This is a genomic window from Clostridium aciditolerans, assembly GCF_016316925.1.
Taxonomy (GTDB): domain Bacteria; phylum Bacillota; class Clostridia; order Clostridiales; family Clostridiaceae; genus Clostridium_AM; species Clostridium_AM aciditolerans.
The window spans coordinates 115,344-173,014 of sequence record NZ_JAEEGB010000004.1 but is presented as its reverse complement, the minus strand read 5'-3'; the positions used below and the strand labels follow the sequence as shown (position 1 = coordinate 173,014).

At 31.9% G+C, this 57,671-nt stretch carries 49 protein-coding genes and 1 pseudogene (2 of these 50 cut by a window edge); 23 read left to right on the top strand and 27 right to left on the bottom strand.

Annotation, left to right across the window (positions count from 1 at the left end; genetic code table 11):
- The 4 genes from I6U51_RS03510 to I6U51_RS03495 all read right to left on the bottom strand — a co-directional run.
- Positions 1-581 carry the 5' portion of an ABC transporter ATP-binding protein gene (locus I6U51_RS03510; RefSeq protein WP_211141207.1) on the bottom strand. 103 nt of this gene lie to the left of the window's left edge, so only the first 581 of its 684 coding nucleotides appear in the window; the start codon lies at positions 579-581; its stop codon lies beyond the left edge, outside the window.
- Between the two features lie 82 nt (positions 582-663).
- Positions 664-1,653, bottom strand: coding sequence for a sensor histidine kinase (locus I6U51_RS03505; protein WP_211141206.1), 990 nt, complete (start codon positions 1,651-1,653; stop codon positions 664-666).
- A complete protein-coding gene (locus I6U51_RS03500; protein ID WP_211141205.1) occupies positions 1,640-2,326 on the bottom strand; it encodes a response regulator transcription factor in 687 nt (228 codons plus the stop codon). Before I6U51_RS03500 ends, I6U51_RS03505 begins: the two co-directional genes overlap by 14 nt.
- Positions 2,323-2,526, bottom strand: a complete 204-nt coding sequence (locus tag I6U51_RS03495) for a helix-turn-helix domain-containing protein (RefSeq protein ID WP_425489742.1) — start codon at positions 2,524-2,526, stop codon at positions 2,323-2,325. The genes I6U51_RS03500 and I6U51_RS03495 overlap by 4 nt, the downstream gene beginning before the upstream one ends.
- A 373-nt stretch (positions 2,527-2,899) precedes the next feature.
- Here I6U51_RS03495 and I6U51_RS03490 point away from each other — a divergent pair, with 373 nt between their 5' ends.
- From I6U51_RS03490 to I6U51_RS03445, 10 genes are all read left to right on the top strand, one after another.
- A complete protein-coding gene (locus I6U51_RS03490; protein ID WP_211141204.1) occupies positions 2,900-4,270 on the top strand; it encodes a sigma-54 interaction domain-containing protein in 1,371 nt (456 codons plus the stop codon).
- Positions 4,271-4,764: 494 nt separating this feature from the next.
- The gene (locus tag I6U51_RS03485) at positions 4,765-5,940 is read left to right on the top strand and encodes an acetyl-CoA C-acetyltransferase (RefSeq protein WP_211141203.1); all 1,176 of its coding nucleotides are present in this window, start codon (positions 4,765-4,767) and stop codon (positions 5,938-5,940) included.
- Between the two features lie 28 nt (positions 5,941-5,968).
- Positions 5,969-6,751 (top strand): short-chain-enoyl-CoA hydratase, encoded by a 783-nt coding sequence (locus tag I6U51_RS03480; protein ID WP_211141202.1) that lies wholly within the window; start codon positions 5,969-5,971, stop codon positions 6,749-6,751.
- A gap of 13 nt (positions 6,752-6,764) precedes the next feature.
- On the top strand, positions 6,765-7,904 hold the full coding sequence (locus I6U51_RS03475) for an acyl-CoA dehydrogenase (RefSeq protein WP_211141201.1): 1,140 nt from the start codon (positions 6,765-6,767) through the stop codon (positions 7,902-7,904).
- A gap of 18 nt (positions 7,905-7,922) precedes the next feature.
- Positions 7,923-8,705 (top strand): electron transfer flavoprotein subunit beta/FixA family protein, encoded by a 783-nt coding sequence (locus I6U51_RS03470; RefSeq protein WP_211141200.1) that lies wholly within the window; start codon positions 7,923-7,925, stop codon positions 8,703-8,705.
- Between the two features lie 16 nt (positions 8,706-8,721).
- Positions 8,722-9,744, top strand: a complete 1,023-nt coding sequence (locus I6U51_RS03465; protein WP_211141199.1) for an electron transfer flavoprotein subunit alpha/FixB family protein — start codon at positions 8,722-8,724, stop codon at positions 9,742-9,744.
- Positions 9,745-10,466: 722 nt separating this feature from the next.
- A complete protein-coding gene (locus tag I6U51_RS03460; protein ID WP_211141198.1) occupies positions 10,467-11,315 on the top strand; it encodes a 3-hydroxybutyryl-CoA dehydrogenase in 849 nt (282 codons plus the stop codon).
- Positions 11,316-11,681: 366 nt separating this feature from the next.
- Entirely contained in the window at positions 11,682-13,940 is a 2,259-nt protein-coding gene (locus I6U51_RS03455; RefSeq protein WP_211141197.1) for an EAL domain-containing protein, read from the top strand.
- A gap of 21 nt (positions 13,941-13,961) precedes the next feature.
- Positions 13,962-15,587: a thiamine pyrophosphate-binding protein gene (locus tag I6U51_RS03450; protein ID WP_211141196.1), complete on the top strand. Its 1,626-nt coding sequence runs from the start codon at positions 13,962-13,964 to the stop codon at positions 15,585-15,587.
- Positions 15,588-15,591: 4 nt separating this feature from the next.
- On the top strand, positions 15,592-15,963 hold the full coding sequence (locus I6U51_RS03445) for a carboxymuconolactone decarboxylase family protein (protein ID WP_178909778.1): 372 nt from the start codon (positions 15,592-15,594) through the stop codon (positions 15,961-15,963).
- Positions 15,964-16,121: 158 nt separating this feature from the next.
- On the opposite strand, the gene yeiL is transcribed toward I6U51_RS03445, so the two are convergent.
- Positions 16,122-16,817, bottom strand: a complete 696-nt coding sequence (yeiL, locus tag I6U51_RS03440) for a transcriptional regulator YeiL (RefSeq protein WP_211141195.1) — start codon at positions 16,815-16,817, stop codon at positions 16,122-16,124.
- A 160-nt stretch (positions 16,818-16,977) separates the two neighbouring features.
- Between yeiL and I6U51_RS03435 the strand changes: the two genes are divergently transcribed.
- The 7 genes from I6U51_RS03435 to I6U51_RS03405 all read left to right on the top strand — a co-directional run bounded on the left by I6U51_RS03435 (position 16,978) and on the right by I6U51_RS03405 (position 25,650).
- The gene (locus I6U51_RS03435; RefSeq protein ID WP_178909822.1) at positions 16,978-17,796 is read left to right on the top strand and encodes a purine-nucleoside phosphorylase; all 819 of its coding nucleotides are present in this window, start codon (positions 16,978-16,980) and stop codon (positions 17,794-17,796) included.
- Positions 17,797-18,075: 279 nt separating this feature from the next.
- A complete protein-coding gene (gene cls, locus I6U51_RS03430; protein ID WP_211141194.1) occupies positions 18,076-19,512 on the top strand; it encodes a cardiolipin synthase in 1,437 nt (478 codons plus the stop codon).
- A 76-nt stretch (positions 19,513-19,588) separates the two neighbouring features.
- Positions 19,589-21,124, top strand: coding sequence for a GTP pyrophosphokinase (locus I6U51_RS03425; RefSeq protein ID WP_211141193.1), 1,536 nt, complete (start codon positions 19,589-19,591; stop codon positions 21,122-21,124).
- 160 nt (positions 21,125-21,284) lie between these two features.
- Entirely contained in the window at positions 21,285-23,120 is a 1,836-nt protein-coding gene (locus I6U51_RS25285; protein WP_343069477.1) for an LTA synthase family protein, read from the top strand.
- Between the two features lie 3 nt (positions 23,121-23,123).
- On the top strand, positions 23,124-23,441 hold the full coding sequence (locus tag I6U51_RS03415) for a hypothetical protein (RefSeq protein WP_211141192.1): 318 nt from the start codon (positions 23,124-23,126) through the stop codon (positions 23,439-23,441).
- Positions 23,442-23,726: 285 nt separating this feature from the next.
- Entirely contained in the window at positions 23,727-24,281 is a 555-nt protein-coding gene (locus tag I6U51_RS03410) for a sigma-70 family RNA polymerase sigma factor (protein WP_211141191.1), read from the top strand.
- Position 24,282: 1 nt separating this feature from the next.
- Positions 24,283-25,650, top strand: coding sequence for a DUF4179 domain-containing protein (locus tag I6U51_RS03405; RefSeq protein ID WP_211141190.1), 1,368 nt, complete (start codon positions 24,283-24,285; stop codon positions 25,648-25,650).
- A gap of 123 nt (positions 25,651-25,773) precedes the next feature.
- Here the strand turns inward: I6U51_RS03405 and desB are convergent, their stop codons facing one another.
- Complete coding sequence (desB, locus tag I6U51_RS03400) at positions 25,774-26,820, bottom strand: Delta(10) desaturase DesB (protein ID WP_211141189.1); 1,047 nt, start codon at positions 26,818-26,820, stop codon at positions 25,774-25,776.
- Positions 26,821-27,142: 322 nt separating this feature from the next.
- Here desB and sufC point away from each other — a divergent pair, with 322 nt between their 5' ends.
- The 5 genes from sufC (at position 27,143) to sufU (ending at position 32,322) form a co-directional block, all read left to right on the top strand.
- Entirely contained in the window at positions 27,143-27,895 is a 753-nt protein-coding gene (sufC, locus tag I6U51_RS03395) for a Fe-S cluster assembly ATPase SufC (RefSeq protein WP_211141188.1), read from the top strand.
- Between the two features lie 46 nt (positions 27,896-27,941).
- Entirely contained in the window at positions 27,942-29,348 is a 1,407-nt protein-coding gene (gene sufB / locus I6U51_RS03390; RefSeq protein ID WP_211141187.1) for a Fe-S cluster assembly protein SufB, read from the top strand.
- A gap of 15 nt (positions 29,349-29,363) precedes the next feature.
- Complete coding sequence (sufD, locus tag I6U51_RS03385) at positions 29,364-30,584, top strand: Fe-S cluster assembly protein SufD (RefSeq protein WP_211141186.1); 1,221 nt, start codon at positions 29,364-29,366, stop codon at positions 30,582-30,584.
- 63 nt (positions 30,585-30,647) lie between these two features.
- Positions 30,648-31,889 carry a cysteine desulfurase gene (locus tag I6U51_RS03380; RefSeq protein ID WP_246517054.1) on the top strand — a complete coding sequence of 414 codons (1,242 nt, stop codon included), beginning with the start codon at positions 30,648-30,650 and terminating at the stop codon, positions 31,887-31,889.
- Positions 31,876-32,322: a Fe-S cluster assembly sulfur transfer protein SufU gene (gene sufU, locus I6U51_RS03375; protein ID WP_211141185.1), complete on the top strand. Its 447-nt coding sequence runs from the start codon at positions 31,876-31,878 to the stop codon at positions 32,320-32,322. Before I6U51_RS03380 ends, sufU begins: the two co-directional genes overlap by 14 nt.
- 118 nt (positions 32,323-32,440) lie before the next feature.
- Here the strand turns inward: sufU and I6U51_RS03370 are convergent, their stop codons facing one another.
- The 13 genes from I6U51_RS03370 to I6U51_RS03310 form a co-directional block, all read right to left on the bottom strand.
- A complete protein-coding gene (locus tag I6U51_RS03370) occupies positions 32,441-33,565 on the bottom strand; it encodes an AfsR/SARP family transcriptional regulator (RefSeq protein ID WP_211141184.1) in 1,125 nt (374 codons plus the stop codon).
- Positions 33,566-33,605: 40 nt separating this feature from the next.
- A complete protein-coding gene (locus I6U51_RS03365; protein WP_211141183.1) occupies positions 33,606-35,156 on the bottom strand; it encodes an amidohydrolase in 1,551 nt (516 codons plus the stop codon).
- Between the two features lie 117 nt (positions 35,157-35,273).
- Positions 35,274-36,491, bottom strand: coding sequence for a M20 family metallopeptidase (locus I6U51_RS03360; protein WP_211141182.1), 1,218 nt, complete (start codon positions 36,489-36,491; stop codon positions 35,274-35,276).
- Positions 36,492-36,517: 26 nt separating this feature from the next.
- A complete protein-coding gene (locus tag I6U51_RS03355; protein WP_211141181.1) occupies positions 36,518-37,936 on the bottom strand; it encodes an amino acid permease in 1,419 nt (472 codons plus the stop codon).
- Between the two features lie 266 nt (positions 37,937-38,202).
- On the bottom strand, positions 38,203-39,345 hold the full coding sequence (locus tag I6U51_RS03350) for a toxic anion resistance protein (RefSeq protein WP_211141180.1): 1,143 nt from the start codon (positions 39,343-39,345) through the stop codon (positions 38,203-38,205).
- A 26-nt stretch (positions 39,346-39,371) separates the two neighbouring features.
- On the bottom strand, positions 39,372-40,571 hold the full coding sequence (locus I6U51_RS03345; protein ID WP_211141179.1) for a 5-bromo-4-chloroindolyl phosphate hydrolysis family protein: 1,200 nt from the start codon (positions 40,569-40,571) through the stop codon (positions 39,372-39,374).
- A gap of 659 nt (positions 40,572-41,230) precedes the next feature.
- Positions 41,231-41,947 carry a zinc ribbon domain-containing protein gene (locus I6U51_RS03340; RefSeq protein ID WP_211141178.1) on the bottom strand — a complete coding sequence of 239 codons (717 nt, stop codon included), beginning with the start codon at positions 41,945-41,947 and terminating at the stop codon, positions 41,231-41,233.
- A gap of 84 nt (positions 41,948-42,031) precedes the next feature.
- Positions 42,032-42,847, bottom strand: a complete 816-nt coding sequence (locus I6U51_RS03335; protein WP_211141177.1) for a Nif3-like dinuclear metal center hexameric protein — start codon at positions 42,845-42,847, stop codon at positions 42,032-42,034.
- Positions 42,838-43,527, bottom strand: coding sequence for a tRNA (adenine(22)-N(1))-methyltransferase (locus I6U51_RS03330; protein ID WP_211141176.1), 690 nt, complete (start codon positions 43,525-43,527; stop codon positions 42,838-42,840). The genes I6U51_RS03335 and I6U51_RS03330 overlap by 10 nt, the downstream gene beginning before the upstream one ends.
- A gap of 20 nt (positions 43,528-43,547) precedes the next feature.
- Positions 43,548-44,435, bottom strand: coding sequence for a PH domain-containing protein (locus I6U51_RS03325; RefSeq protein WP_211141175.1), 888 nt, complete (start codon positions 44,433-44,435; stop codon positions 43,548-43,550).
- A gap of 115 nt (positions 44,436-44,550) precedes the next feature.
- Positions 44,551-45,636, bottom strand: coding sequence for an RNA polymerase sigma factor RpoD (gene rpoD / locus I6U51_RS03320; RefSeq protein ID WP_211141174.1), 1,086 nt, complete (start codon positions 45,634-45,636; stop codon positions 44,551-44,553).
- Positions 45,636-47,405: a DNA primase gene (dnaG, locus tag I6U51_RS03315; protein WP_211141173.1), complete on the bottom strand. Its 1,770-nt coding sequence runs from the start codon at positions 47,403-47,405 to the stop codon at positions 45,636-45,638. Before dnaG ends, rpoD begins: the two co-directional genes overlap by 1 nt.
- Positions 47,406-47,893: 488 nt before the next feature.
- A complete protein-coding gene (locus tag I6U51_RS03310) occupies positions 47,894-48,922 on the bottom strand; it encodes a deoxyguanosinetriphosphate triphosphohydrolase (RefSeq protein WP_211141172.1) in 1,029 nt (342 codons plus the stop codon).
- A gap of 123 nt (positions 48,923-49,045) precedes the next feature.
- Here I6U51_RS03310 and I6U51_RS03305 point away from each other — a divergent pair, with 123 nt between their 5' ends.
- On the top strand, positions 49,046-50,113 hold the full coding sequence (locus tag I6U51_RS03305) for a CotS family spore coat protein (RefSeq protein WP_211141171.1): 1,068 nt from the start codon (positions 49,046-49,048) through the stop codon (positions 50,111-50,113).
- A gap of 127 nt (positions 50,114-50,240) precedes the next feature.
- On the opposite strand, the gene ppdK is transcribed toward I6U51_RS03305, so the two are convergent.
- The 8 genes and pseudogenes from ppdK to ybeY all read right to left on the bottom strand — a co-directional run.
- Complete coding sequence (gene ppdK, locus I6U51_RS03300; RefSeq protein WP_211141170.1) at positions 50,241-52,874, bottom strand: pyruvate, phosphate dikinase; 2,634 nt, start codon at positions 52,872-52,874, stop codon at positions 50,241-50,243.
- A gap of 73 nt (positions 52,875-52,947) precedes the next feature.
- A complete protein-coding gene (gene ccpN / locus I6U51_RS03295) occupies positions 52,948-53,589 on the bottom strand; it encodes a transcriptional regulator CcpN (RefSeq protein WP_211141169.1) in 642 nt (213 codons plus the stop codon).
- A 463-nt stretch (positions 53,590-54,052) separates the two neighbouring features.
- Complete coding sequence (locus tag I6U51_RS03290; RefSeq protein WP_211141168.1) at positions 54,053-54,712, bottom strand: DUF4342 domain-containing protein; 660 nt, start codon at positions 54,710-54,712, stop codon at positions 54,053-54,055.
- A 34-nt stretch (positions 54,713-54,746) separates the two neighbouring features.
- The gene (recO, locus tag I6U51_RS03285; RefSeq protein ID WP_211141167.1) at positions 54,747-55,520 is read right to left on the bottom strand and encodes a DNA repair protein RecO; all 774 of its coding nucleotides are present in this window, start codon (positions 55,518-55,520) and stop codon (positions 54,747-54,749) included.
- Between the two features lie 66 nt (positions 55,521-55,586).
- Positions 55,587-56,468, bottom strand: a complete 882-nt coding sequence (gene era, locus I6U51_RS03280; RefSeq protein ID WP_211141166.1) for a GTPase Era — start codon at positions 56,466-56,468, stop codon at positions 55,587-55,589.
- 11 nt (positions 56,469-56,479) lie between these two features.
- A pseudogene (locus I6U51_RS24640) lies at positions 56,480-56,623 on the bottom strand (cytidine deaminase); the annotation flags it as partial.
- Positions 56,624-56,887: 264 nt separating this feature from the next.
- A complete protein-coding gene (locus tag I6U51_RS03275) occupies positions 56,888-57,586 on the bottom strand; it encodes a diacylglycerol kinase (protein ID WP_211141165.1) in 699 nt (232 codons plus the stop codon).
- 55 nt (positions 57,587-57,641) lie between these two features.
- Positions 57,642-57,671: the 3' end of an rRNA maturation RNase YbeY gene (ybeY, locus tag I6U51_RS03270; RefSeq protein WP_211141164.1), read on the bottom strand. The gene runs 471 nt beyond the window's last position; 30 of the gene's 501 nt are visible here — the last part of the coding sequence; the start codon falls outside the window, past its right edge; its stop codon occupies positions 57,642-57,644.

The following is a 57,671-nucleotide window of genomic DNA, read 5'->3' as shown; positions in this document are numbered from 1 at the left end:
GTCTGCCCATATTGTTTATTGCTTTCTTTCAGCAAATTGATAATCTCATGTCCATTCCGGCTGTCCAAACTGCCCGTGGGTTCGTCGGCAAGCATGACCGCTGGGGCATTCATCAAAGCACGTCCTATGGAAACACGCTGCTGCTGGCCGCCCGAAAGCTGATTGGGTAAATGCGTTTTACGGTCTTTTAGACCAAGCAGTTCGAGCAAGTCATCAAGCCTCTCCTTGTTGACCTTCCGCTTGTCCATCAGTATAGGCAAGGTGATGTTTTCCACCACATTCAGAGTGGGAATGAGGTTGTGAAACTGGTAAATTAGTCCTACCTGCCGCCTGCGGAAGATGGCGAGTTTTTCATTGCTTTGGGCATATACATCCTGCCCCTCCAAATACACCTTTCCGCTTGTCGGCACGTCCACGCCACCGATGCTGTGAAGCAACGTGGATTTGCCGGAGCCGGAGGAACCGATGATTGCAGTAAGATCCCCTTTTTCGATTGTAAGCGAAACATGGTCAAGGGCGGCAACTTGGTTTTCGCCCTTGCCGTAGACCTTGCAGAGATTTTCAATTTTTAAAAATTCCATTATGTGAGTCTCCTTTCTCATGGTTTACCTATATAATAGAACCTTCAACTTACATCTCTGTGACTTTTAGGTGAGAGATTAGTCACTTTGGGAAACGAATGGCAAATATCGCGCCGCCCTGCGGGTGATTTTTTGCGGTAATCGTCCCTCCCTGCCGTGTTATAATCATCTTGCAAAGAGCCAATCCGATTCCATATCCTGTAGCACCTGCGTTTTTCCCACGATAGAACCTGTCAAACAAGCAGGGTAAATCTTCTTTTTCAAAGCCCGCGCCGCTGTCGTGGATGGCAATCTCGGTAAACAGTGGGTTGTCTGTGCAGACAATCTCAATCTTCCCTTTATCGCCTGCGCTTTCCATGCAATTTTTGAGGATGTTTTGAATTGCTTCCGAAAGCCAACCAGAATCGCCCTGAATAATCATCCCTTTTGGCACGTCTGTTTGCAAAGTAATATCGTGCAGATCCATTGGGATTAGAAACGGGCGAAGCGCAGTGCATATCAAGTTGTTTACATCTATCTGCTCGCTTTGGAACACCACAATGCCCGCGTCCAGGCGGGATAATTTCAACAGGGAAGTAAGCAGCCAATCCATCTGTACAAACAATTCCTCTGTTTCCCGCATCAATGCTTTCCGGTCATTTTCGTCAGGGTTATTCTCTAACAATGACAGAATAAGGTTCACGGATGTGAGAGGGGTGCGGAGTTGGTGGGCTATGTCAGCCAGCGAATCAGCAAGATGTTCTTTTTCTTTTTTTAGTGCGTCGTTTTGCTCCCGAATACGCAGCGTCATTTTTGTTATTTCGCTTTGCAGAATGGAAAGTTCGCCCTCGTCCGATTCAGCAATATACAGATGGTCAGCGTTATGAAGCACAAGATCGATTTGATCTGAAATCTGCGCAATGCTTTCGTATCGGGCTTTGGTAAACGCGAAAAACGCTGTGCCAAAGGCAACGGCAGAAGCAATGGCAAGGATTCCCGCCAACCTATTTATTGCAAATCCCAGCATTACAGTAGCGGCGGCCATTAAGGAGAATAGAATGGCAAACTGCCGAAACTCTCTATTCCGAAGCATACTCGCCCCCCAATCTATACCCCGTCCCGCGAACGGTTAGAATTATTTGCGGGCTTGCGGGGTTGTTCTCTATCTTCTCCCGCAAGCGTTTGATGTACACGGTCAATGTATTGTCATTTACAAACTCGCCCGCCGCGTCCCACAATTCGTCAAGTAGCCTGCACCTCGTGATAATACTTTTGGGGTTGCTAATAAACACCAACAACAAGCGGTATTCTAATGCTGAAAGAAAAACCTCGTTGCCGTTTTTTTTCACAACGCCGCTTGCCGTATCGACATGAAGCCCACGAATTTCAAAATCCGACCCAAAGCGTCCGCTTTTTCGCAGGGCGGTTCCAATTCGCGCAATCAATTCCCGCGGACGAAAAGGCTTGGTGATATAGTCGTCCGCACCCATGTTCAGTCCGGTAACAACACTTCCTTCATCGCCGGAAGCTGTCAAAAATATGACGGGAGTATCTTGCGTTTCTTTGATTTCCGTGCAAACCGTAAAGCCATTTCCGTCAGGCAAAGAAATATCTATAAGCGCCAAGTCAAATTTATTCCCGGCAAGCGCGGCAAGGGCCTCACTCCGCGTAGGGGCGTGAGTGACTGTAAATCCCTCCGAGCGGAGCAAAAGCACAAGGTTTTTGGCGATTGCCTTATCGTCCTCAACCAAAAATATCCGTTTCATTTATTTTCACCATCCTTTACTTTACTGCTCCCGAATCGTCCGTCAGCCGGTTTTTCAGCGTCAACCGGAACAAGCCATGTATTTCCCATTTTTTTAGCTCCCTTAATCCGTCCGGCAGAGCAATGGTACACTACCATTCTGTCTGTGATTCCCCAATTTTTCGCTGCTTCTTTTGTCGTTATATAATCCACGCATAACACCTCCATAGCTCCATTGTATTTCTTTTGACGGAAATATACAAGCTGAGGTATAAAACAAAAAAATACGGGAGCGTGGAAAGCCGTTGCACTAGTTTTCTTAGTGCGACAGCTCCTTTTATTTAATTTTTATTTAAAATTAAATAAAATTAAATAGGATTATGGAAAAGCTGGAAAATAAGGATTATAATATAATTCATAGGGTATGTTATTATAGTTATATTGAAGGGTTTCTAGACGGTCAGTTAAGTTATACAACCGAATATGTTAACTTTCTAGTTAAGAATCTTATATAGGTAGTATAAAGATAAATTTATATGTATGGGAAAAGAAGATAGTTTTTTAATATAATCTACTAAGGTGGTGAGCTGTAAATATGTACAAGAAAAACATTTTAGAAAACGATAGTATCATTCTAAATATTATAATGGACACGCTTTATGATGGAATTATAACTATTAATAAAGAAGGTTTTATTACAATGATTAGTAAAGGTTATGCTATGATTTTTAAAAAGAAAAGAGAAGATATTATTGGGAAACATATAACAGAAATAGTTGAAGAAACAAGATTGCCTAGGGTAGTCAAAACTGGACAAGCTGAAATAGCAGAGTTGCTTAAAATAAATAGTCAGTATTTAATTGTAAGTCGTATACCTATTGTTAAAGATGGAGAAGTAATTGGAGCCATTGCAAAGATTATATTCAAAAGTATAAAAGATTTGAATGATATGCATGAACATATAAATAGAATGAAAAAACAACTTAATGGATTAACTAATAATATATCCGTATTAAACAGAACAACCTATTCCTTTGAGGATATTGTTGGAGAAGGAGTACTAATAAAAGGTGCAAAAAGGTTTGCTGAAAAAGCTGCATGGAGCTCTTCAAACGTTTTACTATTAGGTGAAAGTGGAACAGGTAAAGAACTTTTTGCCCATGCTATTCATAAGGAAAGCAGAAGAAGAAATGGTGCTTTTATCAAAGTTAACTGCGGAGCTATTCCAGGAGAACTTCTTGAATCTGAACTCTTTGGATATGAAGGTGGGTCCTTTACAGGGGCAAAAAAAGAGGGAAAGATAGGTAAATTTGAATTAGCAGATGGAGGTACTATTTTTTTAGATGAAATAGGAGATATGCCAATATATATGCAGGTTAAACTTTTAAGAGTACTTCAGGAAAAGGAAGTTGAAAAAATAGGGTCAGAGGGCCCTAAAAAAATAGATGTAAGAGTTATAGCAGCCACTAATCAAAATTTAGAGCAATTAGTAAAAGAAGATAAGTTCAGGAAGGACTTATTTTATAGATTGAACGTTTTAACAATTAATGTGCCATCATTAAAAGAAAGAAGAGAAGATATTGAAACAATAGTTTATCATATTATTAACAAAATAAGTAACAAAGTAAGTAAATATATTGAGGGGATTTCAAATGAGGCTTTGGAATATATAAAAAGTTACAGTTGGCCAGGAAATGTAAGAGAACTGGAAAATGTACTTGAGAGGGCAATAACAATTATAGAAAATGAAACAGTAATAGATGTAAAACATCTTCCCTCTAAAATAACAGCAATAAGGGAGTGCAAACCTGTTAGAAATCTTCAAGATATATTAAATGATGCAGAAAAAGAAGCAATTTTAAATAGTATTAGTGCCGCGAAGGGAAATAAATCAAAGGCAGCACAACTTCTAGGCATAAGTAGATCAAGTTTATATGAAAAGATGTCAAAGTTACATATAGATTAGATTGATAAAATTAAAACTGAATTTACTATATGTTAATCAAGAGTATAAGCTCAATTGATATTAGGAAGCTCCAAAAAATATTTTTTTGGAGCTTTTAGTTATATATTTAACAATGTGTTTATTTTTACCATTTGGTGTATGGAATACAAGACATTCTAAAAAAGTGGAATTGTTATAAATTTGTCAATTGTATAGAAATGTGGACAACTTTAAATTGAAATTGTCTTGAATTTAACACAAATATTTAAATAAATACTAATTTTGTTAAATATTATATTTAATTGAAATTGTAGAGAGGCTAAATTACTAGTTTTAATAAATAAAATATCTTTGGCAAGGTATTTGCTATATCTATTTTCGTATACAAAAATTATATTTCAAATTTTTCTAGCATATATATTTTATATCAACTTATAATATTGACAACATTTTCACATCAATAGTATAAGTTAGCAAAGTAACATTTAAATCAATAGAGGGAGAGGAGATTAGAAATGAGAGAAGTAGTTATAGCAAGTGCAGTAAGAACAGCTATTGGATCTTTTGGAGGGACTTTAAAGGATGTAGCAGCAGTAGATTTAGGTGCTGTGGTAATAAAGGAAGCTTTAAATAGAGCAGGTGTTAAGGGTGAAGCTGTAGACGAGGTAATAATGGGTAACGTTTTACAAGCAGGACTCGGACAAAATCCAGCCAGACAAGCTATGGTTAATGCAGGTCTTCCAGTTGAAGTTCCAGCAATGACTATTAATAAGGTTTGTGGCTCAGGTCTAAGAGCAGTTTCTCTAGCTTGTCAAATAATAAAAGCTGGAGATGCAGATGTAATTGTAGCTGGTGGTATGGAAAATATGTCAAGAGCTCCATATCTTTTAAACGATGCAAGATGGGGACAAAGGATGGGTAATGGAGAATTTGTTGACGAAATGATAACTGACGGTTTAACAGATGTATTCAATAAATACCATATGGGAATAACTGCAGAAAATATAGCAGAGCAATGGGGAATAACTAGAGAAGAGCAAGATAAATTTGCTTTAGCATCACAAAACAAAGCTGAAGCAGCTATAAAAGAAGGAAAATTCAAAGATGAAATAGTTCCAGTAGTTGTTAAAAAGAAAAAACAAGAAATAATATTTGAACAGGATGAATTTCCAAGATTCGGTGCAACAATTGAATCTTTAGCAAAATTAAAACCAGCTTTCAAAAAAGACGGTACAGTTACTGCTGGTAATGCATCAGGAATAAATGACTGTGCAGCAGCAATAGTTGTAATGAGTGGAGAAAAAGCTAAAGAGCTTGGAGTTAAACCTCTTGCTAAAATAGTTTCTTATGGACAAAGAGGTCTTGAACCATCAATAATGGGATACGGACCATTCTATGCAACTAAGAAAGCCTTAGAAATGGCAAATTTAAAAATAGAAGGTATAGATTTAATTGAAGCTAATGAAGCATTTGCAGCTCAAAGTTTAGCTGTGGCTAAAGATTTAAAGTTCAATATGGACATAGTAAATGTAAATGGTGGAGCTATAGCTCTTGGACATCCAATTGGAGCTTCAGGGACAAGAATACTTGTAACACTATTACATGAAATGGTAAGAAGAGATGCTAAAAGAGGTCTTGCAACATTATGTATAGGTGGAGGAATGGGGACAGCTCTTATAGTTGAAAGATAGGAATCTTAAAATATAGAGGGGGATTAACATGGAATTTAAGAATATAATTTTTGAAAAAAATGATAAAATTGCAACTATATCTATTAATAGACCTAAAGCATTAAATGCTTTAAATTCAGAAACTTTAAAGGAACTTGATTGTGTTGTTGACATGATAGCTGAGGATGAGGGAGTGTATGCAGTTATCTTAACTGGTGTCGGCGAAAAGGCTTTTGTTGCCGGTGCAGATATCACAGAAATGAAAGATATGTCAGTGGCTGAAGGAAGAAAATTTGGAATACTTGGAAATAAAGTGTTTAGAAAAATTGACTTGTTAGAGAAACCTATAATAGCTGCAGTTAATGGATTTGCGCTTGGCGGCGGCTGCGAACTTTCCATGGCTTGCGATATAAGAATCGCGTCAACTAGTGCTAAATTTGGACAGCCTGAAGTTGGTCTTGGGATAACACCAGGCTTTGGTGGAACTCAAAGATTAGCAAGAATTGCAGGAATGGCAGTAGCAAAAGAGTTAATTTTTACAGGAAGAATTATTAAAGCTGAGGAAGCACTTAGAGTTGGTTTAGTGAATAAGGTTGTTGAACCAGATAAGGTTATGGAAGAAGCTGTAAGCTTTGCAAATACAATAGCAGCGCAAGCTCCCATAGCCGTTAAGTATTGTAAAGCTGCTATAAATAGAGGTATGCAGTGTGATATAGAAACAGCACTTATGTATGAATCAGAAGTATTTGGAGAGTGCTTTGCAACTGAGGATCAAAAAGAAGGTATGACAGCCTTTGTAGAAAGAAGAGAAAAAAGCTTTAAAAATAAGTAGGAGGTAATTTCATATGAATTTTGAACCAACAAAGGAACAAGAGTTAGTAAGACAGATGGTTAGAGAATTCGCTGAAAAAGAAGTTAAACCAATAGCATCTGAAATAGATAGAACAGAAGAGTTTCCTATGGAAAATGTAAAAAAGATGGCTAAGTATGGAATGATGGGTATTCCATTTTCAAAAGAATATGGTGGAGCAGGAGGAGACACTCAGTCATATATTATGGCAGTTGAAGAGTTATCAAAGGTATGTGCCACAACAGGTGTTATACTTTCAGCTCACACTTCATTATGTGCTTCATTAATAAATGAATTTGGAACAGAAGAACAAAAAAGAAAATACTTAGTACCACTTGCAAAGGGTGAAAAACTCGGTGCCTTTGGCTTAACAGAACCAAATGCAGGTACTGATGCAGCAGGACAGCAGTCAGTTGCAGTTCTTGAAGGAGATCACTATGTATTAAATGGATCAAAAATATTCATAACTAACGGTGGAAAAGCTGATATATTTGTAGTATTTGCTATGACAGACAGGAGTAAGGGTGTTAAGGGAATATCCGGATTTATAATCGAAAAAGGATTCCCTGGATTTTCAATAGGAAAAGTAGAAGATAAGATGGGTATAAGAGCATCATCAACAACTGAGCTTATATTTGAGGACTGTATAGTTCCAGCTGAAAATTTAGTTGGAAAGGAAGGAAAAGGCTTTGGAATAGCAATGAAGAGTCTTGACGGAGGAAGAATTGGTATAGCAGCTCAAGCATTAGGAATAGCTGAAGGAGCTTTTGAAGAGGCAAAAAATTATATGAAGGAAAGAAAACAATTTGGTAAATCACTTGATAAATTCCAGGGGTTAAGCTGGATAATGGCAGATATGGATGTTGCTATTGAATCCGCAAGACATCTTGTTTATCTTGCTGCATGGAAGAAAGATAACAAACTTCCATATAGCGTTGATGCGGCAAGAGCAAAACTTCATGCTGCAAATGTTGCTATGGATGTTACTACTAAAGCTTTACAGTTATTTGGTGGATATGGATACACTAAGGACTATCCAGTTGAAAGAATGATGAGAGATGCTAAAATAACTGAAATATATGAAGGAACATCACAGGTTCAAAGGATGGTTATTTCCGGAAATATATTTAGATAACGAGGAGGATATTAGACAATGAATATAGTTGTTTGTATAAAACAAGTTCCAGATACAAATGAAGTTAGAATTGACCCAAAGACAGGAACCCTTATAAGAGAAGGAGTTCCATCAATAATGAATCCAGATGACAAGAATGCATTGGAAGAGGCTTTAGCAATTAAAGATAATCACGGAGCACATGTAACAGTAATTACAATGGGGCCTCCACAAGCTAAAAATGCTTTGATTGAAGCAATAGCAATGGGAGCAGACGAAGCTGTACTTATTACAGATAGAGTTTTTGCAGGTGCAGATACTTTAGCTACTTCTTATGCTTTATCAGGCGCATTAAAGAAACTTGACTATGATATAGTATTTGCTGGAAGGCAGGCCATTGATGGAGATACTGCACAGGTTGGACCAGAAATTGCTGAGCATCTTGAACTTCCCCAAGTAACCTATGTTGAGAAGGTTGAAGAAGTAGGAGAAGGATATATAAAAGTTAGAAGAGCTTGGGAAGATGGCTATGAAATAATAAAAGTTAAAACTCCTGCACTTTTAACAGCAATAAAAGAATTGAATATTCCAAGATATATGCATATGTCCAAAATATTTGGCGCATTTGATAAAGAAATAAAAGTTTGGACTGCAGATGATATAGAGATTGATAAAAGCCTACTTGGACTTAATGGTTCACCAACAAGAGTTATGAAATCAGCAACTAAAGAAGCTAAGGGCAGTGGAGAATTGGTGGTTAAACCAGTTAAAGAAGCAGTAGAATACACAGTTTCAAAATTAATTGAAAATCACTATATTTAGTTTGGAGGAATCTCAGATGAATATATCAGAACATAAAGGTGTATGGGTATTTGCAGAGCAGAGAGATGGGAAGCTTCAAAAAGTATCCCTTGAACTGCTTGGAAAGGGAAGAGAAATTGCAGATAAATTAGGTACTGAACTTACTGCAGTTGTGCTTGGACATAATATCCAAGACATAGCAGATAACTTGCTATCCTATGGAGCAGATAAAGTCCTTGCCTGTGACAATAAATTCTTATCACACTATTCAACAGATGCATATACTAAAGTTATTTGTGATTTAGCTGTAGAGAAGAAGCCAGAAATAATATTTATAGGAGCTACATTTATAGGAAGAGACTTAGGACCAAGAGTTTCCGCAAGATTACGCACAGGCTTAACTGCTGACTGTACTGGACTTGACATAGATTCTGAAACTAATAACCTTATGATGACTAGACCAGCTTTTGGTGGAAATCTTATGGCTACAATAGTTTGTGGAAATCACAGACCTCAAATGTCAACTGTAAGACCTGGTGTTTTTTCAAGATTAGAAAAAGATAGCTCAAGGATAAATGGGGAAAAAGTTGATTATGTAGCTGTTGAATTAACTGAAAAAGATATAAGAACAAAGACAGAAGAGGTAGTAAAGCTTTCAAAGAATATAATGGATATAGGAGAAGCTTCAGTACTTGTAGCTGGTGGAAGAGGCCTTGGAAATGCTGAAAATTTCTCAAAGCTTGAAGAGCTTGCAAAAGTTTTAGGTGGTACAGTAGCTGCCTCAAGAGCGGCTGTGGATATTAATTGGGCAGACAAGGCTATTCAAGTTGGACAGACTGGTAAAACTGTAAGACCTAAATTATATATTGCCTGTGGAATTTCTGGTGCGATTCAGCATTTAGCTGGAATGCAGGATAGTGAATTTATAATAGCTATTAATAAAAATCCGGAGTGTCCTATAATGAAGGTTGCAGATCTTGCAATAGTTGGAGATTTAAATAAAGTATTACCTGAACTAACAGCTAAAATTAAAGCTCATAAAGAAGAAGCAGCCATATAGTAACTTTGTTTTTAATGGCATGTCTTTAGGATAGAACGTTGATTTGAAAAAACAGTGTATCTAAGGCTTGAATTAGTCAAGGGGACATGCCATATCCTACAATTCGTAATATTAAAAAATTGCGACGCAATTTTTTAAGAGGACAGAGGACAATTGACAGTGAAGGAGGATTTTTCTCCGCTGCACTACGAAAAATCTTTAATTATATTATAAGACTATTTTTGAGATTAGTGAAACTAGTCTCAAAATAGCTCGTGTCAAGTTCTAGTTGGCAACTTGTTTTTTGAAATTTTCCAGTATAATTCAGTTAAAATTTTTATTCCTAAAGGGCTTCGCCAGCAGCCCGAAAGGGCGCATTTGTGCCGTTAACTTTTTACGTAAAATTTTATAAATAAGTTCACTAAAATTTCTTTCTTAAAAAAGTTTTTATGGATTTTCTGATATTAGTTTGGCGCAGCCTGTAATCTTTAACCTTTGAATATAGCTATTCAATAAGCATCTGAAACAGAGTATTGACAAATTGATACAGCCTAGCGGCTTGCGACAAAGTCGCCTAGTGCTGAAAAATAATTAAAGATTTTTCGTAGTGTAATGGAGAAAAATCCTCCTTCACTGTCCTCTGTCAATTGTCCTCTGTCCTCTAAAAAAATTGCGTCGCATAATTTTTATATTACGAATTAAAGGTCATATCATATAATTTTTTATAAACGGGGGTAATTGAAATGAAAAAGATATGCGTATTAGGCGCAGGTACTATGGGAGCAGGTATTGCACAAGTATTTGCAGCTAAAGGATATGAAGTTTTACTAAGAGATATTAAAGATGAATTTGTTGAAAAAGGTATTTCTGGAATAAAGAAAGGCCTTTCAAAATTAGTAGCTAAGGGAAAAATGGCACAAGGAGATGCAGATGATATAGCTAATAGAATAACAGGAACAACTGACTTAAAATTAGCAGCTAATTGTGATTTAGTAGTAGAAGCAGCAGTTGAAAATATGGATATAAAGAAAAAAATATTTGAAGAATTAGATCAAATATGTAAACCGGAAACTATATTGGCATCAAACACATCTTCACTTTCAATAACTGAAGTTGCAGCAGCAACTAAAAGAGCAGATAAAGTCATAGGAATGCATTTCTTTAACCCAGCGCCAGTTATGAAGCTTGTAGAAATAATTAGAGGAATGGCAACATCGCAAGAAACTTTTGATGCAGTTAAAGAGATGTCAATCTCTATAGGAAAAGACCCGGTAGAAGTAGCAGAGGCTCCTGGCTTTGTTGTTAATAGAATACTTATTCCTATGATAAACGAAGCCTGTGGAATATTAGCTGAAGGAATAGCCAATGCAGAGGATATAGACAAAGCTATGATGCTTGGTGCAAATCATCCAATGGGACCACTAGCATTAGGTGATCTCATAGGTTTAGACGTTTGTCTTGCAATAATGGATGTATTATATAAGGAAACTGGAGATTCAAAATATAGAGCTCACTCATTGTTAAGAAAATATGTAAGAGCTGGATGGCTTGGAAGAAAGACCTCAAAAGGATTTCATAACTACGCAAAATAAGCTTTTATTATAGAATATATCAAATAAATTACTGCGCGTTCCATGGCGAATTGTCTGAAAAGCCAATAATATTCATTCTATGTAGTAAGATAAGAAAGCTAAACTGTAGTCTAAGGATTCACAGTTTAGCTTTTTTATTTTAAGAGGAAAATTGTCCTCTGTCCTCTAAAAAATGTAGTTGTATGACAAATTTTGTTGTATTTACGCGTATGTTAATATATAATGGATATAATTGGTTATAAAGGTTTAATAATTTTTAATTTTACAGAGATTAGTAAAGTGTTATATTATAACTTTTGAAAAATATGTTATATTCTAGACATATTAAAATTTAGCTATCTTTGCTTCTCAGGAGGTATGTAATTTATGGCACAACAAGAATATGAGCAAGAACCAAAGTATGTTATGGAATCAAAAAAAAGATGCATAGAATTGGGTATGGATCCTAATGAACTTAGAATTCCCAAAGAAATTATGTCAGAATTTAAATTAGAAAATAAAAAAGAAGCTTATGAAGAAATTTTAGAGGTAGTAAAATTTTTTAGTAAAAAAATAATAAAGTCATTAGATGGCACCCCTATATTAATAGTAATATCAGATGAAAATGGTTATTTGCTAGATATGGTTGGAGATGAAACAATAAAATCCACTATGACTCAACTAGGTATCAGGCAAGGTGTTCTATTTTGTGAAAATAATTTGGGTACAAATGTAGTCAGTTTAACTCTAAAACAAAATCATCCAATACAATTAGTAGGAACTAATCATTTTCATACATTTTTACACAACATTGCTTGTTATGGAATGCCATTTCATGATACAGACAGTAATCGCATTTTAGGAAGTATATGTATTATGACAGAAGTGAGTCTTCATAATCCATTTTTTCTAATGACATTAACAACAGTAATTGATGCTATAGAACGTGAGCTATTACTTAGAAAACAGAATCGTAAGCTTAATATAATGAACCAAATTATGTTAAGCAAAACTAGAAATGCAATTATTATCACAGATGCAAATGGGAAAGTGTTAGAGTTTAATGAATTTGCAGAAAAAATATCTGGTTTTGATAAAGAGGAAATAGTAGGGAAAAGTATTTTTGATTCTCCAATAACAGGTGATCTTTTTAAAGATGTATTAAATAATCAAAAACAGTATAAAGATGTTGAGATAAAGTTCAAAAATAATAATAAGGAACAATATGTTTGCCTTGTTGATGCGCAATCTATTTATGATGAAAATTTAAATATGATAGGTGCTTTTGGACAATTTAGGGATATTACAGAAAGATATTTAGCAGAAGAAAAATATAATTATTTAGCGCATCACGATGAGTTAACTGGACTACCCAATAGACGGTATTTTCATGAAATAATGAATAAATACATTGACGATAAAATTTGTCAATCTAGGAATATGTCACTTGTATTTTTAGATTTAGATAAATTAAAAATGATTAATGATAAGTTTGGTCACTCAAAGGGTGATTTATTAATAAAAGAAGCTGCAAATATACTAAAAGAATGTTTAAACAAAGATGATCATATTTTTCGTGCAGGCGGAGATGAATTTATATTATTATGTTTTGATATTAAAAATAACGAACAAGCAACCGAATTGGCAGAAAAAATTATCTATGCTTTTAATAGAACAATTGTAATTGATGGTCATCAATTACATATAACACCAAGCTTAGGAATTGTTTTATACGAAGATAATCCAGCGAGCTACGAAGATAGTTTAATTTATGCGGATAATGCTATGTATAAGGCAAAATCTAATGGAAGAAATGGGTATGTAATTTACGATTCGATTTTAGAGGAATCCTATAAAGATAAGTTGACACTAAAGATGGATATTGAAAAAGCTTTAGAAAATAATGAATTTATTCTACACTATCAACCACAAGTGGATATACAAAATGGCAAAATAGTTGGTGTTGAAGCATTAATCAGATGGAATCACAAAGAAAAAGGAATGATTTTTCCAGATAAATTTATTCCTATAGCAGAAGAAACAGGATTAATTACTAAAATAGGTGAGTGGGTATTAAGAGAAGCTTGTTCTCAAGTTAAGAAGTGGCAAAATATAAATTTACCACTTCTAAAAATAAGCGTAAATTTATCAACACAACAATTTCTAAAAAGTGGTTTAACTAAAGTTATTAAAGATGTTTTATCTGAAACAGGACTTGATCCAATAAATTTAGAACTAGAAATAACTGAAAGTATGACAATGGAAGTTGACTATGCAATAAAAACATTAAAAGAATTAAATGATTTAGGGGTGAAAATTAGTATTGATGATTTTGGAACTGGATATAGTTCCTTAAATTATTTAAAAAAGTTCTGCATTGATTACTTAAAAATTGATAGATCTTTTGTTAAGGATATTATGATTAATGAAAATGATGCAAAGATAGTTGAGACAATTATTTCTATGGCTCATAGTTTAGGTTTAATGGTAATAGCGGAAGGGGTTGAAGATAAAGAGCAATTAAGATTCTTACAATCACGTCATTGTGATTTTGTACAAGGTTATTATTTTAGTAAGCCCATACCTGCAGATGTTTTTGAAACGGGATTTTATAATTTGCAAGAAACATTTAAAGAAAAATATTAGTTGACATAGGGGGATAGAAGTATGAAAAGTATAGCATGGATTTTAGCATGGCATTTAAAAAGATGGGGAATCAATCATGTTTTTGGTATACCTGGAAAGCCTGTTGTTCCTTTAATTATTGAATTAGACAAACAAGATATCAATTTTATTTTAAATAAACATGAATGTGGCTCAGGTTACGCTGCTGCAGGTTATTCATTAATGAACAAGAAACTAGGTGTAGCTATTGGAACTTCAGGTCCTGGTGGTACAAACTTATTAACTGCTGCAGGGCAAGCAAAAGCTTATCATATTCCAGTATTATTTATTACTGGACAACAAAATATGAATGATGTTGGGAAGGCATTAGGACAGGATTCTACTATTTTTGGTACAGATTTAGTTAAAATGTTTGAACCGGTTACTAAATTTAGTGTTAGAATTGAAAGAGCAGATCAGTTTAAGAGATATTTACAGCATGCCTTGGAAAAGGCTTGTTTTGGCGTAAAGGGGCCAGTTCATTTATCTATACCATCTGATATACTTAATGAACAAATAGAAGAATTTGAGCTTGAGTTACCTAATAACATTCCTCAGATAAATTCCTCTAGATTAGATGAATTTATTGATAAGCTTAATAATGCTAAAACTCCTGTAATTTTAGCAGGTAAGGGTGTTCATTCAAGTTTAGCTTATGAAGAAGTTAAAAATTTGGCTGAACTATGGAATATACCAGTTATGACTACGCCAGGTGGAAAGGGGACATTTGTTGAAAATCATCCATTATCACTTGGTGCTTTGGGATTAGGCGGTACAGAAAAAGCATCTGAATATATTAAGGAAGAAATAGATTTAATGATTGTAATTGGAAGTAAACTATCAGATATGTCTCTAGTTGGCATATCACCAGAAAATTACCCTAAAGAAGTCATTCATTTAGATTACGATCCTACATTTATAGGTAAATCTCTATCAGTTCAAACGCTCTCTATTATAGGTGACATTAAAACAAATTTACAGTTAGTATTAGAAAAGGCTAAAGATAGAATAAAAAATGATTATAATTCATTAGAGGAGGAATATGAGATTAAAAATAGTAATAATCATTCTTATATGTCAGCTATTAATGCTATAGAGATAATAAGACAAGAGTTACCAGAGGAGTCTATTGTGTTTGGGGATGATGGGAGCCATTCATTTTATGCAATAAAGCATTTTAATATAAGAAAACCAGGTACATTCTTTTTCGACGATGTATTTGGAGCTATGGGACATGCTATAGGTTACTCCATAGGTGCCCAATTGGCAAGTTATAATTCTAGAATCATTTGTCTAACTGGTGATGGATGCACTTTTATGCACGGCACTGAAATATCCACAGCAGTAAATTATAATATTCCAGTTACTTTTATAATATTAAATAATGGAAGATTAGATATGGTTGATAAAGGCATGCAGCAACATTTAGGAAAAGCGATAGGAACCACTTACAATGTACCATTAAATATTAAAAAATTTGGTGAGTCAATGGGAGTAAAATCATATAAATGTTGTAATCAATTTGAATTAAAAGAAGCTCTACAAATTTCAAATTTACATAACGAAACAATCATAATAGAAGTTATGGTTGATCCATATGAAATACCACCAACTATGAAAAGAGGTTAAGGAAATGAATAAAGATTATCAAAAAGGAATTGATGTGTTAAAAGAAATGACAGATATAAATGGTCAACAGACCGTAAAATCTTTAGGAGAGATATTCCCTGATTTTGAAGAAAAAATGATTGCTTTTGGATTTGGCCAAATATATTCAAGAGAAAATTTGGATTTAAAAACAAGAGAGGTTGTAACTATAACGGCTCTTATAACACAAGGTGCATTTGAACAATTAGATTTTCATATAAAAGCAGCGCTTAAAGTTGGATTGAAGCCAGAAGAAATATTAGAAATTATTTTGCATTGTGCAGCATATGTAGGATTTCCTAAGGCTTGCAGCGCTTTAGTCATCGCAGGTCAAATTTTTAAAAATAATGAAGTTTAAATTATAAGATTAATAAAGTGAAAAAAGGCTATGAAGGAGCTGATTTAAATTGGGAACTTCATGGTCTTTTTGTGTTTTGCAAAATATGAACTATACAAAGGGGATGAGTTCGTTAGATAATAAAAATAGATGATTTATTGGAAGAGATGAATAAATAATTATTTGTACAGGTCGGATGAAATGCATAAGAGAGCATTATAGTCTATAATCTCATAATAAGCTTCTCTCTTTTTTATAATACTTTTTTCACATAATGTTTTTAAGCTCCTCAATAAATGTCTGTAACTTGTGCCTAATAACTCAGATACTTCAGTTAAATTCTCATTGAATACCACAATTTTTCTATCCTCAATTTCCATTAAAGTTTTTGACGCAATAATAAAACTAGCTAATCTATTTTCAAGTGGATAGCTTAAATTTATAGAACTATTCTTGGATAATCTTTCTAGTTTATTACCTAATGATTCACAAATTAAAAGTAGGAAATTTATATCTTTCATCAAATTTTCTTTGGTAATTTTAGTTGATATACCTATGCAATAGCAATCCTCTATAGCTTGAATACTCGATATTGCTGGCACTAATTTTATAATTTCTACTTCTCCAATTAATTCTAATGGGCTGTAAAAACACACAAGCATGTTTTTACCATTTTTTAATGTTGTGTAAACCTTCGCCTTACCTCTTACAAAAAATAAAAGATAATTTGTCTCCTCGCCTTCTTTACAAATATGTTCTCCTTTTTTAAATAATATAAGTTCTAAGTAAGTTGGTATATCTCCATTAAAAAACTTCTTAATATTGTACTGCTGTATATATTTATTTACCATAGAAGTATTCTTTATCTTTTCCATAATCAAATTACCCCCATATAATGCTTAGCTCACTTTTTTTATTCCATTATGACATATGTCATACACTATATCAATATATTTATGCTACACTACTTTCGACGAGGATGTTAAAATACAAAATATGTATAAGATTATATAAGGAGGTACTAAAATGAACAATATGTATGATAAAGTTACAGAATCTGCAAGATATATAGGAAATAAGGTTACAAACTTTAAACCTGAAATTGCAGTTATTCTTGGTTCAGGATTAGGTGATTTAGTAAACGTATTAGAAGATAAAGAATATATAGATTATAAAGATATTCCAAACTTTCCTCAATCAACAGTTGAAGGTCATGAGGGTAGATTAGTATTTGGAAGGATAAAAGGAATAGATGTATTAGCAATGCAAGGAAGATTCCATTACTATGAAGGATATACTATGAAAGAAGTTACTTATCCCGTATATGTAATGCAGCAATTAGGTATAAAAAAACTTATAGTTACCAATGCTTGCGGAGGAATAAATACTAGTTTTAACCCTGGCACACTAATGCTTATAAAGGATTTTATAAACTTATTTGGAACTAATCCACTAATTGGAGTTAATGATCAAAGATTTGGACCAAGATTTCCTGATATGTCTGAGCCATACAAACTAGAATTGATAGACAAAGCAAAAACATTAGCTGATGAACTTGGTATTGAATATAAAGAAGGAATTTATGCTGGCTTTATGGGCCCTTATTATGAAACAGCTGCGGAAATAGTATCTATAGGCAGGCAAGGGGCTGATGCTGTAGGAATGTCAACTGTTCCTGAAACTATAGCTGCTAATTATCTAGGAATAGATGTCCTTGGCATAGCGTGCATTACAAACATGGCCACAGGAATACAAAAGCATAAACATTCCCATGAAAGAGTTGTAGCAACAGCTAAAAAGGTTTCAGCGGACTTATGTACCTGGGTAGCTAAGATAATAGAAAATATAGAATAGAAACTTATTGATTAAAAACGCCTATGTTTTAAAGCATAGGCGTTAACTTATTACTTAATATATTATGCGGCAGTATTGCATATTCCAACATGTGGATTATGAATAGTAATAATCTTACTATTCATTTAGAAAATACTTTGGAAGTAGAATTTAAAAATACGCTGAAGTCCCTTTTGTTTTCATTGTTACGTAATTATGTTAAAATTTAATTGATGGGAAAATGGGTCGGAGCATAGATAATATTGTCGATATAAGTGATATAGCAAGAGGAGGCCAAGAATGAGTGTTGCAACAAGTGTAAGTACGACGATTTTTATTTTAAACGTACTATTTTCTATAGTATTGATATTTTTTGAAAGAAGGAATCCTTCAACTACATGGGCTTGGCTATTGATATTTATGTTAGTTCCAATTGGTGGTTTTGTAATCTATTTACTTTTTGGAAGAAATATAAGTAGGCAGAAAATGTTTGATAAGAAGGTTTTAATTGATGAAGCTAAAAAGAGATATTTAGAGAATATAAGAGAAGAGTATGAATATGATTTATCATCTTATGAGCATAGAGATTTAATTAATATGAACTACAAGAATTCAGGAGCAATCTATACACAAAATAATGATATAACTTTGTATACTGAAGGTAATGAAAAATTTGATGCTCTTATTAAAGCTTTAGAATGTGCAACAAAATTTATTCATATAGAATATTATATATTTCGTCCAGACGATATAGGAAAAAAGCTATTAAATATTTTAATGAGTAAAGCTAAGGAAGGTGTAGAGGTAAAATTTTTATTTGATGCAATGGGGTCAAATAGCTTAAATAATAAGAAGTATTTAAATGAATTGGCAAGTGCAGGGGTTGAATATGCAGCCTTTTTTCCAGGCATAATGCCATACATAAATAGAAGAATTAATTATAGAAATCATAGAAAAATAGTAGTAGTAGATGGAGAGATAGGTTTTGTAGGTGGCTTCAATATTGGTGATGAGTATTTAGGTAAAGACAAAAATATAGGTTATTGGAGAGATACTCATGTGAAAGTTATAGGACAAGCAGTATACGGATTAGAGAAAAGATTTTTACTAGATTGGAGCTACGCTAAAAATTGTGATATAGAAGATATATTTAGGTATTTTCCAAAGGGTAAAAACTCAGTGGATGGCAAAATAGGAATGCAAATAGTTACAAGTGGACCAGATCATAAGGAACAGCATATAAGAAATGGGTATATAAAAATAATAAATAAGGCAAAAGAAAATTTATTTTTACAAACTCCATATTTTGTGCCAGATGATACATTGTTAGAAGCTTTAAAGATTTCAGCTTTATCTGGAGTAGATGTCAGAATCATGATACCAGGGAAACCGGATCATAAATTCATGGCTTGGGCTGCAAACTCTTATATATTGGAGCTTCTGAATGTAAATGTAAAGGTATATTTATATGAGAAAGGATTTATTCATGCTAAAACTATAATGGCAGATGGTGCTGTTTGCAGCATTGGTACAGCTAATATGGATATTAGAAGTTTTAAATTAAACTTTGAGGTTAATAGCTTTATATATAATAGTGAATTTACAAAAGGTTTAGAGGCCAGCTTTAAAGAGGATATTAAGTATTGTAGACAAATAAATAAAGAAGAGTTTATAAAAAGACCGTTAATTGAGAAAGCAGCAGAGTCAATGGTTAGACTTATTTCACCAATTTTATAGTTGTAACACAGTCAGAAGGAAATATAGAATTATATATTTTAGAAAGAAGTATTACATTAACATTGGGAGGTAAATTATGGAACTGAAGATGTTTAATTTTATTGAAGAAGTTATAGGATGTTTAGAAGAAATAAATGATGAATTACAAGATAAAGCTAAGGATTTAGAGATATATTTTGAAAAATTATTAGAAAATAATAATGATGGAGATATAAAGGTAAATTCAAGAGTAAAGTCTTCTTCTAGTTTGAGAGAAAAAATAATAAGGAATAATTATTATAAAAAGTACAAGTCAGGAGAGGAGGTTATTTCAAATCTTTCAGATTTGATTGGAGTCAGAGTAGAATGTAGATTTATTGAAGATGAAATGGTAATATTTAAAATTCTAAAAAAGCTTTTTAACAAAAGAAATGCTGATGGATATTATTACAATGAATTAAATGAAAATATTAGATTAGAGTTAACTGGTAAACAACCACAGGAACAAAAAAATGGGTTTGAAATCTTTAGAATAGATGGAATTTATGAAATAAATGATAAAATAATTAAATTTGAGCTCCAAATTAAGTCCTTGGTTAATATATTTTGGGGTGAGCTTGAGCATAAAATAATATATAAAGATCATAACTACAGAATAGCAGATGACTTTTTAAAAGAACTAATGGGATCTATTAAAAAGAACCTTACTATGATAGATAATCAGCTTCTTATGATTTATAACCAATTTAGTAGTGCAAATAGTATAGATCCTATGATGAGAAAGTCTAAATTAGAAGTATTTCTTTCGAAAATTATTTATGATATATTTTCAACAAAAATGCAAAATAGTATTGGCTTTGGAGTTGACTTTAAAAAATCCTGTGATACCATAATGAAATATATTTTTAGAACTAGAAATGCTGAAAATTTGGATGATTATAATAAAACAATGGTAAAAACAATGGATAGATTAAATAGTATTAGTAAAAATGATGTGAATTTTAATAGTGAGATAGAATTTGAAAGAGAGATACATTTTGAAGATGCTTTCTCTAATAAGATTGGATATACTATATTGAATTCAATAAATAATGAATTTCAATGGAATTTGTTTTTTAGAATATTATTTGAAATAGAGCTTGGAAATAATGCTGAGGATTTTGAGACATTTATAAAGTTTGTAAGAACTAGATTTTATGAAAATAATAGTTTTTTAAGGTTACATTCAATTTTGAATGAAGAAGAGTTTGAAAGTGTAAAAAATGATATTATGCTGACCATAGCACATAGTTTTGAAATTGTAGACTCTATAGAGTTTATATATGATAATAATATTGATGAAATAAATGAAGTAATAACTTCTCTTATAGATTTAATATGTGAAAAGATAAGTACATATGAAGAATGGGAAAAAACTCGTGACATAGGGCTAAATCTATTGCATTTTAAAGTTCTATCTATTTTCAATTGTAAGGTTGAAACCTATAAAGTAAAAGAACTTATTGAAAGGGTTAAAAGTGGTGCTTACAAAATAGAAATAAGCAAAAGTATCTTAAAATATATAGATAAATTAGATGAGATGGATAAGATTAAAGCTGAAGAAGCGGTAAGACTTTTTAAAATTAAGTTATAAGAAGCTCTAAGTATAATTCCAATGCGGCAATATAAAAAGCTAAATTGTGACCTAAGGATTCACAGTTTAGCTTTTTATATTTAACGAATAAAAAAATATTGTTATTATAAAAAATGTGATATAATAAATCTACATATTTTTTGAACAAAGGGGGCTAAATGTGAAGAGAACCATTAGTTTTATAGAAAAAAACATAAAAGAACTTATAAAAGATAAATTTTTTATGACAGCGGTAGTAGGCACATTAATACAATATATTCTATTTATCTTGCTTTTATCCGATGGAAATGCAGTAAGTATAAATTTTAGAACTGCTATTTTAGGGATACTGCCAATATTAATATATATAGTATTTGCTTTAATACCATATTCTTTTGGATTTTTATTTAAGGGTATAGCACAAAATTTGTTTATGATAATAATGAATATATTTATTTCATTATTATTGATACTGGACTTATGGTATTATAGAAGCAATAGCTCATTTTTAAATTACTATATGTTTAAAATGACAGCTAATTTAGAAAGATTAACTCCAAGTATACTCGCAATGTTTAGAACAATAGATTTGATATTTTTAATAAACGCTGTAATTCTTATAGCGATTTTTATAAAAAATATAAAGTCTTATAAGAATGTTAGAAGAAGCCTAAATAAGTTTGGCATATTATTTTTAATTCCAAACCTATATCTAGCCTATAATCATGTCAAAGTAGATAAATTTCAAAGAGGATATGCTTATCAATATTTATTTAAAAGATCATGGTCACAAAACCAAAGCATGTATTATTTAACGCCAATAGGTTATCACCTATATGATTTATACAATTACAGCAAAGATAACACATCTTATATCATGTCTCAGCAGGAGAAAGACTCAATAAAAAGATACTTTAGTTCAAAAGAGAAAAATCTTAAACCAAATAGTTATAATGGAATTTTTAAAGGAAAAAATCTGATTGTTATTCAAGTAGAGTCAATGGAAAACTTTATTATAAACGGAAAAGTAAACAATCAAGAAATAACACCTAACTTAAATAAATTGCTCAGTAATTCACTTTATTTTTCCAATTATCATGAGCAAACCTATAATGGTACAACTTCTGATGCTACTTTTGTTTCTAATACTTCTATGCTTCCTGTATTAATAGGAAATAATAATTTTAATTATCCATATAATGATTATAATTCATTACCAAACCTATTAAAGAAGGAAGGCTACTATACTTATTCGATGCATGGAGAAAAAGGTAGTTATTGGAATTGGATGGCAGCAGAAAAACACATGGGCTTTGATAACTGTTTAGACATAACAAATTTTAATGCAGACGAAATAATAGGGATAAATTTAAGTGATAGAAGCTTTTTATCACAAGCAGTGGGAAAGATAGAAAAACAAAAAGAGCCCTTTTATACTTTCATGATAACGGAAACTAGCCACAGCCCTTTTGTTATTCCAAGAGACCAGGTAACTATTGACCTGTCAGATAATTTAAAAGGAACTAAGATGGGTGGGTTTATAGAAAGCATACATTATACAGATGCAATGATAGGAAAGTTTATACAAGACCTTGATAAAAAAGGTATGTTAGAAAATACTATAGTGGCTATATATGGCGACCATGAAGGTGTTCACAAGTTTTTTGGTGGAGAAGTAAAAGATATTAACGGTATACCAGATAAATGGAGAAATAATGATAGAAGAGTACCTTTAATAATATATTCGAAGAATTTTCACGGTAAAGAACTTAAGGTTAATGGTGGACAAGTAGACTTTCTCCCAACGATTAGTTATTTAATGGGTATAAAAGAAAACAATTATATTGGCACTGCATTAGGTAGAAATCTTTTAAATACTAATTTAGATTATGTGGTGCTAACTAATAAATCTTATGTAGGAAAAGAAATTTCCAGTGAAGAGAAGAAGGAATATATTAATATACTACAGCAATCAAATGATATGATAAAAGCTAACTATTTTAAAGAAAGGCAGTAAAGAATGAATAGTAATTTGGAACAAAATGTAGTAAGTACTTCAAATGGATTGCAAGAGGAAATAACCGTAAAATACAGTGAAAGTATAAAATCCCTATTTATTTTTCTGCATTTATTAATACCAATATTATCTGTAGAGAGTTTATTCAGCTGGTGTATTGGTATTTGGGGGTCATATAAAATTATAAATATATATAAAAATGCAGAAAAAAATAAAACGGAACAGGCAATAAAAGTTTTAATAGTATTATGGACAATTGCTATAGCATATAATATTTTAGTTTATTATGCAACAAAGATAGTTGTAGCTAAAATAGTTTAGTTAAAATGGATTAATGGGGCTGCTGCATTAAGAATAAATACTACAATATATTGTTCTAATTTTAAATTTAAAGAACAATGTATTGTATGTAAATTCTTTAATTCAGCAGCCCCATTTTGGCATACCTAAAATTTCACAGTATTATATATAGTTGAATAGTTACAAGTCTATCTTACTAATGTATTATTAAAATAAAATAGAAAAATTTGAGAATATTTTATTTTTCATTCGTTATATAAAGTGTAAAAGCTTTTACAACAACACCTTTTAGTAAGGAGAGAGTTTATGAAATCAGACGAAAAAAATTACATACAAAGGCTAAAAAATGGGAAGGAAGATGCTTTAGATTATATAGTTGACAATTATCTGATCTTAATTAAAGGAACTATATATAAGGTTCTTGGTCCACTTAAAGATGAAGGGCTTATAGAGGAATGTATAAATGATGTGTTTCTTTCTGTTTGGAGAAACGCAAATAAATTTCATGGTGATGATAGTGAGTTTAAGAAATGGCTTTATATTATATCTAAGTTTAAGGCTATTGATTATTACAGGTCAAGGGTAAAAAAGGCTGAGGAAGTTTTAGAGACTATTGAAGTTGTGGATAAAAGTTCAGTAGAAGATGATTTAATTACTATAGAAAACAGAAACGAGGTAATAGAGATAATTAATAGTTTAGAAAAGATAGATAGAGATATTTTTATTCTTAAATTTTTCCTTGGCTATAAATCAGAGGATATAGCTATAAAGCTTAATATTACCAAGGCTTCCGTGGATAATAGAATTTACAGAGGAAAGAGAAAATTAAAGGAAAAAGCATTAAACTTGGAGGTGATTTAATATGAAGGATATTTATGAAATGTTTAATGATATAGAAGTAGATGAAAAGGAATTTGAAGAAATGCCTGTAAGTGAAATAGAAAAGGAAAGAGTTAAGAAGAATATAAAAGAAGGTTTAAGTAAGGAAAAATTAATAACTAAGAAAAGATTTATCAGTAAGAAAAAGATTTCTATAGCTGCTGCAATTACTATGATTTTCATATCTTCTGCTATAGTGGTAAACCCAGCATTAGCTACTAGTGTTCCAATAATCGGAGAATTATTTAAAAGAGATTTAGTTAGTGTAAATGGAAAATACTCTAATTACCTTGATGTAATTGGTAAGACCAAGTCCTGTGAAGGTATTGACGTTACCTTTGAAAGTGCAGTAGCAGATAATAATATGCTATTTTTAAATTTTGTAGTGAAAAATAATAATAAAGAAATTAAAGATAACTATTCTGATGCTTTATTAATTCCAACAGAAATGAAGGTTAATGGGAAAAGTGTAAGTACAGGTGCTGGAGCATCATGGGAGTTTATAGACAACAATACAATTAGAATATTAAAGAAAATAGATTGGTCAAAGGATAAGTTGCCAAATAAGATGAATATAGATATCAACATATCACATTTATTTGGTAAAACAGGGGATTGGGGCGTTCATTTCTTCCTTGATAAAAGTAAGCAGACAGAGAAGACCTGTGAAGAAAAAATTAATTCTAAGCTTGAAATAAATGGTGAAAAAGGGGAGATTTCAACGGTAACTATTTCTCCACTTACTGTAACTATAAAAGGAAAAGGCAAATTTGATGATATAAGTGGTGTTACTGTTTTTGACTTTATAGTTTTGGATGATAAAGGTAATGAATTGTGTTGGAATGGTAGTTCTAGATATACAAATGGTTTACTAGGAACCCCTATATGGAGTTCAACTTTTATATCCAATAATGATATGAAAAGCGCAACCATTATACCAATTTATGAGACCAAAGCAAGCGAAGAAACTGAAAAATTACCAGCGGTTAAGGTAGATGTGAATAATGTAAAGCCAATGGAATTAACCATTGATAAAGATCGAAGTGTAAGTATAAAGGATTACTTTATAGATGGTGAATATCTGATTGTAAGATGTAGTGAAAAGTATTTTGGAAAAGAGCGTTTCAGACAAAGATTTCATATACCAATATATGTTATAACAGATGGTACTGTAGTAAAGGAGGGGTGGGGAGATAAAGAAAATGAACTTTGCAGAAAATATCATAATTTCAATGATAATGTACAGGTATTTAAAATTGGTACATCAAGAAATATTATGATTGGAACTTATGATGGTTCAAATGTGAAAATATTAAAGGACAAGAGTTTTACTGTTAAAATGAAAAAATAGTGATTTAGGATAGTTAAACCCATGGCACTTAAAGCCATGGGTTCAGTTAATTTTAAAAGGGCCTGCTTTATTTCTTTTGGATCATCTTAAAAGATTAGACAGTCTAAAACTACTTTTTGCAGGTTATATTTTACGATACTTAACATTATTAGGATCAAATCCATTTCCTAAAGAACCATAGATATTACCTTTGTGTGGATCAATTAATTCCGTATTATTATAGTAAACTCTAGGTGTCTTCCAAAGTGATATTAATGCCTTTCCCATCGGCATTTCATTATAACGCTCCGGCCACATTCTTTTTATTTGCTCCTTAACTAAAGGATAGTACTTAGGACTCATTCTAGGGAAAAGATGATGTTCTGTGTGGTGTGAAAAATTAAAGTTAAGGATATCCAACCATCTAGGTACTGTAACAGTAAGACTATTAACTAAAGGATCATTAACTGGTACAAGGGGATTTAATCGATGGTTAGTTGCAATATAAGCCATAACTATAAAATTCCCAATAAGCGCCGGAATTAAATAAACAAACAACCATTTTTCTAAACCTATGTAAAAGAGCAAGCCTATACAGGTTGTCCAAGGTAAAATGAATTGTATCCAAGTAACTAATCGTTTATTTGGCTTAAAATCATTTATATAGTGAAAGAACATCCTAGTAGAATGTAGGGTAAATGAAACAGTTAAAAAGGTAAAACTAAACAAAGAACGAAATGTAATAGGTAGACGGTATATCCAACCTATAAAAGGTCTATTATTAAACTGTTCCATACTCATCCATGCATCAGGGTCCATATCATCGTCCTGAGTGTAAGCATGGTGATTCATATTATGCCATTTAATCCAAAGTCTAGGGCCAATGAGTAAGGGCCAAAATCCAATTGCACCTAGTAGATTTCTGAGCCAAGGTTTCTTTACTACAGTACCATGTAGAATTTCATGGGCTAATAAACCTATAGATGCAAAACTGAATCCCAAAATAATTGAAATCAAAAAATTAAAGAATAGATTAAGATTGAATAAATCAATTGCAAGAAACCCTGCAGTAATAACAATTAAATAAGCAAGTCCTCCAAAAAGACGAGTAGGTGCTGGCTTAAATGCTTTTTCAGGTAAATAAGGCGATATGCGCTCTGCATACCAGCTAATTTTGTAAAGATCTTTCATTATGCTATTCCTCCTAGTAGTATGTATTTTTTGCTATTATTTGTTTGATAGTCAAAGTATTTACCTTTAAAATCATACCAATTATTATTATTAGTTGTCAATTATTATTTTTTGATATTGATTATTTTTGTTTTAAGTAGTAAAATATAGCTAAAGAGAAATCAGAGTAATATTCTCGGATATGATGAAGATTATTATGAAATGAAATTTGAATCATATAGAGGTATTAGAACAGGTGGTCGCCGAAAAAAGACAATTAATGTATAAATTTTTTTGTTTAAAAATCAGAGTGAAATACTCAGATATGTAAGGAGAGATAATGATGAAAAATAAACTATTGAAAATAAATAACTTAAAAGCTTCTGTTGAAGGGAAGGAAATATTAAAAGGATTAAATTTAGAAATAGGAAAAGGTGAAATTCATGTAATAATGGGACCTAATGGTGCTGGTAAATCAACTCTTGCAAATACATTAATGGGTCATCCAAAATACTCAATTATAGATGGAGAAATGGTCTTTGAAGGCGATATAATTAATGATTTAAAAGTAGATGCGAGAGCAAGAAAGGGAATTTTCTTATCCTTCCAATATCCAGAAGAAGTACCGGGAATAACAGTAGAGAATTTCTTACGTACAGCTAAAGGTACAGTTGCAGGAAAAGTTCAAAACATTATACAGTTTAGAAAAGCACTTAAGGAAAAGATGAAACTTCTAAAGATGGATGAGAGTTATGCTCAAAGATATTTAAATTTAGGATTTTCTGGTGGAGAGAAAAAGAAAAATGAAATACTTCAAATGGCAGTATTAGAACCTAAACTTGCTATATTAGATGAGACAGACTCAGGATTAGACGTTGACGCTGTAAGAATTGTTGCAGAAGGGGTTAGCAAACTTGTAAATGAAGAAAATTCAATTCTAATAATAACTCACCATAATCGTATACTAGACTATCTAAAGCCTGATTATGTTCATGTTTTAATGGATGGAAGAATTGTTAAAACAGGAGATATGTCATTGGCAAGAGAAATTGAGGAAAGTGGATATGATGCAATAAGAGCTGAGTTAGATAAGTAAGCTTGAAACTTAGCAAAAGCATATTCAGAAAAAGAGGTGGAGTAAATTGGAAAAGAAGAAAACTTATATTGATGATATAGAAAGAGGAATTTATGATATAAAAAATGACTTTAAATATAGCTATAAGACAGAAAAAGGGCTAACTAGAGAAATAATAGAGCAAATATCTGAGGAAAAAAATGAACCTCAGTGGATGAGAGATTTTAGACTTAAGTCTTTGGAGATATATAACAGCATGGCTATGCCATCCTGGGGACCAGATTTAACGGAATTGGATGTAGAAAATATAGTTACTTACATTAGACCAAATACTGATATGAAGCATGATTGGAAGGATGTACCGCAGGATATAAAGAAGACCTTTGATCTTCTTGGAATACCAAAGGCAGAGCATGAATCATTAGCGGGAGTAGGTGCTCAGTATGATTCAGAGGTTGTTTACCATAATGTAAGCGAAGAGCTAACAAGTCAAGGTGTACTTTATATGGATATGGAAACTGCAGTAAAGGAATATGAGGATTTAGTAAAGCCATATTTCATGAAGTTAGTACCACCAAGTGATCATAAGTTTGCAGCACTGCATGGTGCAGTATGGTCAGGAGGCTCCTTTGTTTATGTGCCTGCTGGTGTTCAGGTAGATATACCAATACAGTCTTATTTTAGACTAAATGCCCCAGGAGCAGGACAGTTTGAGCATACACTTATTGTAGTAGAAAAGGGAGCTAAGATTCACTATATAGAAGGATGTTCAGCACCAAAGTATTATGTTAATAACCTACATGCAGGCTGTGTTGAATTATTTGTAAAAGAGGGAGCAACTCTTAGATATAGCACTATAGAAAATTGGTCTAGAAATATGTATAACTTAAATACAAAAAGATCTGTAGTAGATAAAAATGGAACTATTGAGTGGATATCTGGTTCTTTTGGATCAAGAGTATCTATGCTTTACCCAATGAGTATTTTAAGAGGAGAAGGAGCTAGATCAGAGTTTACTGGAGTTACCTTTGCAGGGTCAGGACAGCATTTAGACACTGGTTCTAAGGTTGTTCACGCAGCACCTTATACAACTTCAACAATAAATTCAAAGTCTATATCTAAAAATGGAGGAATTGCTGTTTATAGAGGACTTTTAAGTGCTACTCCAAATGCACATCATTCAAAGTCTACTGTATCCTGTGAATCCTTGATGCTTGATAATGAGTCAAGATCAGATACAGTACCAGTTATAAGCGTTGCCAATGACAATATAGATATTGGTCACGAAGCAAAGATAGGCAGAATAAGTGACGAGGCTATATTCTACTTAATGAGTAGAGGATTAAGTGAAGAAGAAGCAAAAGCGATGATAGTTAGAGGATTCGTTGAACCTATAGCAAAGGAACTTCCTCTAGAATATGCCGTTGAAATGAATAACTTAATAAAACTAGAGCTAGAAGGAACTATAGGTTAAGGGGGGGAGCAGAAAATGAATGGTACAATAAGAGAGTTGTCAAAGAATAAATATGATGACATTATAGATATTTTAAATGCAGTAAACAGCGAAAAGGAGCATAAGTTAAATCAAACTGTAGTTCCTGCTTGGAGTTATTTAAAGGTAAACAACTTTAATCTAGAAAAGTTTACACTTCCAACGATAGAAGCTTTTAATAAACAATATTTAAGCTTTCAAGATGGAACTTTAGATAATGCATTGGTTTTGGAAACAAAAGAGGCTTTAGAAGTAGTAAAGGATATAAATGAATTTATAAATTTGAAGGAAAGCTTTGGAGTCTCCGATAAATTTGTAGCCTTAGGTGAGTATAACTTTAATTCTGGAGTGTTCCTTAGAACCTGTGAAAATCATGTTGTAGCTTCACCTATTAGACTTGACTTTGTAATGGATAGGGAAAACCCTACAGTGATAGATCATAATATCATTATTGCAGAAAAGGGAAGTAAAGTTACTGTTGTTATGGACTATAGTATAAATGACTCAGACACGGAAGCTAATAGAGATGCTTTAGAAGAAAATAAGCCATTCCATAATGGTGTAACAAAAGTGTTCGCAAGAGAAAATTCGGAGGTAACTATAGTTAAAATACAAAGAATGAATGATAAATCAACTCATTTTGATTCTAATGTAGCCTTTGTAGAAAGAGATGGAAAGGTAAACTGGGTTACTGTTGATATAGGAAGTGAAATAAACGTTACTAACTATGTTACTAATCTAAAAGGGGATAATAGTTCCTCAGAATTACATTCTGCATACCTTGTAGATGGAACTCGAAAGCAGGACATTTATTACACTGTAAATCACAGAGGCAGAAGAAGTGAAAGTAACATGGAAATCAAAGGTGTACTGAAGGATAAAGCAAAGAAATTATTTAAAGGTAATATAGATTTTAAAAAGGGTGCATCAAAGGCAAAAGGAGCACAGGATGAAGATGTACTTTTATTAGACCCTACAGTAAAAACTGATTCAGTGCCAATGCTTCTATGTGAGGAAGATGATGTAGAAGGATCACACGCAGCCAGCGTAGGGCAAATGGATGAGAATAAATTATTCTATTTAATGAGTAGAGGATTTAGTGAGAAAGAAGCTAAGAAACTTGTAGTGGAAGCTAAGTTCAGCCCTATTTTTGATAGAGTACCGGTACAAGAACTTAAAGAATTTTTATTAGAGGAACTTAGAAAGAGGCTAGTTTAGGAGAAGAAGTAGGAAATTGATTTTTTAACTTGGAATCCTAAACTTTCTATAGGAGGATTAAAGATGAGCAAGATTGATGTGAATAAAATAAGAGAGGACTTTCCAATCCTCTCTATAGATATAAATGGTAAAAAATTAGTTTATTTAGATAACGGAGCTACAACACATAAGCCAAAATCAGTTATACAGGCAATAACAGATTATAATGAAAAGATTAATGGAAATCCTCACAGAGGCGCCCATTATCTAAGCGTAGCAGCAACAGATGCATATGAAGGAGCTAGAGAGAAGGTTAAAAATTTCATTCGAGCTAGAAAGGCTAGTGAAATAATATTCACAAAAAATGCTACTGAATCACTAAACCTGATAGCCTATACCTATGGAATGGCTTTTATACAGCCAGGAGATGAAATTGTAGTTACTATTTCAGAACATCATAGTAATATATTGCCTTGGCAAATGGTAGCAAAAGCAAAAAACGCAGTTTTAAAATATATGTATATAAATAAAGAAGGAAGACTTACTGAAGAAGAGTATAGGGAAAAGATTACTGATAAGACAAAGCTTGTAGCTGTAGCACAAATGTCTAATGTACTTGGAACTATATACCCTGTTAAAGATATAGTAGAGTATGCTCACAGCAAAGGAGCCGTCGTTGTTGTTGACGGAGCTCAAAGTGTACCCCACATGAAGGTAAATGTAACAGATTTAGATGCAGATTTCTTTGTATTTTCAGGACACAAAGCACTTGCTCCAATGGGAATAGGAGTGCTATACGGAAAAGAAGAACTTCTTTTAAAAATGCCTCCCTTTTTAAGAGGAGGGGACATGATAGAGTATGTAACAGAGCAGGAGTCAAGCTTTGCTGAGCTTCCCTTTAAATTTGAAGCAGGTACACAAAATGTTGAAGGAGCAGTAGCTTTATGTGCAGCTATAGATTACCTAGAAGCTGTGGGAATGGACAATATTACAGAACATGAAAAAGAACTTACAGAATATGCACTAAGTAAAATGAGGGAAATACCTTATGTAACTATTTATGGACCTAGAGATATGGATAGTAGAGGTGGAATTATATCCTTTAATATAGAAGGTGTTCATCCCCATGATGTTGCAAGTATTGTAGACAGCTATGGTGTAGCAGTTAGAGCTGGTCACCACTGTGCACAGCCTCTTATGAAGTATTTAGGAATTCAAGCTTCCTCAAGAGCAAGCTTTTACTTCTATAATACCTTTGAAGAGGTAGATAAATTTATTGAAAGTATAAAAAGTGTAAGGAAGTGGTTAGGATATGGAGAATCTTAATTTAATATATTCTGAAATAATAATGGAGCATAACCAAAGTAATCACAATAAGAAGCATATAGAACATGCAGATTGTACAGAGAGAGGACACAATCCAAGCTGCGGCGATGATATAACTCTATCACTAAAATTTAATGGAGATATCATTGAGGATGCAGCCTTTGAAGGCAGTGGATGTGCCATATCTCAGGCATCTACCTCAATGATGATAGACCTTATAAAAGGAAAGTCTAAAGAGGAAGCATTAGAATATGTAAATACCTTCATAGGTATGATAAAAAAAGAAGTTACTGATGATGAAGAGTTAGAAAAATTAGAAGATGCAATTGCTCTTAAAAATATTTCTACAATGCCAGCTAGAGTGAAATGTGCGGTGCTTGCTTGGCACACATTGAAGGAAGCCATAAGAAAAAAAGATGGTTTAGATCTCTAAGAGATAATCGGTACCGTAAATAGTGGGAGTTATAGGGATAACAAATAATATAAATCCAGTAGTTATAATGAACTGCTGGATTTTTTAATTTCTCAATTAAAACTTCATTAAATTTATATTAGTATTTAATAATTTCGATACCTTCTATGGAATTACTTTCAATATATTGCAGTGCATCTTTTGAAATAGAGTCAATGTTTTCGAAATTATTAATTTTAATATGAATCAAGTAAAACTCTGGTAAAGATTTAAGGAGTTCATAAAGCGCGTTAATTACTCGTACTGGAGGTACCGCTTGAGGAACTTTGATTTTTTCTTTACTCAATAACACTATTTTATTTTGAATAAATGCTAGGTCGGCAATATAATTGGTTTCAATAATTAATTCCTTATAAGCTTTTAATTCCTCTACAATCTTTCCTATGACATCAGAAATCCAGAAAAAGGGGATTTTTTTTAGGCAAAAGGTATTAATAAATAAATGTTTTTTTTGCACATTGGCGTAACTATTATTTGTTATCTTTTTTTCATTTTGATTAGTAGAAATTATTGAACTATAGAGCGTTTTCAATTTCTTTGAAGGAGAAATATTTAAGTTCTTCCTGAGGCTTTTCTCGAAGCTTTGGTAAAAATCAATTGCGCTAGTTATGTTTTCTGATTTATTATAAGTATCCATAAGCATATAAGCAAAATCTTCATTATATAAATCAATTACCAACATTTCTTTCACTGTCCTAATAAAGTTTTCAGGTTGATTTAGTTCTTCATATTTTTTCGATATTTTCTTCAGAATTTCTAGGTTTTTATTTTGAAAAATGATTCTCTCAAATAATATGAAATCGTTGAATTCAGAAGCTTTCTTGATATACAGTCCTTCTAAAAATTCTCCTGAGAATAAAGTTTTCAAATTAAGAAGTTCCTCTAGGGTAATGTTATTCTTTTCCTCATAATTTTTAAGAAAAAGAATGTCACAAAAAAAGTCATATCTTTTATTTATATAACATGAATCCTTTTCTGAAATAATTAATTCCTCACCTTTTTCATCATGATGGATAATACGTTTAATACTCCACAAACTATATCTTAAATTGTATCTTGAAGATTCCTCATCGCTATCAGCCCAGAGCAAACCTGCTAAATTCTCACGGCTAATTTTTTTCTCTGAATTAGTAATTAAATAACAAATTAGAGCAATTGCCTTGTTACTTAATTTATTTTCGATGTATTCACCGTTAAATTTCATAGTGATTTTTCCTAGCATACTTATCGAGAGAATAGGCATTTTATACTCTACCTCCCCCTCTAAGTTCATTAAACAAAACATTGCCAGATTTAATAGTTGCCTTAACTTTCACATCTATTATATTTTCTTTGTTTATACTGAATAAATCATCGCTTAAAATTACTAAGTCAGCCAATTTTCCTATTTCTAAACTACCTTTAACATTCTCTTCAGATATCGCATATGCAGAGTTCGATGTAAACATTTTAACAGCTTCTAGAACAGGTATTCTGTGCTGTTCAACGGGATGGTTAACTGCAGAATGAATTCCTAGTAATGGATTGGAAGGTGTAACATCACTGTCAGACCCGCCACAAATTTTAATACCACATTTAATAATTTCGTCGAATGGATTGGTAATTTTATATCTTTCTCCAAGCCTCCTTTGATACATTTTACCTACCCCTCCCCAAAAGTACTCATAAGCCGGTTGCATTGAATAAATCAAATTTAATGCTTTTGATTTTTTTAGATGAAGTGGGGTAGGGAGTTCTATATGTTCGAGTCTATGCCTCAATGTGTTATTACCAGTTCTTCTATATGCATATTCATGAGCATTTAAAGCAAGATCAATGGAATGCTCACCAATAACATGAACTGCAGTTTGAAGATTATTTTCATAGCAATCTAGGAAGAAAGAATTTAGTTCATCTTGAGTATAATATAAAACTCCTCGATTACCAGGGGAATCAGAATAGTCCTGATAAAGTGCAGCAGTTCTAGAACCAAAAGAGCCATCTATAAATAAACTCCCACCAATTCTTTTAAGTCCCATACTAGTGACTTTTTTTATGTCAGTAGTCTGATAAAAGAGCACCAAATCAATAGGCATAGATTTATAATACTCATGTATGAATTCTGCATCTTTATCACAAAACATAAAGCCACCTTCCATTGAAGATACCGTTGTAACACCAGACTTAATAAAGTTTGGTATTATCTCTTTTAAAGCTTCAAGTTTGAATTCATTGCTTATGCTATTTAAGATATTCTGACGCAGCAAAGCGTTTGCATTTCCTCTAAAAATACCTGTTGGCATATCGCTTTTATCAAGCTCAATTCCTGAGACTGAATATGGAATTTTGTAATGGAGCAAAGAGTATGTATTTAATATACTCGTATGATATTCCACTCTATTTATCCAAACTGGAACATCATCGCAAAATTTATCTAATATATATCTATCAGGAAGTTTCTTTTCTTTCAAGTTAAGTTCATCCAGTCGAATTCCTCTTATTGGTTTACCAGGATTCTTTTTTGACTGCATAGAAATCAAATCTCCGATATCATTAAAAGAAGTAGCCTCACTTAAATTCAGGCTAACATGATTGATAGCGGTCTGAGCAAGATGACAATGACTATCATAAAAACCAGGTAGCACTGAAGAACCATTTGCATCGATGATTTCGCCGCAGTATTCAGAGAAATTTAAGTAGTCATCGCCCTTTCCTATAGCAACTATTTTATCTTTATTTATTGCAATCCACTTGTAGGTTTCATTATCAGCGGGATTAAAGCATTTCCCATTTACTATTAATAAATCTGCTTGCAAATCTTCGCCCCCTCATTTAAATGAATATTAATAGTTAATTATATAGTAGAATCATCGCTAATAGAAGCGATGATTCTACTAAAAAATGTTAATAAATATTGACAATAATATGGGGGATTATTTTGAGAGCATACGAACAAGAAAGTCATAAATAATATCTGCAGTCTTTGAAATTGAAGTTAAGGTTGCATATTCATCTGAACTGTGAAAATTTTCTCCTTCGGCACCAAATATTACCACAGGAGCATTTGTTCTCGAGCCTAAATAATTGAAATCTCCGATACTTTGGAAATAGGATACACTTGGCTCTACTCCACATATATTTTCTATGCATTTAAAGAATTCAACAACATAGGAGTTCTTTTTATCAACTTTATAGGGCATGAAACCTCGACTTCCCTCTGTAGGAGAGTTCCTAAAAGAAATTTTGTAATCACATTTAATTTTTGCTTTTTCAATGGCTTCGATAATATACTTTTCTATTGAGGTTTCATCTTCCCCTGTAACAATATGCCAGAAAAGTTTTACTTTTGAATAGTGGGGAACACTACAGGCGCCACCATCACTTTCAAGAGCAACAACACAGGCTACACCTTGGCCCAGCAAATCATCCTTTAAATAGCTTATATTTTCAAGCTGGCAAATGAATTTACCAGCGTCAACAGCAGCACTGATACCGTTATGGGGTAGTGCAGCATGAGCAGCTTTGCCAAAGAATTCTACCTCCAAAGCGTATCCACCTCTTGCGCCTAAGCAAATATTAGGGAAGGGCTTTAAAGCAAATGATGCACTTGGTTCAGTAACAATAGAAAAATCTATCCCTTCTAGCAGACCATCTTCTATTAATGCGTTGGTTCCTAATCCATAAGGTCCTTCTTCATCCGAAACAAAAGTAGAAATAATTTTACCGCGAAAATTTTTATTAAGTCGATAAAATCTTTCAATTGCAATCATTATCGCACAGCATCCCGATTTCATGTCAAGAGCTCCAAGGCCGAATATTTTGTCATCCTCTACAGTTCCAGCATAAGGATCTTTGGACCAACCATTGCAGGGCTTTACTGTATCGAGGTGACCATTGATATGAATTGTAGGCCCTGGTTTACTACCAAGTAACTCACAAACTACATTTTTACCTTTATAATTTGTAATCTTCGATTCATGGTACTCGTGAAAATATGCTTTAATTTCTCTATCACGAAACCAGTTAAATACGAAGTCCATAATCTCTGATTCATTGAAATATGAACTTGGTATAGAAATTAGTTTTTGCATTAAAGCTGTTACGTCAGAAATTAAATTTTCTTTATAATTATCTTTCTTTTTACACTCCATTTTTGTTTCCTCCAGCATTAATAAATTTATGAGTTTTCTGACTCTTCAGCTTTTATATTTGCTTCCAGATACTCTGAATAGCTTGGAGGAATCATATTGCCCTTTTTGTATTGCCAATAACCTATTCCAAAATACAATGCCATCATAGGTATGCCAATTAGAAATGAAAATCTAGTATCAGGGCTTGTAGCCATAGCTATTGCAATCGCAATTAAAAATATAAGAGCAATTATAGGTGCAGTTGGATAGAAGGAAGCTTTGAACTTAAGATTTTCAACTTTTCCGCCATTTTTTACAAGCCATTTTCTGAATTTTACATGAGAAAGTAAGATTCCAAACCATGTAAGTAAGGTATTAAATCCTGCAATTGAAATTAGCCAAACAAATACTTTATCTGGTGAAATAAAATTTGTTAATATTGAAATAAAGCCAATGGACATAGTCAACAAAATAGCGGGAACTGGTATACCACGACTATTTATTTTACCAAATACTTTTGGGGCTTTTCCTTCTTGAGCAAGAGCCATTAGCATTCTGCTAGCAATATAAACAACTGAATTTGCACAGGAAGCAAGAGAAGTCAATATTACAACATTCATTAGTGTAGCACCAAATCCGATCCCAGCCATTGCGAAAACACCAGCATATCCATTGTGTAACACATCCACATTTTTATAAGGCACAACAAGACCGATTATAGTAACGGATCCAACGTAAAATAATACAATTCGGAAAAAAACAGTTTTTATAGCTTTAGGAACATTTACTTGAGGGTTTTCAGTTTCGCCAGCTGCAATAGTTACAGTTTCAACTCCTAGATAGGACCAAATTACACCAATAGATACTAATGCAACAGCCCATATACCATTTGGCATAAAGGAGGCACTCGTCCAGTTGGAAAATCCGATTGGACCTTTACTACCGATAACACCAATAATCATAAGTATACCAGTAATCATAAATGCTATAATTGTCACTACTTTGATCCCAGCAAACCAAAATTCTGCTTCCCCATAGGCCTTAACAGTAATCAAGTTTAATAGTAGTATTCCAACACCGATAACAATGCACCAGACTACAGGATTAATTCCAGGAAAAAATTGTTGCATAATCATTGCACCGCCAACCAATTCAGCTCCAATTGAAATTGAAGCATTGACCCAAACATTCCATCCTACAGCAAATCCAAAAACAGGATGAACAAACAAGCCGGCAAATGTTTGATAAGCACCAGATGTCGGAAGGAATGTTGACATTTCTCCAACTCCCATCATGAGGAAATATACTAGAATTCCAATAATTAAATATGCAAGAGGACCTCCTCCTACACCTGCTTTTTCTATGTTATACCCAGAAGCTAAGAATAGACCCGTTCCAATTGTTCCTCCGATGGCAATCATATTCAGGTGACGACTTTTTAGACCTCTCTTAAGCTCATTTTTCATGTTAACCCCCTTATAATTGAACTTTTTTATATTTCTTATGAAAGGTACCTTCATTATTTCAATTATATATTAAGGCTATTTTAAAAAATGTTTTATTTTTCCATATATTTCTGTTTTATTTTGTTTGTTATCATAGGTTATTAACTTTTTTAAACAAGGAAGCTATAAGAAAAAAACTCCTTCACTGTCCTCTGAAGAATGCTTCGTATTATTGAAAAGGTAAGAGCACTAAGTGAAATTACACTTAGTGCTCTTACCTTTTATTATTATCTAAGCCTTAAAAGCCTATTTTTTAATTGTTCTTCAATGTTTTGAAGTTCTGCCTCAGCTTCTTTACGTTTTTGACGTCCTTCTGTTTGTATACGAAGCACTTCATCAAGAGTGGAAATTAATGATTCATTTGTTTGGCGAAGAGTATCAATATCAACAATTCCACGTTCAGATTCTTTAGCTGTTTCTATAGTTGACATTTTAAGAGTTTCTGCATTCTTACGTAAAAGCTCATTTGTCATATTTGTTACCTCGCTTTGAACCTTAGCTGCATTGCTTGAATGAGCAACTCCAAGAGCCAGTACAATTTGACTTTTCCAAAGCGGAATAGTATTTACAATAGTAGACTGTATTTTCTCAGACATTAAAGAATCATTATTTTGAACTAAGCGAATTTGAGGAGCCATTTGAAGAGAAATCATTCTAGTTAGCTCCAAATCATGAACTTTTTTCTCGAAGCGGTTACAAAGGGCTACAAAATCATTTGTTGCCTGTGCATCCTCAGGAAGTCCACTAGCTTTTGCTCTTTCAACTAGGATAGGAAGCTCTTCTTTCTCCAATTTTGCAAGCTTCTTTCTTCCAGCTAAGATATACATAGAAAGCTCTTTAAAATATACCTTATTTATTTCATACATTTTATCAAGCATAGCAATATCTTTTAAAAGTTGTATCTGATGTTTTTCGAGAGTAGTACAAATTTTGTTTATGTTTCCTTCAACTTTATCATACTTTGCTTTCATATGAGAAAATTTTTCCGTAGTTTTCTTAAAAAAGCCTAAAAATCCTTTTTTCTCCTCTGCAGCATCAAAGTTTTTTAGCTCACCTACTACATTAGAGAGCATTTCACCTATTTCACCTAATTCCTTAGTCTTTACATTATTTAAAGCAGTTTCAGAAAAGTCTGCAATTTTCTTTTGAGCACCTACTCCATACTGGAGAATTGAATTTGAATTAGTTACGTCAATTTTATTAACAAATTCATCCACCATCTTTTTTTCTTCTTCTGTTAAATAACTATCATCAAGAACTTCCCCCTGTGTATTTTCCTCTTTTGCCTTAACAATAGGAGCCTCCTCTTGAAAAGGCTCAAAGCTTAAGCTTGGGACCACATCAATATTTTCTTTAAATTCGTTATTCACTCTCAATTTCCCCTTTTTGTTTAATATTATTTTTTAAAATCATTTTCAGTCAGTCCTTCTTGTGTAAACAGTGTTTCAAGCACAGAAATATCTGTAGAAATATCTAAAGCCACTTCTCCAAATAAGTCATCTAGCAGCTTTTCGAAAGCAATATTTATAGTATCTATGGTTTTTTCAATTTCATTTTTTGCATTTTTTATATTATCACCTTGAACTGGCTGATCATTTAGCTCTTTATATGCATTGACTAACTTTAAAGTTATAGGAAGATAATGATTAGTAAGTCTGTTAACTTCAGGCAGCTTTTTAGGATTATTTCCTATATAATTAAATATTTGACTAGCAATATTTTCAAGTCTATGCAATTTTGTTGAAATTTCTTCTTTTTGTATAGCATCATTTACACTTTTTATCTGTTCAATATAGTTCTTTCCAAGCTCAAGTGTATATCTTAATTCTTTCTTTTCTGGATCATTTAATTCCTCGTTTAATTCCTCTTGTCTTTTTAATTCTTCTTCATTACGATGCTTAAGAGCCTCTTGCGAATTCAAATAGTCCTCATAAACTTCATCATTTAACATGAAGTAGGTCTGGTTATCGTCAATATGTGCTTGAGGAAACATACTTAAGTCAATCATTTTTCTTAAATCTTTTACAACAAATTTATGCTTCATTCTAAGAGATGCAGCTAATTCTTCTATAGAACAATAACTTTGACTATCTAGGGTTTTTACATACTGTTTAAAACGCTTTACTCTTTTTCTTAAATGTACACCTCTTAAAGCTAAGAGCATGCTGAATACAAAACAAGAAAACAGAATTCCCAAAGTAATAAAATTTGCCTCAGAAAAAGCTATAAGAAAAGAAGTAAATATTGAGTATATAGTTAACATAGAAGCAAATGCTGCGCAGCCTATAAATCCAAATATCATATAAAGTATTCCCGATATGCTTCCCGCTGGTCTTTTAGAAATATACATTTGCACTTTATTTTTGTCCTTTGAGATTACATCTGTAGTATTTCTATATTTATAATACCTGTTGTTTTTTATTTTTTCATTAAAATATTGTGACTTATTCTTTAAATTTGTTTTTACTTCATTTAAAGTGCCCTCAGTTTTATCATTAATATCCTCTTTTATTCTAGCAAAATCTATAGCGTTAAATGCATTTTTCAATGTATCTTTAATTTGATCTTCTAAATCAGAAAAATCTCTTTTTCTCATGCCCATGCCTCCAAATTATTTTCTTGTAACTCACTATGATTGTAATAATATTTTGGCTCTATTATATATCATTCTTTTATAAAATACAATTTGTAACAACTTCCTAGTATATCTATTATGGAACAATTGGTGATATTCTCATTTACAGATTTGCAGATCTCCAATGCAGTTTATAATCCAACAAATGGATTTGGTTTATTATTTCAAGCAATTGGTGAATTCCCTGCTGCGGTTATTGCAACATTTTGTACAGTCAGTTTTAGGGGCTCATTTTGCATCAGATGTTACAATGGGGGCTACTATAACGTTAATAATATTTACATTATTGAAGAATAAATATATAAAAAATATGTCTGAGGAAATAGGTTGATATCAAAGCCTTTCAAGGTTTTAAGTACTAGATAATAACAAGTTACTATTTATCCGATGACTACCCGCTCTAATACTCCCATCGCACTCTGTGAAAGCGATTCGCACCAAATCAGAGATTTGGGCTCTCTGCTTTTCTTCAAGTGGGAGTAAAGAGCGGCTATGTCCCTGGATAACGACTTCTAAGCTTCAGATGGAGGTTAAATGCCTAAATGGCATTTAACGGGCAGAATTGCCCAGTGGTCGTAGACAAACTCCACCTGAAGCCAAGAATTCTGTTTATCTGTAAATTATAACTTATCGTTGTAATATAGTATTCTTCCGCAATGCTCGCAATAAACTATCTTTTTACTTTTCTTTATCTCATCCAGAACAACGGAAGATAAATACATTTTGCAGCCAGAGCACACATTGTTTTGTACTTTAGCTGCTCCTGTTCCCATCCTTTGCTTTATGTCATTAAAATCAAGCAATAGCTTAGGAGGGATTAACTTTTCTAGATTTTGAATGTTTATTTCTACTTTTTTCATATCTTCTTTAGCTTTATTAATCTTTTTATCTGTATCTTCTTTACAACTATAGAAGCTATTTTTTAGTTTGACAAGTTTTATTCTTGAGTTTTCCTTATCCTTTAGAAGCTTTTCTTGGCTCTTCAGTAAAACTGCTTTCTTATCTTCTAAATCTTTTATTATATTTTCCCTATATTCCATAGAATTTTGTAATGCTTCTAACACGTGATAATTACTTACATTGTCATTGTATAATTTATAATCTTCTTTATTTTGCTCTTCCTTAACACTAGAAAGTTCTATATTTAATTCACTAATCTTATTGTCTAAATTAGTTAATTCTTTTTCCTTTTTTCTAAAATTTATCTTTTCATCTTCGAATTCTTCTTTAAGCTTTTTCAGTACGTTGATATATGAGCCGTCTTTTAATACTTTGATATTTTCTTTTGCAATCTTCTGATTCTCTTGGATTTCTAAAAGTAAATCTAATGAATTCATTCTGTATTCCTCCCCACAATCTTTAGTATTAATACTGGCATTCTATTTATAAAAAAAATAGAAATAGGTATATGAAACCCATTTCTATTTATATTTATACGGACTTCTATTAAATTCAGATATGTATACAAAATTACTGAATCCCATAAATTCCAATTTATCTTTTAACCATTTAGCAAACACCTGCATAGCAGGCCATTCAGTTCCAAAATGTCCAGCGTCAATAACAGCAATACCTTCCTCATTTAAATCACTAACATAATGATAAGTTGTATCTCCTGTGATTATACAATCTGCACCTAATCTTTTAGCAGCGTTAAAATATTCCTGACCACTGCCATTTATAACAGCAACTTTCTTGATTTTCATTTCATCTTTTCCACTATATCTAAGCATAGAAATATTTAAATCTTTCTTGATTTTATCACATAGTTCTAATACTGTTATAGGCTCATCTAAAACAGCAATTCTTCCTATTCCAGTACTATGATCATCATCTTTTCTTTTATCTGAGAGACTTATGGTATCATATTTTTTAAGACCTAGCAATTGCATAACAATATCATTTATGCCACCTTTAATTGAGTCTAAATTAGTATGACTTGAATAGACATTAAGGCCATTTCTTATAATTTCAATTATTTTCTTTCCTAATAATGTGTCATTTGTTATGTTTAAAGGCTTTCTAAATAATAGTGGATGATGAGTCAATATAAGGTTGCACTTTTTTTCTTTCGCTTCCTCAATTACATCCAATGTACAATCTAAAGCTACAAGTATTGATGTTATCTCAGCACTTCTTTCACCAATCATAAGTCCTACATTGTCATAGCTTTCTTTAAATTTTGATGGGGCATGTTCTTCCATTATTTTATCAATATCTTTAACTTTTAAAGACATTTTAACAGCTCCTCAAGTTTTGTTATTTTATTTTTTACTTCGACCTTTCTTCTATTAGATGACTCCGACTCTTCTGCTATATTATTTAGTATTTTTATATAGCGATCAATTTTTATCTTAATATATTGCTTTGCAAGTGGATGTTTTTTTTCTATTAATATCTTCCCTACTTCATAGTAAATGCTATCTATATTTTCAATTTTATTATCATAAGTTACTTTAATGATTTCATAAAGTCTATTATCATCTATACATAACTCTTCATCAATTATTTTATACCCTTTTTTATAAATATATTCCCTTAGCACTTCAGGATTTTGAACAGGTTGCAGCACTGCAAATTCTGATTTTTTAAACTTATCTACGCCTTCTTCCATAATATCTCTTATTAAGTTTCCACCCATTCCAGCAATAACTATTCCCTGTACCTCTCCTGGTTGAATTGTAGTAAGCCCTCCCCCTAACCTGCACTCTATTCTATCCTGCATATTTTCAAGTTTAATATTAAACTTTGCTTTTTCTACAGGGCCTTTATTTATATCTGATGCTATAGCTCTTTTGCATACCTTATTCTTTACTAAATATATAGGTATATATCCATGGTCAGTTCCTATATCAGCTACAGCTTCACATTCATCAACCATTCCGGCAATAGTCTTAAGTCTTAAACTAATTTCCATTGAATTCTACTCCATTCCAATTATCTAAAAGTTAATAGTATTCTTACCTGCATGATAAAAAACATCATAGACAAAATTAATGGTATATAAATGAACTTATATGCAGATTTTCTATCGTATTTTGCACAAAAGTAGGCAGCATAATACATACAGAATAAAATAGCCATATTAAGTATTCCATAAAACATATGTTTAAACGCAAACTGCTTTGCCGTTCCAAACTTAATAGCTACAAATTGAGGGTTAAAATTTAAAGGCATCATGCTTGGGAGCTTATTATAAAGATACAATATTATAGGTGTTACTGTTATTATAGTTACAATTATAGCTACTATAACAAAAGGAACAAAAAATTTTTTATCCTTATAAAGATTAACATTCTTATTTATTTTATAATTCCAAATTAATTGATTAATGCATTTTTCATTTAATTGTTCTTCGAATTTATCGAAGTTTTCAGGAGACAAACCATAGTTTATATCCTCTGTTCTTAAGTAAAGTATGTTTTTTGTAGAGGTTACAAACATATAAGTGCTTCCTATCTTATCTATTATGGATCTTCCTATAGCAAACTTGCTATTGCCATATCCAGATAGTCTTACACCTTTTATATATCCATTAGCTTTTTGATATCCTTGTATTTCACTAAAAGGTATAACTATGTTTTTTAATCCTAAAGCACTGTTAACATATATGTTTTGATTATCTATAGAATATGTTAAAGAACAGCTGATGATCATATAATAAAGTTGGTATATATTAAAAACAATCATAGTTATTTTAATCAGTGTTGAAATTTCATAATAGCCTACCATATATAAGATTATAGTTAAAAGAATATCATATGCTGCAGTTATTCCTAGTATAGAATATACACCTGAACCTTTAACTGATTTATAAGTTTTCACATCATCACCTTCCTTTATACATTATAACATAACTACCATTTAATATTAAGGCATCTTCAAAAATAACTAATTAGTATAATAGTGTATATAAAAAAAGCACCATAATCTGGTGCCTTTAGTCTAAATAATCCTTTAATTTTTTGCTTCTGCTTGGATGTCTAAGCTTCCTTAAAGCTTTAGCTTCTATCTGTCTTATTCTTTCTCTTGTAACATTAAACTCTTTACCTACTTCTTCAAGAGTTCTAGCTCTTCCATCATCTAATCCGAATCTTAATCTTAGTACTTTTTCTTCTCTTGGTGTTAATGTATCTAAAACGTTTATAAGTTGCTCTTTGAGCATAGTGAAGGCTGCTGCTTCTGCTGGTGCTGGTGCTTCATCATCTGGGATAAAGTCTCCTAAATGACTATCTTCTTCTTCTCCTATTGGTGTCTCTAAGGATACAGGCTCTTGAGCTATTTTCATTATTTCTCTTACCTTATCAACTGGCATTTCCATAATTTTTGCTACTTCTTCAGGTTGTGGCTCTCTTCCAAGTTCTTGTAAAAGCTGTCTTGATACTCTTATTAATTTATTAATAGTTTCAACCATATGAACAGGTATTCTTATAGTTCTTGCCTGATCTGCTATTGCTCTAGTGATTGCCTGTCTAATCCACCATGTAGCATAAGTACTGAACTTGAACCCTTTTCTATAATCAAACTTCTCAACAGCTTTTATAAGGCCTAGATTTCCTTCTTGAATAAGATCAAGGAAGAGCATCCCCCTGCCTACATATCTTTTAGCTATGCTTACAACAAGTCTTAGATTTGCTTCAGCTAGTTTCTTTTTAGCAGCTTGATCTCCAGCTTCTATTCTATTTGCTAGCTCAATTTCTTCCTCTGAAGAAAGTAGAGGTACTTTACCTATTTCCTTTAAGTACATTCTAACAGGGTCATCAATTGCAATACCTTCAGGAATTGATAAATCTAGATCTTTTTCATCTACTTCTGCACCCTGCATATCTCCTATAACTTCAATTCCCATTGATTCAAGTACTTCATATATCTTTTCTATTTGTTCAGGACTTAAATCAATTTCGTCTAATTCATCCATTATTTCTTTATAAGTTAAAGTGCCAGTTTTTTTACCTTTTTCTATTAGCTTTTTAACTATCTGCATCTTTGCACTTTTATCTTTCATGATTTTGCCTCCTTCAGCCATTACTGTATCCCACCAATCTTTTTTTGTATTTCAATTAGTTCGTGTGCCAACTTTAGCGATTCCTCAAGCTTTCCCTCTGATTCATAACGCTTTATTTTATTAATTAGCTCTTTTTTTGCTTCTTCAAATTTATATTTTTGGATTCCCTTTATAAAATCTTTTATCATATTTTCATAATCATATTCGTCATATACTAAATTAGTTTCTAAAATATTTACCCATTCTTTTGAAGTATCTATATCATCACATCTTGACTCTATGCGTTTTTCTCTTTCATTTTCATCAAATTGCATGTTTTCAACAATATAGTCAAATATTTTTCTGTGACTATCCATTATTAATTCATCTTTTTTTATAGTGCTTAATGCATATTCTAAAGCATTGTTGTCATTTACCATGAGCTTTAATAGACCTCTCTCAGCCTTTAGATATGCCGGCTCTAAATATAATTTTTGTCCAAAAATGTTATCTGTATTCATATTTTCAGAATTTTTTACATTTTTTTGAATTTTATTGTTCATTATGTCATATAAAGCCTGATCTCTAATTTTAGTTTCTTCGGATAATCTTTTTATATAGACCTCTTTTTCTAAAGGATCCAACTCTTCTAGCATTTCTAATGTTTTTTCTGCATATTTTACAATATCATCAGAATCACTTAAATTCAGTTCATTTTTAAGTACATTTATTCTATAGTCAATAAGCGGGAGAGCCTCCTGTATAAGTTTTAAGAATGCTTCCTTTCCATTATTTCTTATAAATTCATCTGGATCTTTACCCTGTGGAACAATTAAAACTCTCACATCTAATCCCGCTTTTTTTAATATTTCTAATCCCCTCAAAGTGGCCATCTGACCTGCACTATCTGCATCATAGGAAATTATAACTTTATCTGCATATCTTTTCATAAGCTTAGCTTGGTTCATAGTTAAAGCTGTACCAAGAGAAGCTACAGCATTAGTTATACCATGCTGATGAAGAGATATACAATCCATGTACCCCTCTACTATTATAAACATCCTTGAATTATTGTTTTTAATTGCAAAATTTAGTCCGTAAAGATTTATACCCTTTTTAAATAATGATGTTTCAGGTGAGTTTAGGTATTTAGGTTTAGAATCGTCTAAAACTCTTCCACCAAAGCCAATAACCTTACCTTTATAATTAAAGACAGGAAATATAATTCTATTTCTAAACCTATCATAATAGGAACCTTTTTGACTTTTGATTACAAGCCCTGCAGTTAGCATATCTAATTCAGTATATCTCTTAGCTTTCAAATGTCTTATTAATCCATCCCATCTATCAATTGAATATCCTAACCCAAATTTTCTTATTGTAGCCTCAGTTATTCCCCTGTTGATTAAATATTTTTTTGCAGTGTCGTCTTTCTGTAGACAATTAAAAAAATATCTAGCAGATTCTACATTTAATGTATATAACTTTTCAAAGTTATTGTTCTTGTTATCATTATCATGATCTAACTCTAAATCTATATTTACTCTATCAGCCAGCAATTTAACTGCTTCTGGAAAATTTAAATTCTTAGTTTTCATAACAAATGTTATAACATTCCCAGCTTCACCACATCCAAAACATTTGTAGATCTGTTTATCTACTGAAACACTAAAGGATGGTGTTTTTTCGTGATGGAATGGGCATAGTCCTGAATAATTTCTTCCTGCCCTTTTTAACTTTACAGTTTCTGATATAACATCTACTATATCATTTTCCTCTTTAACTCTTTGAATGACATCTTCCGATATCAATAAATACTCCCACCTATCTTAATAATTTAAATGAAACTCCTTCTCCTTTCGTCGAATGAGTACTCACTGAGTAAGTGACTCACTCCAAATCAGAGATTTGGGTTCGCTACTTGACCGATCATCTCAAAATCAGCACTCTGTGTAAGCGATCATCTCAAAATCATAGATTTTGGATGCCTGCTTAAGATTTTGGATGCCTGCTTAATTATACCCGGATTAATTATATTCGACACAAATCACGACATTCCTCCTAATAATATTAATTTTTTTTCTTCTAATCTACTATATATATTCTTTATATATAGTAAATATCCTTCAAAAACAATATTATTAATAAACAAATTTTGCGATAGCATCTATATCTATTTAATTTTATACTAGACAACTTATTATACTATTTCATTATTAGACTAATCAAATGGATAATTTTAAATAATTAACTTCTTTTGACTTTTGTTATTTTACCCATTTAATACTAGAAATTATTCCTAATACACAACAATTTTAGGAACATATATGTTATTAAATAAAAGTAAACAGTAATCATCACTCATACCAGATATATAATCTGCGACACCTCTATATAATCCTTCTTTTTCAACAATATCTATGTAAAATTCAGGCATTTTATCTGGATTCTTTAGAAAATAATTAAAAACTTGCTCTAACACAAATTTTGCCTTATCCCTCTCTGTCTTAAGAACAGTACCCATGTAAACTTTTTGAAACATAAAAGTTCTAAGCTCTGATAAAATTTTACCCATTTCATCACTTAGCGAAACTTTGATTACACCTTTGCTTATATTGTCTATAGTTGTATATATACAATCCTTAACCAGTATATCTATCCTTTGTCCATGAGTATTTCCTAGTACTTTTATTAAATTTAATGGAAGTTCTTCTTCACTTAAGAGTCCTGCCCTTATAGAATCGTCTATATCATGATTCACATAGGCTATTTTGTCACTATATCTGACCACTTGCCCTTCTAATGTATGTGCCTTTGAATCGGAATTAGAAAAACCGCTATGATATAGTATTCCATCCAATACTTCTTCAGTAAGATTTAACCCTTTTCCCTGCCTCTCTATTCTTGTTAAAACTCTTATACTATTTTCATTATGTCTAAATCCACCTGGTAAAAGTTTGTCCAAGACTTCTTCCCCATTATGAGCAAAAGCTACATGCCCAATATCATGACCTAAAGCAATAGCTTCAATTAAATCCTCATTTAACCCAATTCCTTTTCCTATAGTTTTAGCTATTTGAGATACTTCAAGAGTATGAGTAAGTCTTGTTCTATAGTGGTCTCCCCAGGTTTTTATATATACTTGTGTCTTATGTTTAAGTCTCCTAAAAGATTTACTATGTATAATTCTATCTCTGTCAACCATGAATGAGGTTCTAAGCTCATCCTTGTTTTCTTCAAATTTTCTTCTCTTTGAATTAGAAGAGAATGCTGCTTCTGGAATTAATATAAGTTTTTCGTTTTTTTCTATTCTCTCTCTTAAAATCATATAAATCACCTAAATAAATTATTCTATATATATATTTAAAACTCCTTTTTTTTAATGAAAATGTATATTGTAAGGATTTTCTTAATATTATTATAAAGAAATAGCTTTTAAGGAGTGTTAATAATGCCTTATGCGGCTAAAAAATATAATTTAGATTTATTATCTGAAGAAAACGTAAAAAAATACGTACTTCCACACTATAATCTTAATGAAGCAGAAATATCAAGAATAAAATTCAAGGATACAGACAAGCAAAGGGCAGTATACAAAATAAGCTATAATAATGAAAATTACTGCTTGAAAAAGGTTTACTTTTCAAAAGAGGAGCTACTTTTTGTTTATTCTGCAATAGAGTGGCTATTTAGAAATAATATTAAAGTACCTAAGATACTTGCTACAAATACAAATGACAGATTTGTTAACTATAATAATATGTTATTTATACTCACTCCATGGATAGAAGGTGAAAAATGTAATTATGATATTAGAGAACATATTCTCTTATCCATAAATAATCTTGCTCACATGCATAAGTCATGTGGAAAATTTACACCTATAGAAGGAAGCACTATAAGAAGAAGCTTTGATAGTATAAATATTTCAATAAGCAAGCATTTTCACCAACTGTTATCTTGCTCTAATTTAGCATTTAAGTATGGAGACAAGTTTTCAAAACTATTTTTACAAAACTTTGAAAACAATCTATTTTTAGCAGAAATAGCTGCGCAGGTATCATCAACTATAAATAATAATAATCTAAGTAAATCATTATGCCACTTAGATTATGTAAATAAAAATATAATATTTGATGATAAAAAAAATACCTGGGTAATTGATTTCGATAAATGCAGCACTGATTATTGCACTCACGATATATCTTATTTTTTAAGAAGACTTTTAAAAAGAGATAGCACTAACTGGGATTTGGACCTTACTTTAAACTGCATAGATATTTACGAAAAAACTTGTCCTCTCACTTTAGATGAATACAAATATATTCTAGCATACTTGTCCTTCCCTCAAAAGTTTTGGAAAATATCAAAAGACTACTACAATAATATAAAAAAATGTAATCACAACTCTTTCTTCTATTTATTAAAAAAGACAGTACAAAGAGATAAAGAGCACTTAAATTTTGTTATAGATTTTGGTAAACACATAGAAAATAAGTTTAATACAAGAATAACATAAACAAGCTTCTAAGCTTCAGGTGGGTTTTAAATGTCTAAATAATATTTAATTTCCACCTAAAGCTTAGAAACCGTTATTCAGATGAAATAAATTAAAACCCCTGAAATTTCAGGGGTTTTAATTTATACTATTTTCTTGGACTCTTAACTTGAGCTTGTGCTGCTGCAAGTCTTGCTACTGGAACTCTAAATGGTGAACATGATACATAGTCTAATCCTACATTGTGGCAGAATTCAACTGAAGATGGATCTCCACCATGCTCTCCACATATTCCAAGATGGATATCTGGTCTTGCTTTTCTTCCAAGCTCTGCAGCCATTTTAACAAGTTTACCTACTCCAACTTGGTCTAGTTTAGCAAATGGGTCAGATTCATATATTTTCTTATCATAGTAATCCTTTAGGAATTTGCCAGCATCATCCCTTGAGAATCCAAATGTCATTTGGGTTAAGTCATTTGTTCCAAAAGAGAAGAATTCTGCCTCCTTTGCAATTTCATCTGCAGTAAGAGCTGCTCTTGGTATTTCTATCATAGTGCCTACTAGATACTTCATATTAATGCCTGATTTAGCTATGATCTCATCAGCTATTCTTACAACTATATCTTTTACAAATTTTAATTCCTTTAATTCACCAACAAGCGGTATCATTATTTCTGGAACAATATCATAATCATTTCTCTTCTTAACATCTATAGCAGCCTCTATTATAGCTGTAGTCTGCATTTCTGCCATTTCAGGGTAAGATACTGGTAAACGACATCCTCTATGTCCCATCATTGGATTAAATTCATGTAATGACTCTACAGTTGATTTCAAATCTTCAAAGCTTATACCCATCTCTTTAGCTAAATCCCTTATATCTTCATCTTCGTGAGGTAGGAATTCATGAAGTGGTGGGTCTAAAAGTCTAATAGTCACTGGTCTATCTTCCATAGCCTCATATATACCAATAAAGTCTTCTCTTTGCATTGGCAACAATTTATCTAAAGCTTTTCTTCTTTGCTCTTCTGTTTTAGATAATATCATTTCTCTAACTGCTGGTATTCTATCTTCATCAAAGAACATATGCTCAGTTCTACAGAGACCTATTCCCTGTGCACCAAATTTAATTGCCTGACTAGCATCTCTTGGTGTATCAGCGTTGGTTCTAACTTTTAATGCTCTAATTTCATCAGCCCATGCCATATATATTCCAAAATATCCGCTTATTTCAGGCTCAACAGTTTTAATTGCTTGACCATATACATTTCCTGTACTGCCATCAAGTGATATATAGTCCCCTTCATGATATACTTTTCCAGCAACCTCAAACATTTTTGCATCTTCATTAATTTTTACATCTCCGCATCCGGCTACACAACATGTTCCCATTCCTCTAGCAACAACCGCTGCATGTGATGTCATTCCACCTCTTGCGGTAAGTATACCCTCAGCAGCTACCATGCCTTCTATGTCTTCTGGTGAAGTTTCTAATCTTACCAATACTACTTTTTCTCCCTGTTCATGATGCATCTTTGCATCTTCAGCAGTGAAATAAACCTTACCACAAGCAGCTCCTGGTGAAGCTGGTAAACCTTTTGCTATCACTTGAGCATTCTTCATCTCATCTTGGTCAAAATTTGGGTGCAAAAGTGAATCCAATTGTTTAGGATCTACCTTTAACATAGCCTCTTTTTTGGTTATAAGACCTTCTTCAACCATTTCAACAGCTATTTTTAATGCAGCTTGAGCTGTTCTTTTACCATTTCTAGTTTGTAAGAAGTACAATTTACCTTGCTCTATTGTAAACTCCATGTCTTGCATGTCTTTATAATGATTTTCTAATCTATTTGCTATATCCATAAACTGTTCATAGCAATCTGGTAAATCTTCATGTAATTTTGTTATTGGTTGAGGAGTTCTGATTCCAGCAACTACATCTTCCCCTTGAGCATTTATTAGATACTCTCCAAATATTAGTTTTTCTCCTGTAGCGGGATTTCTTGTAAATGCAACTCCAGTTCCTGATGTTTCTCCCATATTACCAAATACCATCGATTGGACATTTACAGCTGTGCCCCAATCACTTGGTATGTCATTTAACCTTCTGTAAACTATAGCTCTTGGATTATCCCAAGATCTAAAAACAGCTGTTACAGCTTCTAGTAATTGTTCTTTTGGTTCCTGTGGAAATTCTTTTCCCATTTCTTTTTCATATAAAGCCTTATATTTTTTAACTACATCTTTTAAATCTGATGCACTTAAATCTGTATCAAATTTTGCTCCTTTTGATTCCTTTACTTCATCTAATATGTCTTCAAATCTTCTTTTTTCGATTCCCATAACAACATCTGAGAACATTTGTATAAATCTCCTGTAAGAGTCATATGCGAATCTTTCATTATTAGTAAGCTTTAATAAGCCTTCTACAGTTTCGTCATTTAATCCTAAATTTAATATTGTATCCATCATGCCAGGCATAGAAGCTCTTGCTCCTGATCTTACAGATACAAGTAAAGGATTTTCTATATTACCAAATTTCTTTCCAGTTAACTTTTCTATATTAGACAATGAAGCATAAATTTGCTCTACAATATCATTAGATAATTTTTTACCATCTTCATAATATTTAGTGCATGCTTCTGTGGATACTGTAAATCCTTGCGGAACAGGTATCCCTAAATTTGTCATTTCTGCAAGGTTAGCCCCTTTTCCTCCAAGCAAGTTCTTCATGCTTGCATTCCCTTCGTTAAAAAGGTATACATATTTTTTACTAGCCATAAAGTAACATCCCCTCTTTAAAATATTTTTCAGTGTTTTGTATATAGTAACGGATTTTTACCCGTTATTTGAATTAGCTATTTTCTCCCATTTTTACAAACAACCTTGTAATATTAGTTTTAGAAACTTTTCCTACAATTTTTATAGATTCCTTTGTACCTATATATGCTTTTTCTACAACTGGAAGGCTATCTACTTCATGCTCCATAATTTTTAGAGCAGCTAAGTATGCAGCATCTTCTTTCTCAACAAAAACTATGTTAGGCATTCTTGTCATTATTATACCTACTGGTACTTTATGAATATCTGTACCACCCATAGCTATCTTTAAAAAGTCCTTTCTCGATACGGCTCCAATAAGTAATCCATTATTTTCAATAAACAATGTACCCACATCATTTAAAAATAAATGTACTATAGCGTCATATACAGTTGTATTTTCATCAACTACTACTGGCTTTGACATTATATCCTTTACCTTAATAGTTCGAATATAATCGTAGATTAAGCTATGAGAGGGCCTTTGGGAATATACATAACCTACCTTTGGCTTTGCTTCTAAAATACCTGTCATAGTGAGAATTGCCAAATCTGGTCTTAACGCAGCCCTTGTTACACTAAGTTTAGATGCAAGCTGTTCGCTTGTAATAGGCTCTGTTTCTTTAACTAACTTTATTATTTGTTCTTGCCTCGGTGATAATTTAATAATACTCACCCTCCCTCTTAATAAATAGCCTAAGGGATTTTTCCAAAGTAAAATAGTCTCCCTTAATCAGCTACACTTTTGTTGATATACTATATATTCGCTTAAGGCTAATTATAACACACATTTAAGCAAATAGTATAGCACTTTTAAAAAATTAGTTCTTTTTTTGAAATTTTTTTAAATGCATTATGTAATTTTCTGAAAAATATTTTATAGCGGCTAACCCTTGTAATTAATAATTATATATTAATTATATATTATAACATTATCACTAAATAGTATTTTTATTTATAAAATTTAAATTTTTTTTACACTATAAAAAGTCAGCAATAGAAATATTGTTAGCTGACTTTTTAATATGTTTTCTTCATTAGTATGTTATTTATTTTTATTTAAATTTTCTTAGATTTATTCATGATTAATTTACATTTTTTTGTTGAAATTATTATTAAACTTAAAATTAACAACTATCCTATATTTCATCATTTGTATTTTTTGCATTTTCAGTATTTGTATCTTCATTAGTCATAGTTCCATAGGTTACAGTTCCATAAGTTTTGCTTCCATCTTCTATATCTTCAAATTTTACTGTGTATTGATAAGTGTTTTCCTCTTTATTCTTATCCTTATTCTCATCTTTATGTGTGAATTTCTCTTTCACTGAGGATGCTGCATCAACTACTTTTTCTTTTACATCTTTCATTGTGTCTTTCACACTGGTTTTTATAATTTTGTTTACAACCTCTACAGTTCCATCATCTTTAGTTATTTCTATTGTTACCTTTGTAACTACAGCTGTCAAAATTCCAATAGCTATAAGTGGTGGCCAAACTAAAACTGTTAAAGTTGCAGCGATTCCCGCATTTACTGGTATATCAACAATAACTTTATCATCTTTTTTAATTTTTACTCTATTAACATTACCCTTTTTAACTAAGTCTTTTAACCAATCTAAGAATTCATCTTTCGTAGTATAAATATTGTCCATAGTTGTTTTTTTGCTTTGTTCAATATATATTAATGCATCAACTACGTTGCCTTGAGAAGCTTCCAAAGCCTCTTTAGCTTCTGTATAGCTAACCCCAGTTCTTTCTCTTATAATATCAATTTTCTCCAAAGTAATTTCACTCATTTTCTTCACTCCTTTTTATTTAGTTTACTTAAAACTACTCTTGGTTATTCTGAAAGTTTAATAGATAGTTAAGAGTTTCTAAACTTTTTGGTTTTCTAAAATAGTTTTGAGATATAACTAAAGATAATATATTATACATTTCTTGCTTTATCTCTTTTGACAATGAAACCCTATAAACATTTTCTAATGATATTCTAGATAGATATTTTAGTGCATTATAGGTGCCTTGCTTCACGTATATACCATTAAATCTTTCGCACTCTGAACAAACCCCTCCAGAATACTGCAAACTTATATAATTGCAGTGATTTAATTTTTTTCTACACATACAACAACTTTCTAAATTAAATCCATATCCAGTAGCCTCTAAAACTTTTAGTTCATAGGCTCTTGCTAAAGTTTCTATATCTACTGCTTTGTTTTTTATAAGGTAAAAAGCCGTGACTAAATGTCTGAATAACTCTCTATTACTCTCTTCATCTTGCATACATATGTCTATAAGCTCACAAAAATATGAAGCATATGTTAAAGTATCTAAATCATTAAGCAAATCTTGAAAAGAGTCTATTATTACACTTTCATTTATTGTATAAAGGCTTTTTCCTTTATAAACCACATAATCACCGTAACAGAATTGCAAAGTAGTTGTAAATAAATTATTTCTACTTTTTTTTGATCCTTTTGCAACGGTGGATATTTTCCCTAATTTTTCACTGAAAAGCCAAACTAGTTTATCTGACTCTTTTATATCTTGTGTTTTAATAACTACAGCTCTAGTTTTAAATATAGACAGAAAATCATCCCCCAAATGCTTTATAATTACTTATCTTAAATTATTATTACCAAAAGATAAAATAAACTTTCATGCTTTTCACTACTTATATCCTAGTTCTTTCAGTATGTTCATACTGTCTCTCCATTCCTTCTTTACCTTGACCCATAGTTCTAAATAAACCTTGCTTCCAAGAAACTTTTCAATATCTTGTCTAGCATAGGTAGATATTTTCTTTAGCATTGACCCATTTTTGCCTATAATTATTCCTTTATGAGAGTCCTTTTCACATAATATAGTTGCCTCAATATGATAGATTCCCTTCTCATCCTTTTTCATTGTCATAACATCTACAGCTATACCATGAGGAACTTCCTGTGAAAGAAGTCTTAATGCCTTTTCCCTAATGGTTTCTGCTACAATAAATCTTTCCTGCTGATCTGTAATCATATCTTCAGGATAATATTTTGGACCTTCTGGAATATACTCTACCATCAGTTTTTTTAACTTATCAACATTTTTTCCGTTTAATGCTGATATAGGTATAATCTCTTTAAAATCAAAAACATCAGAATAGTTTTTTAACGTCTCAGCAACTTTTTCCGCAGGGTTTTCATCAATTTTATTTAGAACTAAAAATACAGGTACATTACAGTCTTTTAACTGCTCAAGTATATATAGATCTCCTTTACCAACCTCTTTTTCAGGGTTGGTCAAGAAAAGTATTAAATCAACTTCTTTAATAGAATCCTGAGCAATTTTAACCATGTACTCTCCAAGTTTATGTTTAGGTTTATGGATTCCTGGTGTATCTACAAACACTACCTGAAAATCCTCTTCTGTTAATATTGTTTGTATATTATTTCTAGTAGTCTGTGGTTTACAGGATACTATTGATAATTTTTCTCCCATTATTGTATTCAATAATGTTGATTTTCCTACATTAGGTCTTCCTATAATTGTTACAAATCCAGATTTAAACATATATTCTCTCCTTACTTACCTAAGTCACCTTTAGTAAAAGCTCCTGGCAATACTTCTTCTAATTCTTTTACTATATATTCATTTTTGTTTTTAGCAATTATTATTTTTATATCTTCTGATGCAAATTCAGCTATTACCTGTCTACAAATTTCAGATGTATATGAAACTCCTTCTCCTATCGTCGAATGAGTACTCGCTGAGTAAGCGATTCACTTCAAATCAGGGATTTGAGTTCTCTGCTTAAGCGATCATATCAAAATCACAGATTTTGTATGCCTGCTTAAATTATATTTTTACCTGCTATAAATAATTATATCCTAAGTGGTGTAAATAAATTATAACATTATTTTCATCTATTGCAATATTTTTATTTAACACTATTATACCTGCTTTAAAGCTGCAATTATACTAATAATATCTTACCCAAACACCCTAAATAACAGCGCTGTAATTAGAGTTCCAAAGATTCCACCAGCAATAACTTCTATAATAGAATGGATTTCAGAATCTACTCTACTTTGCGCTACTATTAGTGCAAGCAAATAACTCAAAATCACTACTGTTAGCTGCCCTGTTGTAAGTGCTATAGTAGTAGCAATAGAGAAAGCTATTGCACTATGTCCGCTAGGCATTCCTCCCTTTAGAGGTGTTCCTTCACCAAAAATTGCCTTTATTACTATAGTAGTAATGCATACAATAGCAAGTATAATAAATATTGTATACGGATTTGAACTTTTTATTTTTCTAATTAATATAAAATTTATATATTTTAACTTATCCCAAAATACAATATATCCAACAACTATTGCATTTATAGCAGTTACTAATACGCCTCCTGCTGCCACATTTTTAGCAAGTTTTGCAAGAGGATGATAATAATTAGTGGTGGCATCTACAGCAAATTCTATTGCAGTATTTAAAAGTTCTGCCATAATAACCATTGTTATCGTTATGGTTATCGCTAAAATCTCCATCTTAGTTAAATCGTAAAAAAAGCAGGCAGTTAGAACAACCAGCGCTGCGATCATATGTATTCTCATATTTCTCTGGGTTCTAACTGCATATATTATTCCTTCTATGGCATAATTAAAGCTATCTAATAGTTTTCTAACTTTCATTATCATCACCATCTTAAACTAAATTTGTTGACTAAATATTATAAACTAAAACTTTTTATCTAGTTAGATGAAATTTATTCAATAT

Excerpts from the sequence above, each read along its gene's own strand:
- I6U51_RS03505 (WP_211141206.1), bottom strand. The coding sequence starts at position 1,653 with ATGCTTCGGAATAGAGAGTTTCGGCAGTTTGCCATTCTATTCTCCTTA.
- I6U51_RS03500 (WP_211141205.1), bottom strand. The coding sequence starts at position 2,326 with ATGAAACGGATATTTTTGGTTGAGGACGATAAGGCAATCGCCAAAAAC.
- I6U51_RS03490 (WP_211141204.1), top strand. The coding sequence starts at position 2,900 with ATGTACAAGAAAAACATTTTAGAAAACGATAGTATCATTCTAAATATT.
- I6U51_RS03485 (WP_211141203.1), top strand. The coding sequence starts at position 4,765 with ATGAGAGAAGTAGTTATAGCAAGTGCAGTAAGAACAGCTATTGGATCT.
- I6U51_RS03480 (WP_211141202.1), top strand. The coding sequence starts at position 5,969 with ATGGAATTTAAGAATATAATTTTTGAAAAAAATGATAAAATTGCAACT.
- I6U51_RS03475 (WP_211141201.1), top strand. The coding sequence starts at position 6,765 with ATGAATTTTGAACCAACAAAGGAACAAGAGTTAGTAAGACAGATGGTT.
- I6U51_RS03470 (WP_211141200.1), top strand. The coding sequence starts at position 7,923 with ATGAATATAGTTGTTTGTATAAAACAAGTTCCAGATACAAATGAAGTT.
- I6U51_RS03465 (WP_211141199.1), top strand. The coding sequence starts at position 8,722 with ATGAATATATCAGAACATAAAGGTGTATGGGTATTTGCAGAGCAGAGA.
- I6U51_RS03460 (WP_211141198.1), top strand. The coding sequence starts at position 10,467 with ATGAAAAAGATATGCGTATTAGGCGCAGGTACTATGGGAGCAGGTATT.
- I6U51_RS03455 (WP_211141197.1), top strand. The coding sequence starts at position 11,682 with ATGGCACAACAAGAATATGAGCAAGAACCAAAGTATGTTATGGAATCA.
- I6U51_RS03450 (WP_211141196.1), top strand. The coding sequence starts at position 13,962 with ATGAAAAGTATAGCATGGATTTTAGCATGGCATTTAAAAAGATGGGGA.
- I6U51_RS03445 (WP_178909778.1), top strand. The coding sequence starts at position 15,592 with ATGAATAAAGATTATCAAAAAGGAATTGATGTGTTAAAAGAAATGACA.
- yeiL (WP_211141195.1), bottom strand. The coding sequence starts at position 16,817 with ATGGAAAAGATAAAGAATACTTCTATGGTAAATAAATATATACAGCAG.
- I6U51_RS03435 (WP_178909822.1), top strand. The coding sequence starts at position 16,978 with ATGTATGATAAAGTTACAGAATCTGCAAGATATATAGGAAATAAGGTT.
- cls (WP_211141194.1), top strand. The coding sequence starts at position 18,076 with ATGAGTGTTGCAACAAGTGTAAGTACGACGATTTTTATTTTAAACGTA.
- I6U51_RS03425 (WP_211141193.1), top strand. The coding sequence starts at position 19,589 with ATGGAACTGAAGATGTTTAATTTTATTGAAGAAGTTATAGGATGTTTA.
- I6U51_RS03415 (WP_211141192.1), top strand. The coding sequence starts at position 23,124 with ATGAATAGTAATTTGGAACAAAATGTAGTAAGTACTTCAAATGGATTG.
- I6U51_RS03410 (WP_211141191.1), top strand. The coding sequence starts at position 23,727 with ATGAAATCAGACGAAAAAAATTACATACAAAGGCTAAAAAATGGGAAG.
- I6U51_RS03405 (WP_211141190.1), top strand. The coding sequence starts at position 24,283 with ATGAAGGATATTTATGAAATGTTTAATGATATAGAAGTAGATGAAAAG.
- desB (WP_211141189.1), bottom strand. The coding sequence starts at position 26,820 with ATGAAAGATCTTTACAAAATTAGCTGGTATGCAGAGCGCATATCGCCT.
- sufC (WP_211141188.1), top strand. The coding sequence starts at position 27,143 with ATGAAAAATAAACTATTGAAAATAAATAACTTAAAAGCTTCTGTTGAA.
- sufD (WP_211141186.1), top strand. The coding sequence starts at position 29,364 with ATGAATGGTACAATAAGAGAGTTGTCAAAGAATAAATATGATGACATT.
- I6U51_RS03380 (WP_246517054.1), top strand. The coding sequence starts at position 30,648 with ATGAGCAAGATTGATGTGAATAAAATAAGAGAGGACTTTCCAATCCTC.
- sufU (WP_211141185.1), top strand. The coding sequence starts at position 31,876 with ATGGAGAATCTTAATTTAATATATTCTGAAATAATAATGGAGCATAAC.
- I6U51_RS03370 (WP_211141184.1), bottom strand. The coding sequence starts at position 33,565 with ATGAAATTTAACGGTGAATACATCGAAAATAAATTAAGTAACAAGGCA.
- I6U51_RS03360 (WP_211141182.1), bottom strand. The coding sequence starts at position 36,491 with ATGGAGTGTAAAAAGAAAGATAATTATAAAGAAAATTTAATTTCTGAC.
- I6U51_RS03355 (WP_211141181.1), bottom strand. The coding sequence starts at position 37,936 with ATGAAAAATGAGCTTAAGAGAGGTCTAAAAAGTCGTCACCTGAATATG.
- I6U51_RS03345 (WP_211141179.1), bottom strand. The coding sequence starts at position 40,571 with ATGAGAAAAAGAGATTTTTCTGATTTAGAAGATCAAATTAAAGATACA.
- I6U51_RS03340 (WP_211141178.1), bottom strand. The coding sequence starts at position 41,947 with ATGAATTCATTAGATTTACTTTTAGAAATCCAAGAGAATCAGAAGATT.
- I6U51_RS03335 (WP_211141177.1), bottom strand. The coding sequence starts at position 42,847 with ATGTCTTTAAAAGTTAAAGATATTGATAAAATAATGGAAGAACATGCC.
- I6U51_RS03330 (WP_211141176.1), bottom strand. The coding sequence starts at position 43,527 with ATGGAAATTAGTTTAAGACTTAAGACTATTGCCGGAATGGTTGATGAA.
- rpoD (WP_211141174.1), bottom strand. The coding sequence starts at position 45,636 with ATGGCTGAAGGAGGCAAAATCATGAAAGATAAAAGTGCAAAGATGCAG.
- I6U51_RS03310 (WP_211141172.1), bottom strand. The coding sequence starts at position 48,922 with ATGATTTTAAGAGAGAGAATAGAAAAAAACGAAAAACTTATATTAATT.
- I6U51_RS03305 (WP_211141171.1), top strand. The coding sequence starts at position 49,046 with ATGCCTTATGCGGCTAAAAAATATAATTTAGATTTATTATCTGAAGAA.
- ppdK (WP_211141170.1), bottom strand. The coding sequence starts at position 52,874 with ATGGCTAGTAAAAAATATGTATACCTTTTTAACGAAGGGAATGCAAGC.
- I6U51_RS03290 (WP_211141168.1), bottom strand. The coding sequence starts at position 54,712 with ATGAGTGAAATTACTTTGGAGAAAATTGATATTATAAGAGAAAGAACT.
- era (WP_211141166.1), bottom strand. The coding sequence starts at position 56,468 with ATGTTTAAATCTGGATTTGTAACAATTATAGGAAGACCTAATGTAGGA.
- I6U51_RS03275 (WP_211141165.1), bottom strand. The coding sequence starts at position 57,586 with ATGAAAGTTAGAAAACTATTAGATAGCTTTAATTATGCCATAGAAGGA.